The sequence below is a fragment of the Pseudomonas sp. Pse35 genome (genome assembly GCF_024519715.1).
Taxonomy (GTDB): Bacteria; Pseudomonadota; Gammaproteobacteria; order Pseudomonadales; family Pseudomonadaceae; genus Aquipseudomonas; species Aquipseudomonas paracarnis.
In genome coordinates this window covers 158,028-214,877 of the sequence record NZ_JALJRP010000004.1, presented here as the reverse complement: position 1 = coordinate 214,877, position 56,850 = coordinate 158,028, and the positions used below count along the sequence as shown (strand labels likewise).

Here is a 56,850-nt window from a genome sequence, read left to right as displayed (position 1 = left end):
AATCAAAAAACCGCTGAATAAGTGGAACTCCATACTGCTTAGAAATACTTGTCAAGTCCTCACCAAACAGAACAACTATTCCATACACAACCCCAAAAACAAACATTGCAATCGCCAAACCATCTATCACACCTAAACGACCTTTTGCAGCATCCAACAAATGTATCAACTTTGTTTTGGCTTCCTCTGCACTAACCCTTACCTCATCTTCATCCTTTATTATTTCGTATCTAGAAAGCGACTTCTTTATCTGTCCCTCAAGGGTTTCAAATGCTTCTAAATAAATCGCATTTGCCGTACGGGTTAGTAACATCACAAAATACAAACCTATACACACTAGCAACACCGACGACACATCTTGATTCTTAATCAATGCAGCAATAGCAATCAGCGCGCCGGGAATCGCAAAAGCTTTGTTCTGACTAGAAGACACAGACTCATTGATTTTTGAAATATAATCAGAAACCTTCTCCTCTATTTCCCCTAAGAGCTTATTAACGGAGAATCGATGTACATACACATCATAATTTTCTCTGAATTTTTTCTGAAACCGCTTATGCTGAGTTACGACCCATCTAAATGATGACTCACTATGATCTTCATCAAGCAGCTCAGAAAGAGTAGTCCTCAACACATCCCTTCTTTCACGAATATGCGCATCTTTAATACCGATCAAATCCCTCAACTCAGATGCCACGCCATGAGACTCAGAGTCAAACTTAAAAAACTCAAGCTCCGCCAATGACACCGGCGGAGTTACTTCATATATTTTTGCACCCTTATCAGTACTTACAAAATAAACAAAGGCATTCGGAGAAGAGCTGGTGCCTTTATGATCAGACAACTCTTTAAAAACATGCTTCCAAATAAAATATGTTTTAATCTTTGAAACATTGCTTTCTTTGTCCTGCCACGACCCGACCCTCGCATCACAAACAAAATAAAAATCGGGCAAGCAATCATCAAATCGTACCGCACCCCAAAAATGGCTGACATTGAGATATAAAGGGCAACGTTTGGACCAAGAATCCGTTCCGGTATTAACTACCAGTTGCAGTCCTTCACTTTCCTCCTCTAATGAAAGCGCATCATGAAAAGTTAAAGCAGCTAATTCCTTATGAATCGCACACAACTTTTCGCGCCCCTCCGTTGAGTTCGGGGCACGAAAAACGACGTAATGCTCATCAATAACGATGTCAGCATTATCAAGTAAGTCAGCTAGCAGCACTGTCATTTTTTTTGCCAATTGCCGAGATAATAGAATTTCTGGCCTCATCATCTAGAGGAATTCTAATATAGCTTAAATCATCATCAAGCAAAACTGGTTTATCTGACCCCTCATACCCTAATGAGCTAACTTTTACCTTGCATGAGAAATTCTTACTCAAATCACTAATATCGACCAACTCTCCCTTCACTGCTCCAGAGGTAGTCGGTTCAAAAACAGAGTTAATCTCATATTTATTTTCATTCACATAAATGCAAAATTTACCTTTATGCTTGTGTCCAACAGGAAGCTCTTTATCAATAACCTGCTGAATCTCGCTCAGGCCTGTCGGCTTTTTTTCACTAGCTCTTTTTTTCAGATGTTCTACAACCTTCTCAAAAATCTTGTCCCGCTGACTTCTAGCTAGCTTGCATTCAGCTACAAACGCTCTAACAGCAACATGCAAATTACTCACACTTTCTTTGTTTGGCACCGCATCATCACAGCCCAATGCTTCCTTAAAAAAATCGCTCTTAGATTTCCCCTCAATAAAGTGCAGATAGGTATCACCATCATTTTTTGGATAAGAAACCGAAAACAGATTCAAATCAAACAAAGCAGCCTGGCGCAAAGCATCAGTGTCTATTGGGCTGAGCTTTTTTGGTTGCAAGTCGCTATCAAAATCAAACCCACTTTTTTTGGCCACCATAACGACTAGAAAACGACCATGGTCATCCGTCTCATCAGATGCTTTGTAATGGACAAACACCACATTACCACCAACAAGATTACCGCGTTCTACGGCATTACCTGCGAGTTTAAGACTCTGCATCATCTGCCCTACAGCATGTACAAAACTAGTATCTCCACCATCTATATAGGCGCGAAGGTTTCCAGGCGTACTATTTATCGTTGGATATGAAAAATACCCATGAAACTTATTCTTCCTTCTGAACTTTTCTTCAATCTTCGCGATAAAATCGATAGCTGTTTGATTCTTCAAATTCCACGGCTTCCCCATGGACACATCAAATGGATTGCCTGTTAGCTTAGGATTCCGTTCAAGCTCAGCAGTTATAGCTGCATTTACAACAAAGGAGCTACTCGAACTTATATCATCAGGAGCTTCTTCTACAGGATCCGAAATATTCTCAGCACTTGTCATATTTTTATCCATTGGAGTGCCACTCATCTTAAGTGAGCAGAGTTAATTTTCATGTGAGAAAGCTCATGACGCTCAGCGATACTTTTCAAAGTAACGGAGATTCGCGAGTAACAAGAGGGGTAAGTGACCATTTTAAGCATTACACACGTCCGTATGTGGGTATGGGGTGGTGCCAACGGGCGAAAGCACCAGCCCTGTAATCAGGCGTCACCAGATTGGTTCACCGGCGTCCCTGCCTGGCTGATTCGTTCTTAATGGGTACAGACTATGCTGGCCGTTTGGTATCGGCAAGGGCTTCAGTCAAATCCTTGAGGCGCTGCTCGACATCCATTAAGCGTTTCTTTTCCTCAGCAGCGCTCTGTATCTCCCGCTTACCTGACTCTCCAAGCGAGCGGAACAGCTCAAGGATGGCCTCCTCCTGCTGATTAACAGTCCGCGCATCCGATGATTCAGCCGAAACACCCAGACACACAGAGCCTTCGCCTGTCAGCAACCAATCCAGGCTTATACCCAAATGAGTGCGAATGGCAGCCATCGCCTTCGCGTTAGGCTCCCGCTCACCCAGGAGGTAATTTTGGAGCGTTCTGTATGGGATCCCCACTAACTCTGAGGCCTCCTTAATAGACATGCCTCTGTCGTCGATAACGCTGCGCAGGCGAGCGGCTATACTCATTTTTTCATATAATCCAATTGACGCACCCGTTTTGGTGCGTATACTGCGAACAAACAGGTACATCTTAACCAACTAGGAACACTCGAACCATGAGCCAAGCCATGGAAAAACGCCAGATCCAAGCACGACTGATCGAGCGTGGCAGTAACTTCCGTCAGTTCGCTCTAAGCCATGGCTATGAGGTGCGCACAGTGACGCAAGTGGTTCAGCGTTGGGCGGGAAACAACAAGCTGCCCCGTGGCAGGTTGACGTTCCAAATCCTACGAGACCTGTCTCGGATGATCGGCAAAGAAATATTGCCGGGAATCCTCGCGGAAAGCGCCGAGCAAAACTCAGCACCGGCTGTATGAAACGACTGTAGGGGCGATGACTCCAGGGAGAAACCAGAAGATGAAACGCCCAGTTCTAGCGACCAAGCGCCAAGTAATGAGCGCAGTGATCAACGACTACGAAGGTGGCCGGGAATGCGCTGCAGCGCGCCTGGGATACGAACTCAAGAAGTTCGACAACCACATCTACGAAAACGCCGGCAGTCGGCCCCTGAGCGATGAACAGATCCATTTGTTAGAGCAGGACATGGGCACCACCTACCTGCCGGAATACATCGCGGCGATGTACGGCGGCATGTTCGTCCCCCTCGCCAAGCCTGAAACACTGGACAACGTAGACCTTTACAACCGCTCAGTACGTGCTGCAGCCAAGCGCGGTGTGGTCGACCAGATCATTGCGAAGGCACTGGACGACGGCGTCATCGAGCGGGATGAAGCCGAGGCGATTTTGCGCGCTCACAGCCACTACATGGCGGCCCGCCACTCTGAAGTCCTGGCAACGATTCTGCTGCACAGCCGGGGGCCAAAGCATTGAGCACCTACAAGCTGGTCTGTCCCTGCTGCGGCAGCTCGATGCGCATTCGTACCTCCGAAGGGCAGACGCCTTGCTTCCGCTCAATGTATTCGGAATGCACCAACCTGCTGTGCGGCGCCACGTTTTCCGGCTCTTTGGTTTGGGAATACCAGCTGAGCCCATCAGGCATCGAGCGCCCCCTTACCGTTCTGCCCATGGCGCCCACCAAAGTGCGCCTCCTTGCTCGACAGAACCTCACGGCGAAGACCGATCAACCCGATTTGCTGGATCAACTGGAAATGGAGGCCGCACCTGTATGAACACCATCGCCCTGACTACCAACCCCGCAAGCGATTACCGTGCCGCGATGCAACAAGCAGCCGTGGCCTATCTGTACCGTCACCGTTGCGAGCACCTTGCCGGCGACAGCCAGCTTTTAGAGAACTGCACCCGGTACTTGACCCAGTCGCTTGAGGTGCCCACGCACCTGGTGCAACGCATTGCTGAACTGGCGGTGGCCGAGTTCGAAAGCATGACCTGCAAGCGTGTGGCCTGGTTGGGTATCCATCCCACCAGCGGCCCTTTTCGCCCCGTGATCTTGCTGCTCGACAACTGCACCCAACAGCGACATCCCGTTTCAGCACGCTTGCTCCCCACACGCCTGCTGCTGACTCGCAACCTCCCGCACTAATCCAAAACCCTCCCTGTTAGATGCCCGCACCGCGTGGGTAGGGGAAATTTGCAACTTACTGGTGGCCGAAATGAGCAAAATCACCATAAAACTGGAGCTGGACGAACAACAGGCGCAGCACTACCTGTTGTGGTTGACCAGTCAGTACGAAGTCACCATGGCTGATATTTGGTACTCCGACCGCTACCGGAATGTGCCAAGTGGTCAGCGGGCGCCGAAGGTGCTTGAGGACTTGCCCTACCTGGCAGGCATCTGCAAGACGCGCAGCGAGCTGAAAAAACAGCTCGTTGTTACGCCTGCGGAGCATGTGCAGTGATTCGCAAGCCCATGGAAGACAAGATCCGCGCTGATGTTCTTCAGCGCCTGGAGTCTGATTACGGCCTTCAGCACATGAAGGGCACGCATTACATGCGTAAGGGCACCTGCCCGCAGTGCAATCAGAAACGTTTGTTTTCGCGCCACGATGAGCCCTGGTTCATCCGCTGTGGCCGCGAGAAAAACTGCCGGTACATGGCACCGACCAAAGAGTTGTACCCGGACCTGTTTGACGACTGGAGCAAGCGAGCACCTGCCACCCGCGACGAGCCAGCCGCAAGCGCAAAAGCGTACCTGACATTTGCCCGAGGTTTCCGCGTTGAGCTGATCGAGGGCTGGTACACCCAGGAAAGCTACTTTGATCGCGACCTGAATATTGGGTCTGCGACGGTGCGCTTTCCCCTGGAGCACGGCGGGTATTGGGAGCGCTTGATTGACCAACCGTCGCGGTTCGGTAAGAAGAAGGCCCGCTTCCAACCCCTCAAGAGCTACAGGGGCCATTGGTGGTGCCCGCCGTGCCTGGATCTGCTTGAAGTAAAAGAGCTCTGGATCGTTGAAGGCATCTTCGACGCCATTGCGCTCATTCAAAACGGTATCTCTGCGGTGGCGGCGCTGTCTTCAAACGCCTTTCCAGAGGAATCACTCAAGGCCTTGATCACCGCTCGCGGCGGTAAAACACCTAAGTTGGTGTGGGCTCTGGACAACGAGCCCGGCGCTCACAAGTACACCCGCATGTGGGTCAACCGTGCCCGCGAACTTGGCTTTACCTGCGACGCAGCCCAGGTTTCACAGCCTGACGCCCGCAAGGTTGACTGGAACGACCTGCATCAACGCTGGGCATTTATCGACGATGACAAAGCCCGTGCTGATCGCATCGAAAAGGATTTGAAAGAAGCCCGTCACCAGGGCGCTCTACTCATTGCCGACAGTGCCAGCGACAAGGCGATGCTCATGTATCAGTGGCGGGAGCGGGAGGAGTTTCACTTCTGTTTCGACTCCCGCTTGTACTGGTGGAAATTGGACCTCGCGAAATACAACAGCGCCAAGCAGGCCCTGGAAAAAAGCGATGACAAGGAAGCCCAAGTACTGAGCGAAAAACAGCTTCGGGAAAAGGCACTGAGCGTCGCTGGTTGCGTCGTCGAAATTGCCAACTGCTACCCCAAAGCCCTCTATTTCCAGCGCAACGAGATTACCGACGAGTCTTGGTACTTCTTCCGCGTCGACTTCCCGCACGACGGCGGCTCAGTGAAAAACACTTTCACGGGTGGTCAGGTCGCCGCCGCCAGCGAATTCAAAAAAAGACTTCTCGGCATGGGTGCCGGAGCCGTGTTCACCGGTAGTGGGCAGCAATTGGACAAACTCATGAAAGACCAGCTTTTTGGCATCAAGACCGTTCAGACCATCGACTACGTGGGCTACAGCAAGGAATACCACTGCTACGTGTTCAACGACGTCGCCATCCGCGAAGGCCAGGTGATCCACATCAACGAAGAAGAGTTTTTTGAGATGGGCAAGTTGAAGCTCAAGACCCTGCAAAAGGGTGTGAAGATCGATCTGGAAAAGGATGGCAAAAAATACGATGACCACTGGCTAGGGCTTCTGTGGCAGTGCTTTGGTGCCCAGGGCATCGTGGCGTTGACCTTCTGGTTTGGCTCGCTGTTCGCCGAACAGATCCGCAGCCGGTATCAGTCGTTTCCTTTCCTTGAGGCCACAGGTGAGGCCGGGGCCGGCAAGACCACTTTGCTCACGCTGCTGTGGAAACTCGCGGGCCGCGACGGATACGAAGGGTTCGACCCGTCCAAATCCACCAAGGCCGGCCGCAGCCGCTTGATGGGCCAAGTATCCGGCATGCCCATCGTACTGCTGGAATCAGACCGCAGCGGCGACGACAAGGCCCACGCCAAAACCTTCGAATGGGACGAACTGAAGGATTACTACGGCGGCGGCACCCTGGCGACCAAGGGGGTGAAAACCGCCGGTAACGAAACCTACGAACCACCGTTTCGCGGCACCATCGCCATCAGCCAGAACGCCCCTGTGGTGGCGTCAGAGGCGATCATGACCCGGATCGTCAAACTGCACTTTGTGCGACCGAACGTCACCGCTGAAAGCCGTGCGGCAGCAGATCGGCTCAATGCACTGGAAGGTTCGAGACTCAGCAACTTTGTATTGCAGGCCGTGCGCAAAGAGCTGGAGGTGATGGAACTGTTCGGCCAGCGGGTTGCGGGCTACGAGGCGAAGTTGCGCAACCTGCATTCCCACTGCTTTGCCTGCGACACCCCATTCAAAGACGAGCACAGCGAATGTCACCATTGCGGCAACAAGCTGCGCGGCTACATCCGGGTGGAGCGGATCAACAAGAACCACGCCCAAATGCTCGCCCTGCTGGATTGCCTGTGCATGGTGGTACCGCTCACCGACGCACAGGTCGAGCATACCCGCTCGCAGATCATCCGCATGGCGATTGAGCGCCAGGCCTCGATCAGTTCCGATCATCCGGTAGTGGCTGAATTCTGGGAAGTTTACGAATACCTGGAAGGCCTGGACGCCGAAGGCCCGGTGGTCAACCACAGCAAGAAAGACCACATCATCGCCATCAACCTCAACGACTTCGTGAAGTGCGCGGCAGAAAACCGGCAAAAAATCGCCGACGTCAGCGAACTGCGCGAGCGCCTGAAGGACTCCCGCTCGCGGAAGCTGCTCGACGTCAACAAGGCGACCGACAGCGCGGTACGGGCTCACCAGGCCAGCAAGACCAACGCCGTCGTCACGAAGCAACCCATCGTGAAGTGCTGGCACTTCCAGGCCTGATTCATTAACGGCAATACCTGCCAGGCGCTGCAACGTCTGACACCACCCAAAGGAGAAGCACCATGCACGTACAAGTCATCGCAAGCGGCGGCCAAAACGGCGCAACGAACCGTCACAGACATTTGGAAGAGCTGAGGGAGTGGTTTGGGGAAAGCTCAAAAATCATTCACGCCGAGGCCTATGCGCCTGACGACCTGGTCAAAATTCTGGAAGTTAGCGCGGCAATCGATTTTGAAATTCTGGTGCTGGAGTGCAGCCCCGAACAAATCGTCGCCGTCCTGCTGTGGCAGACAGAAACCGAAGAGGTTGCCGAACTTGAAAATGTGCTTGTGCACCTGGTGCGCAAGCAAAAAACAACTGGCGAAAGCCAGTAAGAAGGTGGTGCCGAGGGGCTGCAACCCCTCGACACCGACCACCCAAAGGAGAAGCACCATGCAAGTGAATCAACCCCAAGGCGGCATCGCAGAGGCTACCACAACCCCGCTTGCTGTCGGCGACACGGTCAGCTACGTCGCAATGAGCGGCGGTGGTCGGGAATATCGCCTCAGCGCTCGTACAGGTGTGATTGAAGGAATTTATGGCAACTTCGCCACACTACGCACTGCCAACGGCCGGAGTGTTACTCAACCCCTGGACAAGCTGACACCCGACGGCCAGCCCAATGCACTGACAAAAATGGTTATGAGGGGCCAGTCATGAGTTCAAGTCCTCGCACCCGCCCGCCGTTAGCCGGTTACCGGCTGGACTTGCCCAGCCGCTGCGACATCTGCGGCAAAGCCCGCTCAAAGGGAAAGCACGAGGCGTGTAGTCGAATACGCCAACAGAGCAAGATGGCGGAATGGGCTGCATTTATGGCAGAGCGTGAAGCAGCCAAGCAGAAAAAACGGTGTCGATACGCGCTTCTATGAGGATAATCATGAACACAGCATTTATCCTGATGGCTCAGTACGATGGCCAAGCGATTATCTCGCTGGAGGTGGTGTGCCGTGACTACTTCACGCACCTGACGCCGGACATGTTCCAGCGCAAGGTGATGAGTGGTCAGATCAAGTTGCCCATCACCCGACTGGAGCCGAGCCAGAAGTCGGCCAAGGGCATCCACCTCACCGACCTGGCCGCGTACCTGGACCTGCAACGCGCGGCAGCAGTTAAAGAGCACAGCCAGATCAACGGGTTAAAACACGTCGTTTGAGCCACTTCTGCGATGCGGCGCCCAGTTGGACGGGCGCCCTCAGAATCTTTTCGTGCCACTCCCAGCCCACATAGCGGTCGCCCCGACCGCGAAGGTGGGTGTAACGCCTCATTGAATTCCAATCCCTGTGGCCGGAAACGCTCGCCACACGCGGAATATCCCAGTCCATTTCGAACAGGCGGCTGACACCTTCATGCCGGAGGTCGTGGAAGTGCAGGTCCGCGATGGTCAAAAACTTGCAGGCTTTCGTCCAGGACGTGGAGATCGACTCAGGGCTGTAGGGGAAGATGTCTTCGCCGGCCTTCGGCATCGTCTGGAGGATGTGCCACGCCTCGTCCGGCAGGTAGCACCAAACATCGTTGCCGATCTTCTGCCCGGGGTTTTTCATGTCGCGCACCAGCACCCGCTGGCCGGCCTCGTCGACGTCTGCCCAGCGAATTCGGGTTATTTCATCGAGCCGGCGCGTGGAGAACAGGGCGAAGCCCACGACCTTCAGCATATTTATGACGGTCGGGCGCCTCACCTGCATGGCCTGGTAGTGCGTCAGCACCCGTCCCAGCTCATCCAATGTCGGTCGGCGGTCACGCTCACGGCTTTTCAGGTTGTAGCCCAGCTTGCGTAATACACGCCGCGCACCGCCCATGGCGAGCGGGTCGACTTGGTAGCCCCATGCATCTTTGGCTATCGCCAGCACTGCACCGAGGTGCGCCAGGTCATTGCCAGCGGTTTGTGGCTGAACGCCACCGCCCTCCCCGCTCATTCGCCAAAGTGCATAATCGACCAGGCACTGGGTGTTGATATCCGTATCGGTCAACTTGCCCAGGTAAGTTTCGCTAATCGCATTGAGTGTGGCGCGCTTGGTCTTACCTAGCGGCTTGGCTTTCTCAACTTCGACCAGGTAGCGATCTGTCATGTCTTTGAGCGTGGCGCCCTTGCGGTTTGCGCGCTCAATCGCACCAGGCTCATCCAGCTCTGACCCGCGCTTGCGTGCCCACGCCTGGGCGGCCTGTTTTCGGGCGAAGGTCTGGCTCTCTTGGTAGACTTGCACTCCGTCGCGCTTGATGCGGATCTGTGCCGTGTAGCTCACAGTCCCATCCGCCAGTTTTCTTGCCCTGATAGTCGCCATATTGAAAGTGGTACGCGTCAGTTTTGAAGTGGTACATCGTACCACCGAGCCTTTAAAAACGCCTGAAAACGCCCGAAAACACGCCAAGAACACGTTGAGTAAAATGCTAGATAAACAGACCTTTAGCCCCGTAAACGCAAGGCCCACGCTGTCTCGGCGCTTTAGTGTCGCCCCCATGATGGACTGGACCGACCGCCATTGCCGGTTCTTCCTACGCCTGCTCTCCAAACACGCCCTGCTCTACACCGAGATGGTCACCACCGGCGCTATCCTCCATGGCGATCACGACCGCTTCCTGCGCCACAACGAAGCCGAGCACCCGCTGGCGCTGCAGTTGGGCGGCAGTGTTCCGGCTGATCTGGCCGCCTGCGCTCGAATGGCCGAGGCCGCCGGTTACGACGAAGTGAACCTGAACGTCGGTTGCCCCAGCGACCGGGTGCAGAACAACATGATCGGCGCGATCCTCATGGCGCACCCTGCCCTGGTGGCGGACTGTGTGAAGGCCATGCGCGATGCGGTGTCGATTCCGGTGACGGTGAAGCACCGTATCGGCATCAATGGGCGGGACAGTTATGCCCAGTTGTGTGATTTCGTCGGGACGGTGAAGGATGCTGGTTGCACCAGTTTTACCGTGCATGCGCGGATTGCGATTCTGGAGGGGTTGTCGCCCAAGGAGAACCGGGACATTCCGCCGTTGCGTTATGACGTGGCGGCGCAGTTGAAGCGGGATTTTCCGGAGTTGGAGATTAATCTCAATGGTGGGATCAAGACGCTGGAGCAGTGCCAGGAGCATTTGCAGACGTTTGATGGGGTGATGCTGGGGCGGGAGGCTTATCACAATCCGTATCTGTTGGCGGAGGTGGATCAGCGGTTGTTTGGCAGTGAGGCGCCGGTGATTAGCCGGGCGGAGGCGTTGGCGCAGTTGCGGCCTTATATTGCTGAGCATTTGGCCAGTGGTGGGACGATGCATCACATCACGCGGCATGTGTTGGGGTTGGGCACGGGGTTTCCGGGGGCACGCAAGTTCAGGCAGTTGTTGTCGGTGGATATTCATAAGGCGGCGGATCCGTTGGCGTTGCTGGATCAGGCGGGGACGTTGTTGGAGGGGCGGTGATTGGTCGAGTGTCAGGTAGATGCTCATTGGGCGTACCGACGTTATCGCAGGCAAGCCAGCTCCCACATTTTTGCCTGGTGAGTGTCAGGTAAGTGCTCACTGGGTGTACCGGCGCTATCGCAGGCCAGCTCCCACATATTTAGCGGTGATTGCAAGAGCGCGGCAGGTGCTGCCGGCCCTTGCTGCACTGTTGCTTAGTTTTCCGGCACTGTTCCTTTGGGCACCGTTACCCATTGGTCGGTGTCTCGGTTATACCTTTTCCAATCTTTATCGGTCCTGACTTTTCGGTAAAGCGTGTTGAATGTGGTGCCGCCGAGTATTTGAAATTGAACTTCACCGCCTGGCGTTTTGCAGTTAACCAACCCCAGAATGGGTGAGTTCGGGTTTACTTGCAGTGCATACACGGCGTCTCCAAAGGTTCCGGTGGTGGCGTAGTCCAGTGCAAAACTCACGAACTGACTTTTCGGGGTGTCGCTGGACTGTAAGGCGAGCAGTCGCATTGTCGTGTAGGTGGCACCGATAAAACCCAGCGCGTGTAGGTCAGGCCCATCGATGGCCCAGTATTTTTCGGGTGTACCACCGTCCCTGAGGTATTTGTCCAGGTCGTTCTGCGCTTTGGAGTAGATCACCCCGGCCTTGAGTTTCTGGACGTGCCAATTGTTGGTGTCCGCGCTCTCATACGCGCGGTACACCCAGGTGGCAGGCGCAGTCACTCTGGTATCGGTGATCTTGCCGCCGTAGGATGAGGTCAGTTCGTTTTCCTTTTCCAGGGTGCGGCTCCCCATGGGTTTACCTGCCTTGGCAGTGTCAATGATGCCACGCATTTCCTGGGTATCGTAACAACCGGCGCTGAGGGCCTGCTGTACCGTCACATCGGCAAATACCGTTGTTGAACAAATAAAACCCAGGGCGGCGAATAGTGTTGATATATTCCGTTTCATTACATCTCTCCTTTGCTTTCAAACTAACGAACCAGCAGATTTTAATGCACAGACGCACACACTTCGCCGCGGACAGTTATGTCATCAGAGTTTTTATCGGCCCAAGTTAGCGCTTGCCAGTCAGGTATAGCACAAGTAAAAACGGCAACAACTAAAGAGCTGGAAAATAAACTTTTCACAACTTCAAAACATTGATATTGCCTCTATCAACTGGCTTGAAACCAGTGGCGCAGGACGGGTGGAATCCAGTTGAACCTAGCTGCGATTTTGCCCTCCAATTGAGCACCACGGCCGGTGATTCAAACGGCCGTTTCCAGGTTATTGCCCTCGCAAACGACCTAACGCATTTGCGCCCTTGAGCGCCTGCCAGCGCTCGGGTAATGTCACTAGACCCACAGGACAGAGCACGCCCATGACTTCCAAGCTGGAACAACTCAAGCAATTCACCACCGTCGTAGCCGATACCGGCGATTTTTCCACTCTCGCCAAGCTCAAGCCACAAGACGCTACCACCAACCCTTCCCTGCTGCTCAAGGCTGCGTCGATCCCTGGCTATGCCAAGCTGCTGGATGAGTGCGTGCAGGACTGCAACGGCGATGTGGGCCTGGCCAGTGACCGCTTTGCGGTGGCGGTGGGTCAAGAAATTCTCAAAGTAGTGCCGGGCCGTATTTCCACTGAGGTGGATGCGCGTCTGTCATTTGACGAGGCCGCCATTCTCAAGCGTGCGCATCGTCTGATCGACCTGTACGACAAAGCCGGCGTTAGCCGCGATCGCGTGCTGATCAAGATCGCCTCCACCTGGGAAGGCATCCGTGCCGCCGAGAAGCTGGAAAAAGAAGGCATCCAGACCAACCTGACGCTGCTGTTCTCCTTCGCCCAGGCCGTTGCCTGTGCGGAAGCGGGTGTGTTTCTGATTTCGCCGTTCGTGGGCCGTATCTACGACTGGTACAAGAAGGCCAACGGCAACGACTACACCGGTTCCGATGACCCGGGCGTGCAGTCGGTGACGCGCATCTATAACTACTACAAGGCTAACGGCTACAAAACAGTAGTGATGGGTGCGAGCTTCCGTAACCTCAGCCAGATCGAGGAACTGGCCGGTTGTGATCGCCTGACCATCAGCCCGGACCTGTTGGAGAAGCTGGCAGCCGATGAAGGCAAGCTGGAGCGCAAATTGGCGCCAGGCCATGCCGGTGAGGCCCGTGTGCATATGACTGAAGCGCAGTTCCGTTGGGAGTCCAACGAGGACGCGATGGCGACTGAGAAGCTGGCGGAGGGGATTCGTCAGTTTGCTCGGGACCAGGAGAAACTGGAGGCGTTGTTGTCGGCCAAGCTGTAAAGGCAGATAGCGGCAAAAAGGGCGGCACCTGTGAGGGTGTCGCCCTTTTTTGTGCGTCGGTGTCACCGCCGTCCGATGTGGGAGCTGGCTTGCCTGCGATAGCGGTGGGCCAGCCAACACGTCATCGACTGACACTGCGTAATCGCAGGCAAGCCAGCTCCCACAGGGGAATGTGTTTCAACAGGGAACCTGTCAGTGCCGCTCGAGGGCGTTGACGAGGTCGTGGAAGGCTTCGCGGTTGGACTCATTCAAGCCCATCAGGATTTTGTGCGCTTCCAGCACCTTGACCCGCACCACTTCCTCGGACTGGTCCTGGGACGGCAGGTCGGTCAGGCACTCAGGGCACGGGATGGGGCGGTCAACGATGTTGAACACCTGGTCAAAGCCCATGGATTGCAACAGACGGGTGATGTCTTCGTGGGTGGTGACCACGGTCGGCAATAGGCCGACCTTCTGCCGAGACAGAATGGACAATTTGGCCAACAGGCCCAGGGTGGTGCTATCGATGCTGCGCGTTTCGGTCAGGTCGATCACGATCGCCGAGAAGTTCAGCGCAGTGAAGATCCGCTCGATCGTCGCATCCAGGGCCGAACACAAGGTCAGGCGCACTTCACCGACAAATTTCAGGACGAAGGTCCCGTCTTGCTCGGCGAATTGGATTCTTCCGGTACTCATCAAAGATTCCTGCTCAACACCAATAGGGCGATATCATCCGGCATCTCCCCTAGCGTGGCCAATCCAAAAACCTGCCGCAGGCCATCCAGGCTGCCGCCCGCCGACTTGACCTTTTGGGGCAAGGCGGCTTCTTTCTCTTTGAGTGTAGGCTCTGGAAGAAGGTCCAGAATACCGTCAGACATCAGCGTCAGGCTGAAGGTCGGCGGCAGTTCCAGGATGTGGTCTTCGTAGGTGGCTTCGTTAAACAAGCCTACGGGCAGGCCACGCCCTTCCAGGTAGCGCACACTGTCAGGAGTGTACAAAACAGGCATCGGCAGGTGACCGCCAATGCTGTAGGTCAAAAGACCGGTTTCTTCGTCGATCACGCCGCCGACCATCGTCACGTGCTTGCCCAGCTTGCAGCTGATCAGGCCCCGGTTGATGTGGCCCAGCACCTCGGAGGGGGTGAACTCCGGCAAGGTGCCATTGCGCTTGGACTCAAACAACAGCCGTGTGGTCATGAACTTCAACAACACGGTAACAAAGGCAGAAGACGCGCCGTGGCCGGAAACGTCGGCCAGGTAGAACGCCACACGTCGCTCATCCACACGGAAATAGTCGACAAAATCACCCGACAGGTACAACGACGGGATGATCTGGTGGGCAAACTTGAACTCGTCAATCGTCCAGGGGCTCACCGGCAGCATGTTCATCTGCACCTGGCGACCGGCGTTCTGGTCTTCCTGCAGCAGGTTCAGGCTGGCTTCGAGTTCGCGGTTGGCGGTCTCGAGCTTTTCGCGGTAGCGCTGGTTTTCCACGAGCAGACGTGCACGGTCCAGAGCGCGGCGCACCGAGTGCTCCAGCACGGCCAGGTCTTCCAGGGGCTTGATCAGGTAATCGGCGGCGCCCAGGCGCAAGGCTTCAACGGCATCGTTCATGACACCGGCACCGGACACGACAATCACCGGCGTTTGCGGGGCAAGGTCGGTCACCTGGCGAATCAGCTCCAGGCCGCCCATCTGGGGCATGCGCAGGTCGCAGATCACAAGGTCGGGCTTGTCGCGCTCGAATACCTGGAGACCCTGTTGGCCATTACTGGCCTGCAGGACGCTGAAGCCACTGTCTTCCAAGTAGGCCGCGAGGCTCGCGCGCACTACTTCGTCGTCATCGATAATCAGCAGCGTGGCACTGGTTTTTTGCATGTGGGCAAACGGCGCCAGAATTAGGTTGGCGTAGGCGGCTCGGCAATGGCCGGGCTCACGTACTGGATTCGCTTTCTAGCCTCTCTGTCCTACAAAGCATTGGGATTTGGCCCATGCACAACGGTAAAGCAGAGGTGCCCTTCTAAGGCGCAGACGGTACTCCCATCCGTGAGGGGTTTCAAGCTCATGCCGATGGTCGCCGGGCGTCTTTACACCGCAAATCACCGGGAGTTATAAGAACCCTCACAACCACAACGCAAAGTAAGGATGGATGCTGTGAGCGAACACGAGCGCGACTACGCCGAAAAACGCGATTTCATCCGCATGCGAATAGATGCCGATGTGTCTTTGATCCATGCCGGGCAGGAGATTGCCGGTACCTGCGTGGACCTCTCCAGTTCCGGCATGCAGGTGCAGGCACCTCGCCAGTTCACGGTGGGTGACCTGCTGACCGTGCGCATTGATTCAGAGCACGCCGCGCTCAGGGGTCTTGAAGCGGATACCGAGGTGGTGTGGACCAAGGCAGTAGGCGATGACCAGCATCTGGGCCTCAAGATTCTGAAAATGCGCTAACGCAGCATCCAGCCCCTGCGCAAGGGTGACGCGGAGCGTCACGGGATGCATTCCCACGCGGAGCGTGGGGAACGATCAGCGCGCACAAAAAAGGCGACCTTACAAAGGTCGCCTTTTTCATTTCAAAACGTCACAGCTTAAAAGTCGTCAACGACCTTGCCGTCCTTGACCTTGAACTCGCGGTTCTGCAGGTAAGCGTTACGAATGAAGGTGTACTTGTCGCCGCTGATCAGCTTTTCGCTGTCGAGCAGGCTGGCGCGCACGTCAACGACGTTGAGGCCGAAGGTGCTGTTACGCCAGCCGATGTCGTTCATGTAGCGGTACGGTTGGGTGTAGCTGTCGACGTATTTGGACGGCGCATCACGCAAGGTGCTTGGACCCAGCAACGGGATCATCACGTACGGGCCGCTGCCCACGCCCCAGTAGCCCAGGGTCTGGCCGAAGTCTTCATCGCTGCGCTGCAGCCCCATTTTGGTGCCGACGTCAATAAAGCCCAGAACGCCAAATGTGGTGTTGACCAACAGGCGGGCGGTGTCGACGCCTGCATTGTGCGGCTTGAGTTGCAGCACGTTGTTGGCCAGGTTGCCGACATCACCGATGTTGCGGAAGAAGTTGTGAACGCCGTCCTGCACAAATTGTGGGGTGACGAACTGATAGCCTTGGGCGATTGGCTTGAGGGCATAAGTGTCAACGGTATCGTTGAAGGTGAAGATGGGGCGGTTGACACTTTCCCACGGGTCATCTTCCGAGGCCGCTTGGGCAGCGAAAGGTGCCAACAGGATGGTGGCACACACCGATAGCTGAGCGAAGTACTGGCTCCAGCGCATAGCTTTTGCTCCTTGAATGGTCTGTCATGGGCGCTATGCCCTGAATAAGGCTGTCAGTATATGACGGAAGTGTCGATTTAGGCAGCTACCTAGAATCGTCTTAGGGAAAATGCACAAAATTCCTACAAATACCGACAGTGTCATCCCCTTGTCATGCCGCCCCGATAGCGTGGCAGCTATTTCAGGGACGTTCAGATGCCACACGCCGAGATTGCCGTCGCCGCCGCCCCCTCATTGACCGCCGTGTTATTTGGCCTGAGTGGCTGCCTGGTGGATTTTGGTTCCCTGGCGCGCACCGACTCACCTTGCGCCGACGCCGAGGCCACGCCAGGCGCATTGAAAATCCTGCGCAGTCTCAAAGAACAAGGCGTGCCCTGCGCCTGGCTGGACGAACTGCCTCCCGCCGTGACCGCGCCACTCTGCGCCGGCCTGCCGGGCTGGCTCAAGGCCGCCTCGCCCTCCTCCATTCGCTGGCCTGCGCCCCACGCCTGCTGGCAAGCGCTGATGGAGTTGAACATCGAACGTCTGGAAGGCTGCGTACTGGTCAGCGGCGAGCCGCGTCTGCTGCAATCGGGCCTGAATGCCGGTTTGTGGACCATCGGCCTGGCCTCCTGCGGTTCGCTCTGCGGCCTGTCGCCCCGGCAATGGCAGGCACTGACCGAGCAGCAACGCGAACACAAGCGCGGCAAGGCCACGGTGGCGCTCTATGGCCTGGGCGTGCACTCGGTGATCGACCATCTCGGCGAACTCGGCACCTGCCTGGCCGACATCCGCCTGCGCCAGCTCAAGGGCGAGAAGCCCTGATCGAGATCATGCACAGTTGACCCCAGTGGATTAATCTACAGGTCAGCCCGTAGACCTTTCGCCGTGCGCCGTGGTCTATGCCAGTGCCTATCGATAAAAGGAAAGAACGTCATGCCTGATCGCGAGAAGTTACAACAGCAGGCCGATATTGTGCGTGAGCAACTGGAGAACCATCCCGAGTTGCCCGCCGAGAAACGTCAAGCATTGGAAGAGTTGATCGCCAAGTTCGAAGTCCAGTTGGAAATGGAACCGGCCACCCAGACGCCCAGCATCGCTGACGATGTGAACCGGGCAGTGGAAGGTTTTGAACTGGACCATCCAGGCATTGCCGGGACGTTGCGCAATATCGTGCTGACCCTTGGCAATATCGGCATCTAACCCGAGCCCAAGCCAAACACAAAACCAAATGTGGGAGCTGGCTTGCCTGCGATAGCGGCGTATCAGTCACTTGATGAATGACTGAAAGATCGCAATCGCAGGCAAGCCAGCTCCCACAGTTTTTTGTATGAAGGCTTACTGACGCGCCAGCCGCACGTTCAGGAACTGGGTGTTCTCAGTGCTGCGATACGGATTGATATCCAACCCACCCCGACGCACATACCGTGCATACACGGTCAATTTCTCCGGCTTGAGCAAGCGCTGCAAGTCCAGGAAGATCCGCTCCACACACTGTTCATGAAAGTCCGAGTGCTGGCGAAAGCTGACGATATATTCCAGCAGGCTGGCGTGATCCAGCGCCGCACCACGGTATTCCACCACCACGCTGCCCCAGTCAGGCTGGCTGGTCACCGGGCAATTGGATTTGAGCAGGTGGCTGTGCACGCTCTCCTCCACCACGCGCGAATCATCGCAACGCAGCAGTTCCGGGCGCGGGTGTTCGTAGCTGCTGACGTTGATATCCAGGCCGTCAATGCACACGCCCGGCAACGCCATCACGCCTTCTGCCTCGATGTCGGCCAGGCTGCGAATGCGCACGCTCACTGGCTTGCCGGCCGCAGAGCTGAGGTCGGTGCGCAAGGTGGCTTCAAGGCTTTGCGTATCGGCAAACGCGGTCTGGTTCAGCGAGTTGAGGTACAGCTTGAACGACTTGGACTCGATGATGTTCGGCGAGTCGGCCGGAATGCTGAACTCACCGATGGCCACCACCGGCTTGCCCGAGGGCAACAACCAGGACAGTTCGAAGCAGTTCCAGAAATCCACGCCCTTGTACGGCAGGGTCTCGGCGCTCAGGCCCAGCTCGGCCCACTTGGCGGCGCGTGGAATCGGAAACAGCAACGAAGGCGTGTAGGTGCTGATGTATTCACTGGACTTGCCCAGCGGCGAATGTTCGGCTGCGGGATGCATGGCGGAAACCTGGCTAAATAAACCGCGCCAGTCTACCAGCCTTTGCTCGCCCCCTTAACAAACGCCTCACTCAACGGTCAGTTTACCGACCATGCCCGCCTGGTAATGCCCGGGCAGGTTGCAGGCGAACTCAAGGCCTGTGGCCTGCTTGAACGTCCAGGTCAGTTCGGCCGTCTTGCCCGGCTCCACCAACACACTGTTGGGATCGTCGTGCTTCATGCCGCCCATGTCGCCGTGGCCCATGGCGCTGTGATCCATCTTGCCCATGCCGGTAGCGGTGAGCATTCCACTGGCTTGCATCTGCAACATCTCTTTCTGGTGGGCGGCATGCATGGCCGCGTCTCCCAGGTTGAACTCATGCAGCAACTGGCCTTTGTTGACCAGCACAAAGCGCACAGTTTCACCGGCCTTGACGTCCAGGGACTTGGGCTCAAAGGCAATGTCCCGCAGCGTGACTTCAACGGTGCGCGTGGCTTTATCCGCCGGGGCCGGCTGGCCGAACGCGTAGGTGTGAGTCGCATCTGCCAGGGCATTGAAACTCAACGCCATCAGGCAGCCTGCCAATAACAGAGGTGTACGCAACGCCATCTTTCACTCTCCAAAATAGGTATCCAGCTTGGGCAACACTTTAAGATGGCCTCGCTGCCAGCCAGCTGACTGCTAGATTACAACTTTGTCAGCTTGCGCCCATCCCCTGACGAGCACGGTATAAAGCCCAATGTTTTTTTGTAGGAGCGAGCTTGCTCGCGAAGGGCTTAAGCACAACGCGTCAAGCCTGACAGCCCGCGTTACCGTTGGCGTTTTTCGCGAGCACGCTCGCTCCTACATAGCCCCTATCAAGAGCCCGATATGAAACTGCTGATCGTCGAAGACCAACCCAAAACCGGTCATTACCTGCGCCAGGGCCTGGCCGAAGCGGGCTTTACCACCGAACTGGTGGCCGACGGCACCAGTGGCCAGCACTTGGCGCTGACGGGCGACTATGACTTATTGATCCTCGATGTGATGCTGCCCGGCCGCGATGGCTGGCAAATCCTGCAGGCGGTGCGCAGTGCCGGCCTGGACATCCCGGTGCTGTTCCTCACCGCTCGCGATGCCGTAGAAGACCGAGTACATGGCCTGGAGCTGGGCGCCGACGATTACCTGGTCAAGCCCTTCGCCTTTTCCGAACTGCTGGCGCGGGTGCGCACCTTGTTGCGCCGTGGCAGCAGCACGCCGCAGGAGACCACGCTGCAACTGGCCGACCTGAGCCTGGACTTGATCCGCCGCCGCGTCGAGCGCAGCGGCCAGCGCATCGACCTCACCGCCAAGGAGTTCGCCCTGCTGGAGCTGCTGCTACGCCGCCAGGGCGAAGTGCTGCCCAAGACGCTGATCGCCTCCCAGGTGTGGGACATGAATTTCGACAGCGACACCAACATCATCGAAGTCGCCATTCGCCGCCTGCGCCTGAAAGTCGACGACAATTTCCCCAATAAGCTGATCCACACCGTGCGCGGCATGGGTTACGTGCTGGAGGAACGGTTCACGTGATCAAGCGCCTGTCCCTGACCAGCCGCCTGGCGCTGCTGTTTGCCGCCTGCACGGCGGTGGTCTCGTTGATCGCCGGAGTGTTGTTCAACCGGGCCAGCGAGGCGCACTTCATGGAGCTGGACCAGCAACAGCTCGAAAGCAAACTGGTAGCCCTGCGCAGCACCTTGCAAGGTGTCGCCTCACCGGAAGACCTCGCCCGGCGAACCCCTCAACTGCGCGCCGAACTCGATCACCAGCCCGACCTCACCTTGCGCATCACCGGGGCGGGTCAACGTTGGCTGGACGGCGCGCCACACCTTCCCTTGCCCCAAGCGCCCGGCCTACACAGCCTGCAATACGCAGGCACCGACTACCGCGTATTCATCGCACCCTTGACGCCCAGCCAACTCGATTCGCCACAGCTGACACTGATCCTCGACATCACCCACCACCAGCACTTTCTGCAACGCATGCAACGCTTGATCTGGCTGACCGTCGGCCTCTCGGCCCTGGCCACTGCCCTGCTCGGCGCCTGGGCTGCACGCAGTGGCTTGCGACCACTGCGGCGCATGGGCGAAGTGGCTGCCAGCGTCTCCGCCCATTCCCTGACGCAACGCTTACCCCAAGCGCAAATGCCGGTGGAGCTGGCAGAGCTCGCCCAGGCCGTCAACGCCATGCTGGCCCGCCTCGATGATGCGTTCCAGCGCCTGTCCGCCTTCAGCGCAGATATTGCCCACGAACTGCGCACACCGCTGTCCAACTTGCTGACCCAGACCCAAGTCATCCTCACCCAGCCACGCCCGCTGGAGGATTACCGCGAGGCGCTGCACAGCAACCTGGAAGAGCTGCAATGGATGGCGCAACTGGTCAACGACATGCTGTACCTGGCCAAAGCTGACCACGGCTTGCTGATGCCCAGCCGAGAAGCTCTGGATTTGGGCGATGAGGTCGACGCACTGTTGGAGTTCTTTACCCTGCTGGCGGAGGACGCACAGGTGACGCTGGTGCGCGAAGGCACCGCCCAGACGATGGGCGATCGCGGTATGTTGCGTCGGGCCTTGTCGAATCTGCTGGATAACGCGCTGCGGTTTACCCCACCGGGCGGTGAAGTGCGGGTGCGGATCAAGAGTGGCGTGACACTGACGGTTGAGAACAGCGGGGAAGGCATTCCTGCGTCGTTACTGCCGAGGCTGTTTGACCGGTTCTACCGAGCCGACCCGTCGAGGCGCGCAGGCAGCAGTGAACATGCGGGGCTGGGGTTGGCGATTACCCAGTCGATTGTACGCGCGCATGGCGGGAGGATTTATTGTGAGTCGCAGGCGGGCTGGACCAGGTTTGTGATTGAGTTGCCCGAGGGCGACTGCTGATCGTTCCCACGCTCCGCGTGGGACTGCATTCAGGGACGCTCTGCGTCCCAACAGCGGACGCGGAGCGTCCGGTGAGGCATTCCCACGCGGAGCGTGGGAACGATCAGACGCGTGGGAACGAGCAGGTTACGAATACCTGAGGGCGTGCGCCGGCTCAATCTTCGCCGCCCGATACGCTGGGTAAATCGTCGCCAAGAAGCTCAACACAAACCCCGCCGAGCAAATCAGCAACACATCCCCACCTTGCAGCTCCGAAGGCAGGTTGCTGACAAAGTACACATCCGAGCTGAAGATATGCTGCCCGCTCACCCGCTCCAGCCAGCCCACCAGCTCACTCACGTTCAGGGCCGCAATCACCCCCAGCACGCCGCCGATCAAGGTGCCGACCACGCCAATCACGGTGCCCTGCACCATGAAGATCGCCATGATCTGCCGAGGTGTAGCGCCGATGGTACGCAGGATGGCGATGTCCGCGCCCTTGTCGTTCACCACCATGATCAAGGTGGCGATGATGTTGAACGCGGCCACGGCGACGATCATCAGCAACAGCAGGCCGATCATGGTCTTTTCCATTTTCATCGCGCTGAACAGGCTGCCCTGGGTGTGGGTCCAGTCATCCGGCTTATAAGCCGCGCCCAGGCTGGCGGCGATATCTGCCGAGACTTTGGGCGCTGCATACAGGTCCTTCACCGCCAGGCGCACGCTTTGCACCTGGTTGGGCTGCCAATGCTGGATTTCAGCGGCGTCGGCCATGTGGATCAGGGCCATGGAGCCATCCAGTTCGGCGCCGACCTTGAAGATGCCCACCACATTCAGGCGCTGCATGCGCGGGGTGATACCGCCCGGGGCGCTGCTGAGTTCCGGCACGATCAGGGTCAGTTTGTCGCCCACGTTCAGGCGAAAACGCCGTGCAGTGATATCACCGACCACCACCCCGAACTCGCCGGGCTTGAGGTCGTCGAGTTTGCCGCGCACGATGTGCTGGGCCACGATCGACACCTTGCCTTCCTGAGCCGGGTCGACGCCGCTGATCTCGATGGGCTGCATCGCGCCCTTATAGGAAAACATGCCATCCATCTGGGTGAAGGGCACAGCGGCGGTGACTTGCGGATTCTTCATCGCGGCCGCGGCCACCGGCTGCCAATCATCAATCGGCTTTACGCCGACGATGGTGGCGTGGGGCACCATGCCGAGGATGCGTGAGCTCATTTCACGCTGAAAGCCGTTCATCACCGAAAGCACTACGATCATCGCCAATACGCCCAGGGCGAGGCCGATCATCGAGGTCATCGAGATAAACGAGACAAAACGGTTGCGGCGCTTGGCGCGGGTATAGCGCGTGCCGATAAAAATCGATAACGGTCTGAACATTCGCGGGCACCGTTGGAAAAATGAAAAAGCCCGACCTCAAAAAACCGGGCTTGCAACAGGTCAGATAGCGACCAGATGACCTTCCTGCAAATGCAGTACGCGGTCCATCTGCCGGGCCATGCTCATGTCATGGGTCACCACCAGGAACGCGGTGCGCATCTGGGTGCTCAGTTCCAGCATCAAGTCCTTGATGCCCTGGGCGGTGTGGGAGTCGAGGTTGCCGGTCGGCTCGTCGAGCATCACCAGGCCGGGGTTGTTCACCAGGGCACGGGCAATCGCCACGCGCTGGCGCTCACCACCGGACAACTCCGCTGGCTTGTGCTCCAGGCGGTGGCCGAGGCCGACGCGCTCGAGCAAGGCCGTGGCACGCTGACGCGCTTCAGGAATCGCGGTCTTGCCAATCAACAGCGGCATGCACACGTTTTCCAGGGCGGTGAATTCCGGCAGCAAGTGGTGGAACTGGTACACAAAGCCCAACGAGCGGTTGCGCAGTTGGCCGCGGGCCTTTTCATTCAAGGCCGAGAGTTCTTCACCGGCCAGCCATACGCTGCCCTGGGACGGCGTGTCGAGGCCGCCCAACAGGTTGAGCAAGGTACTCTTGCCGGAACCGGAACTGCCGACGATCGCCACACGCTCGCCAGGGTGCAGTTCAAGCTGCAGGTTGGACAGCACCACCACCGACTCCGGGCCTTCCTCGTAGGATTTGCCCAGGTTGCGGCAGCTCAGGATTGCTTTTTCACTCATGCCCGATTCACTCATAACGTAATGCCTGTGCTGGCTGGGTACGTGCCGCGCGCCAGGCTGGATACAGGGTGGCAAGGAAGCTCAGGACCAACGCAGCGCCGCCCACCATCAGCACGTCCTGGGTTTGCACCTGGGACGGCAAGTAATCGATGAAGTAGACGTCGGCGTTGAGAAACTTGTGGCCGATCACCTTTTCAAGCAGGGCGATGGCGGCGCTGACGTTCAGCGCGGCCAGAATGCCCACCGCCGTGCCGATCAAGGTGCCGACCACGCCGATCACGGTGCCCTGCACCATGAAGATCGCCATGATCTGCCCCGGCGTGGCGCCCAACGTACGCAGGATGGCGATGTCGCCCTTCTTGTCGTTCACCACCATCACCAGCGTGGAGATGATGTTGAAGGCCGCCACGGCGACGATCAGCAACAACAACAGGCCGATCATGGCTTTTTCCATGCGGATGGCCTGATACAGGTTGCCGTGGGTGCGGGTCCAGTCGCGAGCGTAGTACTCGGTTTCACCCAGGTGCTGGGCAATTTCCCAGGCGCCGCGCGGCGCATCGAACAGGTCGTTGAATTTCAGGCGCAGGCCCTGCACCTGGTCGGGCTGCCAGCGATGCAGGCGGGCCAGGTCGGTGAGATTGGTCAGGCCGATGTAACCGTCGATCTCGCCAGCGCCGACGTGGAAGGTGCCCACCACGGTAAAGCGCTTCATGCGCGGGAACATGCCGGCCGGGGTCACGGTGACTTCCGGGGCGACGAAGGTCAGCTTGTCGCCAACCTCTACGCCCAGCTTGGCCGCGGCCTTGTCACCGATGACGATGCCAAAGCTGCCCGGCGACAGCTCGTCGAGCTTACCTTGCAGCATGAACTTGTCGATGATCGAGACGTTGCGCTCCTGGGCCGGGTCGATGCCGTTGAGCAGGATCTTCTGCACTTTGCCGTCATTGGTCAGCAACCCCTGCATCTGGGTAAACGGCGCTACCGCCACCACCTTGGGGTTCTGCTGGACCTTGGCGGCCAGGCTTTGCCAGTCGTTGATGGGCGCATCGCCCTCGATGGTCGCGTGGGGCACCATGCCCAGCACGCGGGTGCGCATCTCATGATCGAAGCCATTCATCACCGACAGCACCACGATCATCACGACCACGCCCAGGGCGAGACCGATCATCGAGGTCAAGGAAATGAACGACACAAAATGATTGCGACGCTTTGCACGGGTATAACGCGTGCCGATAAATACGAAGAGAGGTCTGAACATGTCGGGGCTTGTTCGGAGGAAAAGAAGACGTCCCGGTGGCGGGGTCTGGTCAGCAGCTTTACACTCAGACCATTACCGTTACCTGGGGTTCGCCATGTCGACATTAGATGAAGAAGAGCGCCGCGAATACTACCGTATCGACGACATGATCGCACTTCAAATCAAACCCCTGTCGGGCCCCGACGCGGCGAGCAAGGAAGTGTTGCTGGATGATTCACCGCTGTTCAATCTGCTCAGCGAGCTGCACTTGAGCGAATTCGAAGCCCAGCACCTGCTGCGCCAGATCAGCGAGAAAGACCGCAGCCTGGCGGCCTTCCTCAAAGTGCAGAACAAACGCCTGGATCTGCTCAGCCAGGTCATGGCTCGCGGTTTGCTGAACGAGGTGGGTGCGCCGCAACCGGTGATCCTCTCCGAGGGCGGCATCGACTTCCAGCACCCGACACCGCTGGCCGCCGACACTCACCTGGCGGTCAAGCTGGTGCTGATGCCCCAGGCGCTCGGCCTGTTGCTGCGCGCGCGGGTGACCCATTGCGACCCCAAGGGCGACGGCTTTGATGTGGGCACGGAGTTCGAGTCCATGACCGACGCCCAACGCCAACTGCTGGCGCGCTATATCCTGCAGAAACAGGCCCAGGAACGCCGCCTGGCGCGAGAACAAAGCGAAGACCTCTGAATGCGTATTCACGACGCCAGCCATCCTGGCGCAAAGGAGCAACTGTGACCCTGATTTACGGCCACCGCGGTGCCAAAGGCGAAGCACCGGAAAATACCCTGACCAGTTTTCAGGAATGTCTCAAACACGGCGTACGTCGTTGCGAACTGGACTTGCACCTGTCCATGGACGGCGAGTTGATGGTCATCCACGACCCGACCCTCAAGCGCACCACCGACCGGCGCGGCAAGGTCGTCGAGTACTCGGCGGCTGATCTGGTGAAAATGGACGCGCGCAAAGGCGGCCCAGGCTGGGTAAGCCCCTGCCCGATTCCACGCCTGGAGGAGTTGTTCGAACAGTGCGACTTCGATCACTGGCAACTGGAAGTCAAAAGCGCCTCGCGTACCCGTGCCGCCACCACTGTGCTGGCGATTCGCGAAATGGCTGTGCGCTTTGGCTTGATGGACAAGGTCACGGTCACGTCAAGCTCGCGGGAAGTGCTCAAGGCCGCCGTGGAACTCACCCCGGACCTGTCACGCGGGCTGGTCGCCGAATATGCCTGGCTCGACCCGCTGAAGGTCGCGCAGAACTACGGCTGTGAGTATTTGGCATTGAACTGGACGCTGTGCACCCCCGAGCGGCTGGAAAAAGCCCAGCGCCAGGGCTTGCATGTGTCCGTGTGGACAGTCAACGAACCTGCGCTGATGCGCAGGCTCGCCGACTTCGGCGTAGATAGCCTGATTACAGACTTTCCCGGTTTGGCCACTGCCACCCTCGAGAATTACTGAAATCGGTCTCCCCGGCCGGCTCAGGCCACCGGCCGGAGCCGCTCAAAAAAGCCGGTTGAGGCCGTCGTAGGCCGCTACCCGATAGGCTTCGGCCATGGTCGGGTAGTTGAAGGTGGTGTTGACGAAATACTTGAGGGTATTTTGCTCACCTGGCTGGTTCATGATCGCCTGGCCGATGTGCACGATCTCCGAGGCCTGGTAGCCGAAGCAATGCACGCCGAGTACTTCCAGGGTTTCGCGGTGGAACAGGATTTTCAGCATGCCTTGCGGCTCACCGGCAATCTGCGCACGCGCCATGCTCTTGAAGAACGCCTTGCCCACTTCGTAAGGCACCTTGGCCTTGGTCAGTTCGTGCTCGTTCTTGCCGATCGAGCTGATCTCGGGAATCGTGTAGATCCCGGTCGGCACGTCGTTCACGTAGCGCCAGCTGCCATTGTCGACAATGCTGCCAGCGGCCGAGCGGCCCTGGTCATGGGCGGCACTGGCCAGGCTTGGCCAGCCGATCACGTCACCGGCGCCGTAGATGTTCGGCACGCAGGTGCGGTAGTTCTCATCCACTTCGATCTGGCCACGGCTGTTGACCTTGACCCCGATGTTTTCCATGCCCAGCTTGTCGGTGTTGCCGGTACGGCCGTTGCACCACAGCAAGGCGTCGGCCTTGATCTTCTTGCCGGACTTGAGGTGCAGGATCACCCCATTGTCCAGGCCTTCGACCCGCTCGTACTCTTCGTTGTGGCGCACGGTGATGTTGTTGTTGCTGAAGTGGTAGCTCAACGCCTGGGAGATTTCCGAGTCGAGGAAGCTGAGCAACTGGTCGCGGTTGTCCACCAGCTCGACCAGTACACCCAGGCCACTGAAGATCGAGGCGTATTCACAGCCGATCACGCCGGCGCCGTAGATGATCAGTTTGCGCGGGGTATGGCCCAGGCTCAGGATGGTATCGCTATCGTAGATACGCGGGTGGTGGAAATCGATGTCCGCCGGGCGATACGGGCGCGAACCGGTGGCGATGATGATGTGCTTGGCCACCAGTTTCTCGACCACGCCATTGGCGCAGACCACTTCGACGGTTTGCTCATCGGCAAAACTGCCGGTGCCGAAGAACAGGTCGACGCGGTTACGGGCGTAGTAGCCGGTACGCGAGGCGACTTGCTTGGAGATGACTTTTTCAGCGCTTTTCAGTACGTCCGGGAACGAGAACCAGCGCGGCTCACCAATGGCCCGGAACATCGGGTTGGTATTGAACTGCATGATCTGCCGTACCGAGTGACGCAACGCCTTGGACGGGATGGTACCCAGGTGGGTGCAGTTACCGCCGACCTGGCGACGGCTATCAACCATCGCCACCTTGCGCCCTGCTTTGGCAGCGTTCATCGCCGCACCTTCTCCAGCTGGGCCGGAACCCAGTACCACCACGTCGTAGTTGTAGACAGCCATGCGTACTCCTCAGAACAGGCCAGGCGTACGATTGGACGCCGGGCTAAATCATGCCGCGGCCAGCGAGCATGAAGGACAATTTGGCTCAAGTGTGTGAACCGGGGCACAGTCTATAGAAGGCCGAGCGCCGCGAACATTAACCCTTGGTCGCGTCGTAGGCCAGTGTTGCCATACTACAGGACGCACATCAGCGCCGAATTCAGGATGAGCCATTATGCGACAACTATTTTTCTGTTTGATGCTGATGGTGTCGCTCACGGCGCACGCCAACGACGCACAGCGGCTCAAGCAGGCAAGCTTCCCCGCACAGGTCGAGGGGCTGGCCCTGAAAAACCAGGCGGTGTTCAACTATCTCTGGGCGGAGGTGTATGCCGCCGCGCTGTATGCACCCGCTGACCTGCCGGCAAAGCAGGCCTGGGACCAGCAGAAGGCTGTGCGCCTGGCGCTGTATTACTTTCGCGACATTGACCGCGATGATGTGATCAAGGCGGCCACCGTCAGCTTGGAGCGCCAGCAAGCCAATGCCGGGTTGAACCCAGAGATAGCCAAGCTGCACGCGCGCTTTCGGGATATTCGCAGCGGTGATCGCTACGCCCTGGATTTTCGTCCGGGGCGCGGGTTGAATCTGGAGATTAATGGGCAGGTGGTGTTCAGCAGCCCGGACGCTGAATTAGCGAAGGCCTACCTGGGTATCTGGCTGGCGCCCAAAGGGCTGTCGGACAGTTTGCGCAACACGCTATTCAAGTGATGGCGGCGTGGACGGTTCCATCGTCATCGCAGGCAAGCCAGCTCCCACAGGTAAATGCAGTTCAACTGTGGGAGCTGGCTTGCCTGCGATAAGGCCCTCCCAGACACCACAAAACCCACGGCCATAAAAAAGCCCCGAACCAGTCGGGGCTTCTTCATTCAGCGCAAAGGCTTAGCGCGGAAACGCAGGCGGGTTGACCCCAGCCATGTCTTCCATCACGCGAACCACTTGGCAGCTGTAGCCGAACTCGTTGTCGTACCACACGTACAGCACAACACGGTTGTCCTGGGTGATGGTCGCTTCCGCGTCCACCACACCAGCATGGCGCGAGCCAACGAAGTCGGTGGAGACCACTTCCTGGGAATTGACGAAGTCGATCTGCTTATGCAGGTCGGAGTGCAGCGCCATGTAGCGCAGGTACTCGTTCATCTCTTCGCGGGTGGCGGCTTTCTCAAGGTTGAGGTTGAGAATGGCCATCGAAACGTTCGGCGTCGGTACGCGGATCGCGTTACCGGTCAGCTTGCCGGCCAGCTCAGGCAGAGCCTTGGCAGCGGCAGTGGCAGCACCGGTCTCGGTGATCACCATGTTCAACGCGGCGCTACGGCCACGGCGATCGCCTTTGTGGAAGTTGTCGATCAGGTTCTGGTCGTTGGTGTACGAGTGAACGGTTTCAACGTGGCCGTTAACGATGCCGAACTTGTCATTCACAGCCTTGAGCACCGGCACGATGGCGTTGGTGGTGCAGGAAGCGGCGGACACGATCTTGTCGTCAGCGGTGATTTCAGCGTGGTTGATGCCGTGCACGATGTTCTTGAGCTTGCCCTTGCCAGGCGCGGTCAGCACAACGCGGTCGACACCCGGGCAAGCCAGGTGCTGGCCCAGGCCCTCGGCATCACGCCATACGCCGGTGTTGTCCACCAGCAGGGCGTTCTGGATGCCGTACTGGGTGTAATCCACCTCGGTCGGGTTCTTCGCGTAGATCACCTGGATCAGGTTACCGTTGGCGGTGATGGTGTTGTTTTCTTCGTCAATGGTGATGGTGCCATTGAACGAGCCGTGTACCGAGTCGCGACGCAGCAGGCTGGCGCGCTTGGTCAGGTCGTTCTCGGCACCTTTGCGCACCACGATGGCACGCAGGCGCAGGCCGTCGCCACCACCGGTTTTCTCGATCAGGATGCGCGCCAGCAGGCGGCCGATACGGCCAAAGCCGTACAACACCACATCGGTGCCTTTGCGGGCGGCAGCGTTTTGCTGGCCAACCACATCGGCCATTTCTTCACGTACGAACTGCTCGGCAGTGCGGCCGGCACCTTCTTTACGGAATTTGTAGGCCAACTTGCCCAGGTCTACCGAAGCCGCGCCGAGCTTGAGCTCGCTCATGGCTTTGAGCAGTGGGAATGTTTCGTGGACGGAGAGTTCGCTGTCGTCGGCGGAGCGATGGCGCGCAAAGCGATGGGCTTTGAGAATCGCGATGACAGACTGGTTGATCAGGCTGCGGCCATAGATCGAGCTCACCACATTGTTATTGCGGTACAGCTGACCGATAAGCGGAATCATCGCTTCAGCGAGTGCTTCACGGTCGATCCATTCACCAAGACACTGGTCGGGCTTCTGAGTCACGGGAACCTTCCACATGTAGGGGCAGAAAAAAGGGGCTACATTATGTCGTCCGACTGAGCGTTGAGCAATGCGCGAAGGGCAACAAAAAGCCCTTGCAAAAAAATACCACCGCGCTACAGCCCAGGAAACACGCGGGTTCCAGAAGGCCACTAGTTTGGCGAGCAGGCCGACTTGTCCGTAACTCTCCTAAACATTCGCGCTTTTTGGCACTACATATTGAGTCAAAACCCGCCATTGTTTGTCTTAGCCACTACATTTCCTGCAAACCGTAATAGGCACAGTCAGCAACTGACAGGCGGCACCTGGGGCCGTTACAATTACCGACTTTGTCGCAACGCTTGGAGCTCAACCTTCCGTGCCCGTTCTGCGTCTACCGTTACTCCCTGCCGCGGCAGGTAAACAGCACTGGGGCAACCTGCCCGGTGCCGCCCTGAGCCTGGCCATAGCCGAGGCTGCCAGCGCAGCCAAGCGCTTTACCCTGCTGCTCACCGCCGACAGCCAAAGTGCCGAACGGTTGGAGCAGGAGCTGAGCTTCTTCGCCCCGGATTTGCCGGTGCTGCATTTTCCCGACTGGGAAACCCTGCCCTACGACCTGTTCTCGCCGCACCAGGACATCATCTCCCAGCGCATCGCCAGCCTGTACCGCTTGCCCGAACTGGCCCACGGCGTGCTGGTGGTGCCGATCACCACCGCCCTGCACCGCCTGGCACCGACCAAGTTCCTGCTCGGCAGCAGCCTGGTGCTGGACGTGGGCCAGAAGCTCGACGTCGAGCAGATGCGCACGCGCCTGGAAGCCAGCGGCTACCGCTGCGTCGACACGGTGTACGAGCACGGTGAGTTCGCGGTGCGCGGCGCTTTGATCGACCTGTTCCCGATGGGCAGCAAGTTGCCGTACCGCATCGACCTGTTCGATGACGAGATCGAGACGCTGCGCACCTTCGACCCGGAGAACCAGCGTTCCATCGACAAGGTCGACTCGATCAAGCTGCTGCCGGCGCGGGAATTCCCGTTGCAAAAAGACGCGGTAACACGCTTCAAGGCGCGCTTTCGTGAGCGCTTCGATGTGGACTTCCGTCGCTGCCCGATCTTCCAGGACTTGAGCAGCGGGATTACACCTGCCGGTATCGAGTACTACCTGCCGTTGTTCTTCGACGAAACCTCCACCCTCTTCGACTACCTGCCGCAGGACACCCAGGTGTTCTCCCTGCCGGGTATCGAACAGGCGGCGGAAAACTTCTGGAACGATGTGCGCAACCGCTACGAAGAACGCCGCGTCGATCCATCACGGCCTTTACTGCCGCCCGCTGAACTGTTCCTGCCAGTTGAAGACTGCTTCGCGCGCCTGAAAAACTGGCCGCGTGTGGTCGCCAGCCAGCAGGACGTGGACGCCGGCAGCGGCCGCGAGCGTTTCCCGGCGAGCGCGTTGCCCGATCTGGCGATCCAGGCCAAAGCCACGCAACCGCTGGAGGCGCTGTCTAACTTCCTCGGTGACTTCCCGGGCCGCGTGCTGTTTACCGCCGAATCCGCCGGGCGTCGCGAAGTGCTGCTGGAGCTGTTGGAACGCCTGAAGCTGCGGCCAAAAACCGTCGACAGCTGGCCGGATTTTGTCGCCAGCAAAGAACGCCTGGCAATCACCATCGCGCCGCTGGACGAAGGGCTGCAGCTGGATGACCCGGCGCTGGCCTTGATCGCCGAAAGCCCGCTGTTCGGCCAGCGCGTGATGCAACGCCGTCGCCGGGAAAAACGCGCAGACGCCAACAATGACGCTGTCATCAAGAACCTCACTGAGCTGCGCGAAGGCGCGCCGGTGGTGCATATCGACCATGGCGTGGGCCGCTACCTGGGTCTGCAGACCCTGGAGATCGACAACCAGGCCGCCGAATTCCTCACCATGGAATACGCCGAGGGCGCCAAGCTCTACGTGCCGGTGGCCAACCTGCACCTGATCGCCCGCTACACCGGCAGCGACGACGCCTTGGCGCCGTTGCACCGCCTGGGCTCCGAGACCTGGCAGAAAGCCAAGCGCAAGGCCGCCGAACAGGTGCGCGACGTGGCCGCCGAACTGCTCGACATCTATGCCCGCCGTGCTGCCCGCGAAGGTTATGCCTTCGCTGACCCCAAAGCCGATTACGCCACCTTCAGTGCGGGCTTCGCCTTCGAAGAAACCCCGGACCAGCAAACCACCATCGAAGCGGTGCGCGCCGACATGCTCGCGCCCAAGCCGATGGACCGCCTGGTGTGTGGCGACGTGGGCTTCGGCAAGACCGAAGTGGCCATGCGTGCAGCCTTTATTGCGGTACACGGCGGTCGCCAGGTGGCGATCCTGGTGCCAACCACCCTGCTTGCCCAGCAGCACTACAACAGCTTCCGCGACCGCTTTGCCGACTGGCCGGTGACCGTGGAGGTAATGAGCCGCTTCAAGTCCGCCAAGGAAGTGAATGCCGCCGTCGCCGATCTGGCCGAGGGCAAAATCGACATCGTCATCGGTACTCACAAGCTGCTGTCGGACGATGTGAAGATCAAGAACCTGGGCCTGGTGATCATCGACGAAGAACACCGCTTTGGTGTGCGCCAGAAAGAACAGCTCAAGGCCCTGCGCAGTGAAGTCGATATCCTCACCCTCACCGCCACGCCAATTCCGCGCACGCTGAACATGGCGGTGTCGGGCATGCGCGACCTGTCGATCATCGCCACGCCACCGGCGCGTCGCCTGTCGGTGCGCACCTTCGTGATGGAGCAGAACAAGAGCACGGTCAAGGAAGCCCTGCTGCGCGAACTGCTGCGCGGCGGCCAGGTGTATTACCTGCACAACGATGTGAAAACCATCGAGAAATGCGCCGCCGACCTCGCCGAACTGGTACCTGAGGCCCGTATCGCCATTGGCCACGGGCAGATGCGCGAGCGCGAACTCGAACAGGTGATGAGCGACTTTTACCACAAGCGCTTCAACGTACTGATCGCCTCGACCATCATCGAGACCGGCATCGACGTGCCGAGCGCCAACACCATCATCATCGAGCGTGCCGACAAGTTCGGCCTGGCGCAGCTGCACCAATTGCGCGGTCGCGTCGGGCGCAGTCACCACCAGGCCTATGCCTACCTGCTCACACCGCCGCGCCAGCAGATCACTTCCGATGCGGAAAAACGCCTGGAAGCGATCGCCAATACCCAGGACCTCGGGGCCGGCTTTGTATTGGCCACCAATGACCTGGAAATCCGGGGTGCCGGTGAATTGCTCGGCGACGGCCAGAGCGGGCAGATCCAGGCGGTGGGTTTCACGCTGTATATGGAGATGCTCGAACGCGCGGTAAAAGCCATCCGCAAAGGCGAACAACCTAACCTCGACCAACCCTTGGGCGGCGGCCCGGAGATCAACCTGCGCTTGCCGGCGTTGATTCCCGAAGACTACCTGCCGGATGTGCATGCACGGTTGATCCTGTACAAGCGCATTGCCTCGGCGGCCGACGAAGAAGGCCTCAAGGACTTGCAGGTAGAGATGATCGACCGTTTCGGCCTACTGCCGGAACCGACCAAGAACCTGGTGCGCCTGACCCTGCTCAAGTTGCAGGCCGAGCAGTTGGGCATCAAGAAAGTCGACGCCGGGCCGCAAGGCGGGCGTATCGAATTCGAAGCGCAGACGCCGGTCGACCCGTTGGTGCTGATCAAGCTGATCCAGGGCCAGCCCAACCGCTACAAGTTCGAAGGGGCTACGCTGTTCAAGTTCATGGTGCCGATGGAACGTGCCGAAGAACGCTTCAACACCTTGGAGGCGCTGTTTGAACGCCTTATTCCGAAATCCGTTTAAGGACGCCCCCATGCGCGTGTTCCGCATTTTGAGCCTGTTGTTGGTGGTACTCGCACCTTCGGCCTTTGCCGACAGCCTGTATCAGGTGGAAATGATCCTGGTGCGCCAGAATGCAGAACCGGTGATCAACAGCCGCGCCGCCCCGGAAAACTGGGATGCGGGCGCGCCGCGCCTGGGTGAGCGGATGAGCCCGCCGCGCCTGGGCAATATCGTCGACAAGCTGCGCGCCGACGCCAACTACACGGTACTGGCCCACAAGGCCTGGGAACAGAACCTGGGCGAGCAACCGGTGAAGGTGGCGATCACCGACGGCCAGGAGCAATTCGGCCAGTTCCCTATCGAAGGGGTGTTGAGCCTGCAACTGGGGCGCTTTACCGATATCGACGCGGACTTCTGGATCAACCAGTTCGACGGCAACGGCAGCGTGATCGCCAGCGAACACTTGAGCCAGAAAGACGTGCGCACCAAGAACAACCAGCTCAACTACCTGGACGGCGGCCACCTGGCGCTGCTGATCAAGATCACCTCGCTGACCGCCAAGCCACCCAGCGCACCACCGCCCGACCTTCAGGACTGATTGCGCGCCATGCCCCTGACGTCGTCGTTGACCAAACCCCTGGCCCCTTCGTGGGCCAATCGCTTCAAAGAGCAAAGCCTCGAGCGCGGGCGACGCTACGCCCTGGAGAACCGCGTGCGCATCGTCGAGTGCGGCGACAGCACCATCACCGCCAGTTGCGAAGGCTCGGGCGGTAATGTTTACCGCCAGACCATCTCACTGCGCGAATCGGCCAAGGGCCTGCTGATCCTGGTGGACAGCCGCTGCACGTGCCCGGTGCACACCAACTGCAAACACATCGCGGCGGTGCTGCTCAAGGTTCAGGAAACCCTGGCCTACCCGGCAGCGGCCCAGGATGCGCAACTGCTGGAAAAACTCCAGGCCGTGCTCGATAACCGCGTGGTCCTGCCGCAGGTGGTGATGGACGACGTGCAGCCGGTGCCACGCCTGTGGCTGGCCAGCGTGGAATTCAGCGCGTTCGAACCGCGCAACGGCAAGATGCAGCGCTATATCCAGCACCGTGCGGCGCTGTCGTTCAACTACCTGGGCAACTATGTCAGCGGGCAAAAAAATGCCGACATCATTGTGCGCCAGGAGACGCAGAGCCTGCGGATCAAGCGCCAACCCGAGCAAGAGCAGGCCTATCGCGAACACCTGCGCCTGCTTGGCTTCAAGATCGCCACGCGCCAGAGCAAGGCCCTGCCGGAAAGCGCCGGCGAGTTGTTCGAGATGGTCAATGACAGTGCCTGGCTGAACTTCACCCTCAATGTGTCGCCCACTTTGCGTGCCGAGGGCTGGGAGCTGCAGATCGATGAAGACTTCGGCTTTGACCTCAGCCCCGTCGATGACTGGTATGCCACGGTCGATGAAGGGCCGGAACGCGATTGGTTCGACCTGGAGCTGGGCATCATCGTCAACGGCGAACGCTTGAGCCTGCTGCCGATCCTGCTGAACCTGATGCGCTCTCATACCGAGATCCTCAACCCGGAGAAACTCGCGCGGCGCCGCGATGAAGAGCTGATCCTGGTGAACATCCCCGGCCTGCCCAACGGCCACGGCCCGCTGCAAGTGGCGCTGCCCTACGGCCGCTTGAAGCCGGTACTGGCGACCCTCGGCGAGTTCTACCTGCAGGAAGCCGGCACCACCGCGCTGCGCTTGGCCAAGGCCGACGCCATACGCCTCAACCCGCTGGAAGACCTGCCTCTGCAATGGGAAGGCGGCGAGAAGATCCGCAACTTCGCCCAGCGTCTGCGCGATATCAAGGATTTCACCTGCGTGGCGCCCGAAGGTCTGAATGCGACCTTGCGCCCCTACCAGCTGGAAGGTCTGAGCTGGATGCAGTCGCTGCGCCAACTCGAGGTGGGCGGGATACTCGCGGATGACATGGGCCTGGGCAAAACCTTGCAGACCCTGGCGCACATCCTTACCGAAAAAAACGCAGGGCGCCTTGATCGGCCGTGCATGGTCGTGATGCCTACCAGCCTGATCCCGAACTGGCTGGATGAAGCCGCGCACTTCACCCCGCAACTGAGAGTGCAGGCACTTTATGGCGCAGGACGTAAGAAACATTTCGCCAACCTGAATGACTACGACCTGTTGCTGACCACCTACGCCCTGCTGCCCAAGGACATTGAACAGCTCGCCGCCCTGCCCTTGCACGTCTTGATCCTGGATGAAGCGCAGTACATCAAGAACCCGTCCAGCAAGGCGGCCCAGGCCGCACGCGAGCTGAATGCCCGCCAGCGCCTGTGCCTGAGCGGCACGCCTTTGGAAAACCACTTGGGCGAACTGTGGTCGCTGTTCCACTTCCTGTTGCCGGGTTGGCTGGGCGACGTGAAGAGCTTCAACCGTGATTACCGCGTGCCGATTGAAAAACGTGCCAGCGAGGTGCGATTGCAGCACCTCAACGGTCGGATCAAACCCTTCCTGCTACGCCGCACCAAGGAACAAGTGGCAACCGAACTGCCACCCAAGACCGAAATCATCCACTGGGTCGACCTCAACGAGGCCCAGCGCGACGTGTACGAAACCATGCGCCTGGCCATGGATAAAAAGGTCCGCGACGAGATCACCCGCAAGGGCGTGGCTCGCAGCCAGATCATCATTCTTGAAGCCCTGCTCAAACTGCGCCAGGTATGCTGCGACCTGCGCCTTGTCAACGACGCCACCCTGCCCGCCCGTGGCAGCAGCTCGGGCAAGCTCGACAGCCTGATGGACATGCTCGACGAGCTGTTTGCCGAAGGCCGCCGGATCCTGCTGTTCTCGCAGTTCACCTCGATGCTGAGCCTGATCGAGGCCGAACTGAAAAAGCGCGGCATTGCCTACGCCCTGCTGACTGGCCAGACGCGGGATCGACGTACACCGGTGAAGGATTTCCAGAGCGGTAAGTTGCAGATTTTTTTAATCAGCCTGAAGGCCGGCGGCGTCGGCTTGAACCTGACCGAAGCCGATACGGTTATCCACTATGACCCCTGGTGGAACCCGGCCACGGAAAACCAGGCCACCGACCGTGCGTACCGCATCGGGCAGGAAAAGCCGGTGTTCGTGTACAAGATGATTGCCCGGGGCACGGTGGAGGAGAAAATCCAGCATTTGCAGAAGGAGAAGTCCGATCTGGCTGCGGGCGTGCTGGATGGGCGAACGACGGGGGATTGGCAGTTGGGCAATGACGAGATTGAAGCGTTGTTTGCGCCGTTGCCCAATAAGCAAGAGAAGCGCTGACTGTTAGGCCGCCTTCGCGAGCAAGCCAGCTCCCACACCTGAATGTATTCACAAATCAAAATGTGGGAGCTGGCTTGCCTGCGATGGCCGCGCTTCGGTTTTCAGTCGATCAACTGCGCATCACGCAACGCAGTAAGCGCTGTCAGCCAACGCGGATCCTGTTTGTAATCAGTCGACGCAACCGCCTGCCCACGCATACGCGCAATCCGCGCCGATGGCGTGACCTTCATCCGCTGTGCTGCACTGAGCGCCAGCTCGGCCGCCGCACGGTCATTGCACACCAAGCCCATGTCACAACCAGCGGTCAGCGCCGCTTCGATCCGACTGGCCGCATCGCCGACCACATGGGCGCCGGCCATGGACAGGTCATCGCTGAAGATCACCCCGTCAAACTGCAACTCACCGCGCAGGATGTCCTGCAACCAGCGACGCGAAAAACCAGCAGGCTGGGCATCGACCTGCGGGTAGATGACGTGCGCCGGCATCACGGCGGCTAATTGCTTGCTCAGGCGTGCGAAAGGCACCAGGTCGTTGGCGCGAATCTGCTCCAGGCTGCGCTCGTCATTGGGAATGGCGACGTGGGAATCGGCCTCGGCCCAACCATGGCCAGGGAAGTGCTTGCCGGTGGCGGCCATGCCGGCGCTGTTCATGCCACGGATAAAGGCACCCGCGAGCACGGCAGCGCGCTCGGGGTCGCCTTCGAAAGCACGGGTACCGACCACGGCGCTGCGTTGGTAGTCGAGGTCCAGCACGGGGGCAAAACTCAGGTCCAGGCCCACCGCCAGCACCTCGGTGGCCATGATCCAGCCGCACTGCTCAGCCAGGTATTCAGCGTTGGGGTTATCCGCCAGCGCACGCATGGCCGGCAGGCGCACGAAGCCTTGGCGCAGACGCTGTACGCGGCCGCCTTCCTGATCCACAGCCAGCAGCAGGTCCGGGCGCACTGCGCGAATGGCTGCGCTCAATTCGCGAACCTGACGCGGGTGCTCGATATTGCGCGCAAAAATGATCAGGCCGCCCACTTCCGGTTGGCGCAACAGATGACGATCCTCGGCCGTGAGCCAGGTACCGGCGACGTCGACCATCAAAGAACCTTGCAGGGCAGCAGTCATAAACCTTCCTTAAATAACGCACACAACCCGTGGTCCCTACCAGGCAGGGCAAGGACGACGGGTTGTGAATAAATAGCTGAAATCGGCATGGCGGCTAGCTTAGCGGATGCAAGCGACCGCGCCCACCCGCAGCGATCAAACCTTGGCGGCGACCGGTACGGTTTTACTGCGCGGGCGCAACTGGGCGGTGGCCATGGCCGGGTCGGTGACGCCGGTTTCGGCGCGCATGCCAGCGGCAAGGAACGGCACCATCAGGCGCATGACTTGCTCGATGGACGTGTTCACACCGAAATCGGTCTCGGCAATTGCCCGCAACGCCTTGATACCCGACATGCTGAAAGCTGCGGCACCGAGCATGAAATGCACACGCCAGAACAGTTCGATAGGCGGAATACGCGGCGCCGCTTCGTTGACCAGCAGCATATAGCGGCGGAACACCTTGCCGTACATGTCTTCCAGATAACGGCGCAAGTGGCCCTGGCTCTGGCTGAACGCCAGGCCAAGCAGGCGCATGAAGATCGATAAATCGTTGCCGCTACGGGGCTGCACGACCAACGCTTGCTCCACGAGGATTTCCAGCAGCTCTTCCAGGCTGGGCTTGTGATCGGCCTTGGCCTGGCGGCGTTCCAGCTCACGGTCGAGGCTTGCGCAGAACGGGCCCAGAAAGCGTGAGAACACCGCCTGGATCAGAGCCTTTTTCGAGCCGAAGTGGTAATTCACGGCGGCCAGGTTGACCCCAGCCTTGCTGGTGATCAGACGCAATGAAGTTTCAGCAAATCCTTTTTCCGCGAACAATTGCTCGGCAGCATCGAGAATGCGTTCAACGGTTTCCGACTGGGCCATGGCTACTCCGCCTGACAAACACTTGTTTGAAACATACGTTTCAGAGTGTGTCTTGTCAAGCCTGCGGGTCCGCTTTGCGGCTGGTCGGTCATCTGTTTCACCGCTATTTAATCATATCCTCGCAGCTCTGTAGGCAGCGCCGCTTCTGCTCTGTAGGACGGCTGACGGATGACCGTCCAGCGGAGCCGCCAAAAAGGATGATTGCCAAGCGCAGTTCACTGTATATAATCCCAGTCACTGTATAAAAAGACAGAGCGATCAACATGCTAAAACTGACGCCACGCCAAGCTGAGATTCTGGCTTTTATCAAGCGCTGCCTTGATGACAATGGTTACCCGCCTACCCGTGCGGAGATTGCCCTGGAATTGGGGTTCAAGTCCCCGAACGCCGCCGAGGAACACCTCAAGGCACTCGCTCGCAAAGGTGCGATCGAGATGACCCCCGGTGCTTCGCGGGGTATTCGCATCCCTGGCTTCGAAGCCAAGGCAGACGAGTCGACATTGCCGATCATCGGTCGCGTCGCCGCAGGTGCGCCGATCCTGGCGCAGCAGCACGTCGAGGAATCCTGCAACATCAACCCGACCTTCTTCCATCCGCGTGCCGACTACCTGTTGCGTGTGCACGGCATGAGCATGAAGGACGTGGGCATCTTCGACGGTGACCTGCTGGCCGTGCATACCACCCGCGAAGCCCGCAATGGCCAGATCGTCGTTGCCCGTATCGGCGACGAGGTCACGGTCAAACGCTTCAAGCGCGAAGGCAGCAAGGTCTGGCTCCTGGCCGAAAACCCTGAGTTTGCCCCGATCGAAGTCAACCTGAAAGACCAGGACCTGGTGATCGAAGGCTTGAGTGTCGGCGTCATTCGCCGTTAAAGGAGGCATCATGCAGCTCGTGCACACCCCACAACACACACAACTGTCGCTGTTCGAGGCCTTCATGGCCCAGCCCCTTGCGCCAATCCTCAAGGAAACGGTCGAAGCCCCCTGGGGCGGCGAACCTGAGGCGTTCAGTGAATTGTCGTTGCGCGGTGCGGCTGAGAGCTGCCTGAACCTGCTGGCACCTATCCTGCGCGAATTGAGCGAAGATCAGGACGCCCGCTGGCTGACATTGATCGCCCCGCCCGCCAGCCTCACCCAGGCCTGGCTGCGGGACGCCGGGCTCAACCGCGAGCGCATCCTGTTGCTGCAACCACGCGGCGCACAAAGCGCCCAGCAACTAACCTGCGAAGCCTTGCGCCTGGGCCGTAGCCATACGGTGGTGAGCTGGTTGAACCCGCTGAATGCCAGCGCCAAGCAGCAACTGATCAGCGCTGCGCGCACGGGTGATGCACAGAGTTTGAATATTCGATTGGGGTAATGATGGGCGCGCCACAGAAGCAGCCTTCACGAAGGACTCAGTGAAGAACGCGCGGCCCTTCTTCTTTCTCCGGCTCGCCTTCAGCAAGGCGACCTGCCATCTGCACGCCCACGCTCAACATGGCTTTAGCCACTTCGACGTGCTGGCCTTGCAGGAAGACTTTGGCGTCTTCGGAGAAATCCAGAATAACCAGAGAACCCTCGTCCTCCGCCCGGCGCAGTTCGATTCGGCCGTCAGGCAGTTCAACAATTTCCAGAAAGGACGTTGGCATAAAAGTCTGTTCTCCACGAAAGGCCTGGGATTATATCAGTCATCCACCCAGCCTCGCAGGGGATATGGACAGGTTTGTTTACGGTGTGATGAATGGCGCCCTAGGGAACACACTTCTCTATGTGGGAGCTGGCTTGCCTGCGATGGCGGAGTATCAGCGCATAATCAGCAAACTGACCCACCGCTATCGCAGCATAAGTATTTATACAACTTTATAAGCTGTAGCAGCCAACGGTAACCACGATGCGAAGCGAGTAGCTTTTGATCTGCTTTTGATCTTGATCTCAGGCGCCCCGTTAAACCACGCTGGCATACCGGCTTTTCCAAAGTGACCCGTCGTCAGGCGGAACCCTAAGCGGCCGTTACCGCAGGAATGGATATGTACTCGGTATAACAGGGTCGCCTGTCAGGCCGCCATCGCAGGCAAGCCAGCTCCCACAGGTTGAACGCGGGGCATCAGATCGATAGGTGTCGGCTGGCAGGCCGTCATCGCAGGCAAGCCAGCTTCCCCATTTGCTTAGTGCAACCCCTTCAGCACTCGTTGAGCCCTTCACGAAAACGCAGCGCCATCTTTTTCAGCTCCTGGCGCCAGCCTTCCAACTCCTCACGGCTCAAAGGCTTGGGCTCATCCTGTTCCAAGGCCACGGCGACGATCAGCGGCTGGGTGACATCCCCCTTGGGCACATGGGGAATACGCGGCGGCTGAAACATATCCGCATGTGCTTTGAGCAGCCGCGCCACCCAACTGTCGGGGCTCTGGGCCATTTCCACCAGTTCGGCCAACTCGGGGATCGCCATGGCGTCCAGCACTTCACGATTCATGATCATTTCTGCACGCGGCGCACCGGCCTGGGGTAGGCGGTAGAACCCGGCGATTTCATGGCACAGCCCCAGCAAGGCACCGTACAGGTGGAACAACGCCGCTTCGCGCCCCGCCTGCACCAGCGCGATGGCATTCATCTCTTTCCCTTCCTCGGCACGGCCAAGGGCGTCCAGGGATAAACCCGCGAAGTAAATTTTCTGATTGGTACGGGTATAGAGTTCGTTGGCCATGACGGCAATCTCCACAACGAATAGGCGTGATGCTGGCTGTGTAGGAACGAGCTAGCTGTGGCGAGGGAGCCTGCTCCCGCTCGACTGCGTAGCAGTCGCCAGCTATTGGGGGCGCTTCGCACCCCAGCGCAAGCAAGCTTGCTCGCCACAACAAGCTCAATCCTACAGTAAGCAAAAGCCGTCTATATAGACGGCTTTTGGCGTTAACAGACTAGCGGATCAAGCGCCCTGGCGCTTGTCCTCGACCTTCCACTTGCCGCCGTCGTAGAACGCTTTCCAGCCAGTAGGCTTGCCGTCCACTTCGGTCTGCACGTACTGCTCCTTGGTCTTGCGGCTATAGCGGATCACGGCTGGGCGACCATCCGGGTCCTTCTTCGGCGCTTCACACAGGAAGTGGTACTTCGGATCGATCTCGTCCTTGTGCGGCACGATCTCCATCACCAGTGGCGCACGGGTCTCGCGGTTTTTCGGAAACTGGCTCGCAGCCAGGAACAGCCCCGAAGCGCCGTCACGCAGGATGTAGGTGTCGTTGACCTTCTCGCACTTGAGCTCGGGCATTTTCACCGGGTCCATCTTCGGCGGCGCCGCATCACCGCTTTTCAGCAGTTTGCGGGTGTTCTTGCAGGTTGGGTTGGTGCACCCGAAGAACTTGCCGAAACGGCCAGTCTTGAGCTGCATCTCGCTGCCGCACTTGTCGCATTCCAGGCTCGGGCCTTCATAGCCCTTGATGCGATAGGTGCCCTCTTCGATCTCGTAGCCGTTGCAATCAGGGTTGTTACCACAGATGTGCAGCTTGTGCTTCTCGTCCAGCAGGTAGGCGTCCATCGCCGTGCTGCAGATCGGGCAGCGATGCTTGCCACGCAGCACCAGCGACTCGGACTCACCCTCGTCGTCAGCCGCGATTTCATCGCCCGGCACCAGGTTGACGGTCGCCTTGCAGCGCTCTTTGGGCGGCAGGCTGTAGCCCGAGCAACCGAGGAACACGCCGGTGGAGGCGGTACGAATCTGCATCGGTCGACCGCAGGTAGTGCACGGAATATCCGTCATCACCGGCTGGTTGGCGCGCATCCCGTTCTCGGGGTTCTCAGCCACTTCGAGCTTTTTCTTGAAGTCGCCGTAGAACTCGTCAAGCACGTTTTTCCAGTCACGCTCGCCCTGGGCCACGTCATCGAGGTTCTCTTCCATGCCGGCGGTGAAGCCGTAGTCCATCAGGTTGGAGAAGCTCTCCGACAGACGCTCGGTGACGATGTCACCCATCTTTTCCGAATAGAAACGACGGTTGTGCAGCGCAACGTAGCCACGGTCCTGGATGGTGGAGATGATCGCCGCGTAGGTCGACGGACGACCGATACCGCGCTTCTCCATCTCTTTCACCAAGCTGGCTTCGGAATAACGCGCCGGTGGCTTGGTGAAGTGCTGGGACGGGTCGAGCTTGATCAGCTTCAGCGTGTCGCCCTGGGCCATGTCCGGCAGCACATCATCATCGCCAGGCTTGGCGATCTGCGGCATCACACGGGTGTAGCCGTCGAACTTGAGGATACGGCCCTTGGCACGCAACTCGAAATCGCCCGCGCCCACGCTGACGGTAGTAGACAGGTATTGTGCCGGCAGCATCTGGCAAGCCAGGAACTGGCGCCAGATCAGCTCGTAGAGGCGCTCAGCGTCGCGCTCCATGCCGCTCAGCTTGGCAGGCGTGGTGTTGGCGTCAGAAGGACGAATCGCTTCGTGAGCCTCTTGTGCGCCTTCCTTGCTGCTGTAGACGTTCGGCTTCTCCGGCAGGTAGGTCTTGCCGAATTCGCTTTCAATATAGGTACGCGCCATCGCCACCGCGTCTTGCGAGAGGTTGGTGGAGTCCGTACGCATATAGGTGATGTAGCCAGCCTCATACAGACGCTGGGCCATCATCATGGTCTTCTTCACCCCGAAGCCCAGGCGGTTGCTCGCGGCCTGTTGCAGGGTGGAGGTGATGAACGGCGCCGACGGCTTGCTGCTGGTCGGTTTGTCTTCACGCTTGACGATGCTGTAGCTGGAAGCCTTGAGCTTCTCCAGCGCGGCCATGGCCTGGGCTTCGTTCAGCGGTTTGAAGGCCTCGCCTTTCTCACGGGCCACTTCAAAGCGCACATTGGCGCCCTTGGCAGTGCCGAGGTCGGCGTGGACTTCCCAGTATTCTTCAGGAATGAACGCACGGATCTCGCGCTCACGTTCCACCACCAGCTTCACCGCAACCGATTGCACACGGCCGGCGGACAGGCCACGAGCGATCTTCGCCCACAGCAGTGGCGAGACCATGTAGCCGACGACGCGGTCGAGGAAGCGACGGGCCTGCTGGGCGTTGACACGGTCGATGTCCAGCTCGCCCGGCTTGGAGAAGGCTTCCTGAATGGCTTTCTTGGTGATTTCGTTGAACACCACGCGCTTGTAGCGGCTGTCATCACCGCCGATGGCTTCGCGCAGGTGCCAGGCAATGGCTTCCCCTTCGCGGTCCAAGTCCGTCGCGAGATAGATGGTGTCAGCATCTTTGGCGAGCCGGCGCAGCTCTTCGATGACCTTTTCCTTGCCCGGAAGGATTTCGTACTTGGCCTTCCAGCCATGGTCCGGGTCCACACCCATGCGCGAAACCAGTTGCTTGCGCGCTTTTTCTTTAGGCGTGAGTACCGGACCTTCGCCCGCGGCGGCCTTGCCGCGCTTGGCGGCAGGCTCCTTGCTGGCGCTAGCCGAACCGCTGGTGGGCAGGTCTCGGATATGGCCGATACTCGACTTCACCACGTACTCGTTGCCCAAGTACTTGTTGATGGTCTTGGCCTTAGCCGGGGATTCCACAATGACCAGCGATTTGCCCATGGATCGGAAAATTCCTGAATTCGAGAAGTGAAAGGCAGTTGGCGCCTGACGCGGCAACGCTATATATAGTGGCAACCGGATGAGGTCAAGCGCAGCATTCTGCGCGACCTGCCGTTATTGCCCTGTAAAAAGACTGGGTTCGGCCGTGACCAAAGCAAAGCGCGGGACCTGCTCGCCGTCAACTTCGACGGTCTCCAGGAACATGCTCAAAGGGCGCACCCAAAAGCCGTATTCGCCATACAGCGCTTGGTAAAACACCACTTCTTCTTCGGTTTCAGAGTGGCGCGCCACGCTGAAAACACGGTACTGCGGCCCCTTGTAATGCTGGTAGAGCCCTGGTTCGACTTTCATGCTCTGGCCCTCATGCAAAATTTGTTGAAAAAAAATATTTAAAAGTTCCAAAAAACAAAAACCGGGGCACTGGGCCCCGGCTTCCGTCAACCGAACGTTTAGACGCGTTCGAAGACGGTAGAGATGCCTTGGCCGAGACCAATGCACATGGTTGCAACCCCAAGGTTGCCGCCATTTTGCTTCATCACGTTAAGCAAAGTGCCAGAGATACGCGCACCGGAGCAACCGAATGGGTGGCCCAGGGCAATCGCACCGCCGTGCAGGTTAACCTTCTCGTTCATCTTGTCGAGTACTTTCAAATCTTTCAGCACTGGCAGGGCCTGTGCAGCGAAAGCTTCGTTGAGCTCGAAGAAGTCGATATCGGAGATGGAAAGGCCTGCGCGCTTCAACGCTTTTTGTGTGGCCGGTACTGGACCATAGCCCATGATCGCCGGATCCACACCCGCCACTGCCATCGAACGAATCACCGCCAGCGGCTGGATACCCAGGTCCTGGGCACGCTGTGCCGACATCACGATCATGCACGAAGCACCATCGGTGATTTGCGAGGAAGTACCGGCTGTCACGGTGCCGCCCTTTGGATTGAAGGCTGGCTTGAGGGCCGCCAGGCTTTCCAGGGTAGTGTCCGGACGAATGGTTTCGTCGTAGTCGAACAGTTTCAGGAAGCCATTCTCGTCGTAGCCGTTCATCGGGATGATTTCATCCTTGAACTTGCCTTCCACAGTCGCCTTGTGGGCGAGCTGGTGGGAGCGCAGGCCGAAGGCGTCCTGGGCTTCACGGGTGATGCCGTGCATTTTGCCGAGCATTTCCGCGGTAAGGCCCATCATGCCCGAGGCTTTCGCCGCGTAGAGGGACATGTGCGGGTTAGGATCGACGCCGTGCATCATGCTGACGTGGCCCATGTGCTCCACGCCGCCGACCACGAATACATCGCCGTTGCCGGTCATGATCGCTTGCGCAGCGGTGTGCAGCGCGCTCATCGACGAACCACACAGACGGCTGACGGTCTGGCCGGCCGCGGTGTGCGGGATCTGGGTCATCAACGACGCCATGCGTGCGATGTTCCAGCCCTGCTCCAGGGTCTGGTTGACGCAGCCCCAGATCACGTCCTCGACTTCGTTCGGGTCGACCTTGGTGTTGCGCTCCAGCACTTTGCTGATCAGGTGCGCCGACATGTCTTCGGCGCGGGTGTTGCGGTGCATGCCGCCCTTGGAGCGGCCCATCGGCGTACGACCGAAGTCGACGATCACGACGTCTCTTGGATTCAAGCTCATAAATATTCTCGCTCTAGTCGTCTGGGCACTTAACCGAAGAAGCTCTGGCCATTCTTGGCCATTTCACGAAGCTTCGCGGTCGGGTGGTACAGCGGGCCCAGATCAGCGTACTGATCAGCCAGGGCAACGAACTGGGCCACACCGATGGAATCGATGTAACGCAGCGCACCACCACGGAATGGAGGGAAACCAATGCCGTACACCAGGCCCATATCGGCTTCGGCGGCGGTTTCGACGATGCCGTCTTCCAGGCAACGCACGGTTTCCAGGCACAGGGCGATCATCATCCAGTTGATGATGTCCTCGTCGGACACCTCACGCTGTTCGTAGATGACCGGAGCGAGTACTTCGTGCACCGATGGGTCGGCCACTTTCTTCTGCTTGCCCTTCTTGTCGGCCTCGTAGGCGTAGAAGCCCTTGCCGTTCTTCTGGCCCAAGCGCTTGGCCTCGTACAGCGCGTCGATCGCCGAACGGCGGTCGTCTTTCATGCGGTCCGGGAAGCCTTCAGCCATGACGTCGCGACCGTGGTGGCCGGTGTCGATGCCGACCACGTCCATCAGGTACGCCGGGCCCATGGGCCAGCCAAATTTTTCCATGACCTTGTCGATGCGCACAAAATCCACACCGGCGCTGACCAACTTGGCGAAACCGCCGAAGTACGGGAACAGCACGCGGTTGACCAAAAAGCCCGGGCAGTCATTGACCACGATCGGGTTCTTGCCCATTTTCTTGGCGTAGGCAACGGTGGTGGCAACGGCCAGCTCGCTGGACTTCTCGCCACGGATCACTTCCACCAGCGGCATCATGTGCACCGGGTTGAAGAAGTGCATGCCGACGAAGTTTTCCGGACGCTTGAGGGCCTTGGCCAGCAGCGAGATGGAAATGGTCGAGGTGTTGGAGGCCAGGATGGTGTCATCTTTGACCTGGGCTTCCACTTCAGCCAGTACGGCTTGCTTGACCTTCGGGTTTTCGACAACCGCTTCGACCACCAGGTCGACGTGGCCGAAATCGCCGTAGGACAGCGTAGGGCGAATGCCGTTAAGCACTTCAGCCATTTTTGCAGCGGTCATGCGACCTTTATCAACGCGGCCCACCAGCAGCTTGGCGGCTTCGGCCAGGCCCTGCTCGATACCGTGTTCGTTGATGTCTTTCATCAGGATCGGCGTGCCTTTGGACGCCGACTGATAGGCGATACCGCCGCCCATGATACCGGCGCCGAGTACGGCGGCCTGTTTCACGTCCTTGGCGATTTCGTCGTAGGCCTTGGCCTTTTTCTTCAGTTCCTGATCGTTCAGGAACAGGCCGATCAGGCTCTGGGCCGCCGAGGTTTTCGCCAGTTTGACGAAGCCTGCCGCTTCCACTTCCAGGGCTTTGTCGCGACCGAAGTTCGCGGCCTTCTGGATGGTCTTGATCGCTTCCACCGGCGCCGGGTAGTTCGGGCCGGCCTGGCCGGCCACGAAACCTTTGGCGGTTTCGAACGACATCATCTGTTCGATGGCGTTGAGCTTGAGTTTTTCCAGCTTCGGCTGACGCTTGGCCTTGTAGTCAAATTCGCCGCTGATGGCGCCCTTGATCAGGTTCAGCGCGGCTTCGGCCAATTTGTCCGGGGCAACCACAGCGTCGACAGCACCGACTTTCAGTGCATCTTCAGCTTTGTTTTCCTTGCCGGCGGCGATCCATTCGATCGCGTTGTCGGCACCGATCAGGCGCGGCAGGCGCACGGTACCGCCAAAGCCTGGGTAGATGCCCAGCTTGACTTCCGGCAGGCCGATCTTGGCCGTCGCAGACATCACGCGGAAGTCTGCCGCCAAGCACATTTCCAGGCCGCCGCCCAACGCGATGCCATTGATGGCAGCAACGGTCGGCACGTTGAGGTCTTCGAAATCGCTGAAGATCTTGTTGGCTTCGAGGTTGCCAGCCACCAGCTCGGCATCGGGCAGCTTGAAGTTGTCGACGAATTCGGTGATGTCAGCGCCGACGATAAACACGTCCTTGCCGCTGGAGACGATCACGCCCTTGACCGAAGCATCTGCTTTGATGGTGTCTACGGCCTGACGCAGTTCGTTCAGGGTTAGACGGTTGAACTTGTTGACGGACTCACCCTTGAGGTCGAATTTGAGTTCGACGATGCCACTTTCAAGAGCCTTAACCGTGATGGCTTTACCTTCGTAAATCATCAACTGATCTCCACGATATGGAAGCTGAACAGTACACACTGGACGCTGGTCTCTGGTTTGACATTGACAGTTGAATCAATGCTCACGCCAATCCGCCAGGCACACCCGCCAGTGCGATAGTCGGGTTTTGTATGAGTCGTCTGACAGGCAAACGCTCAATTCATACGCCCGTTTGATTTGGGTACGCCACCTTCATCCAATTCCGAGCAATTGTCAATCGCTCCAAAGGCTAGGAAAAACGCGACTTTCCGGTCATTTCAGAACCCGGCCCACAGGCTGGCCACCCGCCAATATTCAAATATTCACAGGATCAATAATAGAAAAGGTGTGGGAAAAAGCTGTACAGAACGCAATACACGGCTAGGCTAGCGGCAACCTACAGATTTACCGGCCTGCCTGGCCAGCTCCAGCCCGATGATGATGTCGGGCTTTTTATTGGCCGGGCTTTTCTGTAGGAGCGAGCTTGCTCGCGAAAACCTGGAGAGCGCCGCGTATAGCCTGATCATCCGCGTTATCGTTGGCGATTTTCGCGAGCAAGCTCGCTCCTACAGGTGTGGGTCAGGCCAGGGCCTTGAGCAGCGCATCGATGTCTTTCAGCACACTTGCTTCGCCCTTTTCGCCCCAATACAGGGCAATCATTTGTTTGTCGGCCTCGACCTTGTAGACGTTTGCCGGCAGCGTTGCAAAATGCGGCAACAACTTCTCATCCACACAGGGTTCACGCCACTGATTGACCCACAGCCCGGGCTCCAGCTGCCAGTAGCTCCAGGTTGCGGGCGCGTTGCCGCGTCGTGGCCGGCAATACTGCGCGCACGGGCTCGGCGGCTCCTGTTTGAGCCAGTGCGGCCACTCCTGGGGCGCCAACTGCATGGCCAGCCCGATGCGGCGTGCCTCCATGCGCAGGGCCATGCGCCCACTCTGCTGGCGCGAAGGGCGCAGCCATACCAGGGGGCTTAAAACCACCGCAAGGATTGACACCACTATCCAGACCGTCATATGTGTACTCCCGAATTTCTAGATGAGCGGATTTGATCTGCGGCAACCCCATCCGCTTGAAAGCAGCCATACTGAACTTATTGCAGCCCCCTGGAGGAACGCCTCATGCCCTACGAACATATTCTGGTCGCTGTCGACCTGACCGAAGAGTGCGATCCAGTGATCAAGCGCGCACAGGAATCCGCGATTGCCAATGGCGCCAAACTGTCGTTGGTACACATCGTCGAGCCCATGGCTATGGCCTTTGGTGGTGACGTGCCAATGGACCTTTCCCAACTGCAGCAGCAACAGTTCGACCAGGCCAAGGAGCGCCTTGACCGCTTGATTCTCAAGTATCCCAAGGTCAGTAAGGAAAATTCCCATCTTACCTACGGCCAACCGCGCCAGGAAATCCACCACTTGGCCAAAGAACAGGGTTGTGACCTGATCGTAGTGGGTAGTCATGGGCGACACGGTTTGGCACTGCTGCTGGGCTCGACCGCCAATGATGTATTGCACGGCGCACCGTGCGATGTACTGGCCGTCAAACTGGTAAAGAGTTCGTAAGACCGATGAAGGTCTAATGTGGGAGCTGGCTTGCCTGCGATAGCGGTGTATCAGCCACCCGATGCATCAACTGACAGACTGCTATCGCAGGCAAGCCAGCTCCCACAGTTGAATCGCATTTCATATTAAAAAGCCCGGCGCTCATAGAAGAGCGCCGGGCTTTTTTATTGCGGGTCGATCAGTCAGCCATCCAGCTCGGCCCAACGCTCAACCAACGCTTCCAGCTCCTGGTTCAGCGTCTCCAGAGAGGCGATGACCTTGGCGGTTTCTGCCGCAGGGCGCAAGTAGAAGCCGGCGTCAGCCATTTCCGCTTCGACCGCAGCGATCTGCTGTTCCTTGGCATCGATATCGCCTGGCAAGGCTTCCAGTTCACGCTGCAACTTGTAGCTGAGCTTTTTCTTGGCAGGCGCACCTTCAGCAGCCGGTGCAGGCGTTTCGGCAGCGACCGGAGCCACCACCGCCGTGTTCAGGTCGGCCTTGCCCGACTTGCTCTCGGTCACGCCCAGCAGGCGCGGCGAGCCGCCCTGACGCAGCCAGTCCTGATAACCGCCCACGTATTCGCGCACCTTGCCTTCGCCTTCGAAAACCAGGGTGCTGGTGACCACGTTGTCGAGGAATTCCCGGTCGTGGCTGACCATCAGCACGGTGCCGTTGAAGGTCAGCAAGACCTCTTCCAACAGTTCCAGGGTTTCCACGTCGAGGTCGTTGGTCGGTTCGTCGAGCACCAGCAGGTTGGCCGGCTTGCTGAACAGCTTGGCCAGCAGCAGGCGCGCGCGCTCACCACCAGACAGAGCCTTGACCGGCGTGCGCGCACGTTGCGGGCTGAACAGGAAGTCGCCCAGGTAGCTGAGTACGTGGCGGCTCTGGCCGTCGATGTCGATAAAGTCGCGACCTTCGGCGACGTTGTCGATCACGGTCTTTTCCAGGTCCAACTGGTGGCGCAACTGGTCAAAGTAGGCCACGTCGATGCGAGTGCCCTCCTCTACCTTGCCGCTGGTCGGTTGCAGACCGCTGAGCATCAGCTTGAGCAAGGTGGTCTTGCCGGTACCGTTGGCGCCCAGCAGGCCGATACGATCGCCACGCTGCAGGACCATGGAGAAGTCCTTGATCAGGAACGGGCCGTCCGGGTGATGGAAGCTGACGTTCTCCAGCACCATCACTTGCTTGCCCGACTTGTCGGCAGTATCGAGCTGGATATTGGCCTTGCCGGTACGCTCGCGGCGCTCACTGCGCTCGACGCGCAAGGCTTTCAAGGCACGCACGCGGCCTTCGTTACGGGTGCGACGGGCCTTGATGCCCTGGCGGATCCAGACTTCTTCCTGGGCCAGCTTCTTGTCGAACAGCGCGTTGGCGGTTTCTTCGGCCGCCAGGGCGGCTTCCTTGTGCACCAGGAAGCTGGCGTAGTCGCCGTTCCAGTCGATCAGGCCGCCACGGTCCAGCTCGAGGATGCGCGTGGCCAGGCTCTGCAGGAATGCACGGTCGTGCGTGATAAACAGGACGGCGCCCTGGAAGTCCTTGATGGCCTCTTCAAGCCAGGCGATGGCGCCGATGTCCAGGTGGTTGGTCGGTTCGTCGAGCAGCAGCAGGTCCGGCTCGGACACCAGGGCCTGGGCCAGCAGCACGCGACGACGCCAGCCACCGGACAATTCGGCGAGGGTCTTGTCGGCCGGCAGTTGCAGTCGGCTCAGGGTACTGTCCACCAGTTGCTGCAAGCGCCAGCCATCACGGGCTTCGAGGTCTTGCTGGACGTGCATCAGTTTGTCCAGGTCTTCTTCGGTGACGCAGTTCTGTGCCAGGTGATGGTATTGCGCGAGCAACTCGCCTACGCCGTCCAGGCCTTCGGCTACCACGTCGAACACTGTCCGTCCGTCGGCCACCGGCAATTCTTGCGGCAATTCGCCGATCTTGAGGCCCGGGGCACGCCAGACAGAGCCGTCATCGGGCTTCTGGTCGCCTTTTACCAGCTTCATCATGCTGGACTTGCCGGTGCCGTTGCGGCCGATGATGCACACCCGCTCACCACGGGCGATCTGCCAGGACACCTTGTCCAACAACGGCATGGCGCCGAAAGCAAGGGACACATCGCTGAATTTGAGCAGGGTCATACGCTTCTCCAAAAACTGGGCGCGCATTCTACCTGAGTTGAAGGTGGGATGCGGTCGGGATTTTCTGTATAGACACGCTCTGTAGGACATTTCCGGCGAACTTGAACGAACCAGCCGGCAAAGCTTTCGCGGGCCGCTGGCAAAAGGCTAAGCTAGGGGCAATCAGTGTCGGCGGTGCCGGTGCTAGTCGTGATTTCTCTGCACGGACGTCTCATGCGCAGTCGCCTTTTCAACTTTTTGTCTTGTCTGCTCCTTTCCGCCACTGCCGTTCAATCCGCCCAGGCGGTGGATCTCACCACTCAACGCCAGTATTACGATCAAGCCAAACGCGCCCTGGCCAAGGGCGACACCGGCCCTTACATGCAATACAGCCAGGCCCTGGCCGACTACCCGCTCACGCCCTATCTGGCCTATGACGAACTGACCGCGCGCCTGAAAACCGCAAGTAACGAGGAAATCGAACAATTCCTCGCCAAACACGGCGACCTGCCCCAGGCCAACTGGATGAAACTGCGTTGGCTGCGCTGGCTGGCCGAACGCGGCGATTGGCAGACTTTTGAAAAGTACTACGACACCAAGCTCAATTTCGTCGAGCTGGACTGCCTGCATGGCCAATACCAGCTCAGCCACAACCTGAAGGCCGAAGGCTACAAGACCGCCGAAAAACTGTGGATGACCGGCAAATCCCAGCCAGCCGCCTGTGACGTCACGTTTGGCCAATGGGCCGCTGCCGGCCAACTCACCGAGCAGAAGATCTGGGACCGCGCCAAGCTCGCCGCCGAAGCGCGTAATTACGCGCTGGCCAACAGCCTGGTGAAAACCCTGCCGACCCTTGGCGCCCAGGGCCGCCTGATGGTGGATGTGGCACAGAAGCCAGACATGCTCAGCGACCCGTCACGCTTCCAGCCGGCCACCGAGGCCATGTCTGACGCCGTGGGCCTGGGCCTGCGTCGCCTGGCGCGCCAGGATCCGGACAAAGCCATGTCGCTGCTCGATGGCTACGCCAGCAGCATGCACTTCTCCCGTGACGAAAAGGTGTCGATTGCCCGCGAGATCGGCTTGACCCTGGCCAAGCGCTTCGACCCGCGCGCGCTGGAGGTCATGACCAAGTACGACCCCGAGTTGCGCGACAATACGGTTTCAGAGTGGCGTCTGCGCCTGCTGTTGCGCCTGGCGCGCTGGGAAGACGCCTACCAGTTGACCCGCAAACTCCCACAGGACCTGGCCACCACCAACCGTTGGCGCTACTGGCAGGCACGCAGCCTGGAGCTGGCCGAGCCGAAGAACCCGCAAGCCTTGGTCCTGTACAAAAACGTGGCCAAGGAGCGGGACTTCTACGGTTTCCTCGCCGCTGACCGCTCCAAATCTCCTTACCAGTTGAACAACAAGCCGCTGGTGATGAGCCAGGCGCTGGTCAACAAGGTGCGCAATACCCCTGGGGTGCGGCGTGCCCTGGAATTCTACGCCCGTGGCCAGATCGTCGACGGTCGCCGTGAGTGGTACCACGTCAGTCGTCATTTCAACCGTGACGAGATGGTCGCCCAGGCCAAGTTGGCCTACGACATGAAGTGGTACTTTCCGGCCATCCGCACCATCAGCCAGGCGCAGTACTGGGACGATCTGGACATCCGCTTCCCGATGGCCCACCGCGACACCCTGGTGCGCGAAGCCAAGGTACGTGGCCTGCACTCCAGCTGGATCTTTGCCATCACCCGCCAGGAAAGCGCGTTCATGGACGATGCCCGCTCCGGCGTCGGCGCCAGCGGCCTGATGCAACTGATGCCCGGCACCGCCAAGGAAACCGCACGCAAGTTCAGCATCCCCCTGGCCTCCCCGGCCCAGGTGCTGGACCCGGATAAAAACATCCAGCTCGGCGCTGCTTACCTGAGCCAGGTTCACAGCCAGTTCAACGGCAACCGCGTGCTCGCCTCCGCTGCCTACAACGCCGGCCCAGGCCGCGTGCGCCAATGGCTGCGCGGCGCAGACCACCTGAGTTTCGACGTATGGGTGGAAAGCATCCCCTTCGACGAAACCCGCCAGTATGTGCAGAACGTGCTGTCTTATTCGGTGATCTACGGGCAGAAGCTCAACTCACCACAGCCTTTGGTGGATTGGCATGAGCGGTACTTCGACGACCAGTAGGAGCGAGCTTGCTCGCGAAGAACGTCAACGCTAACGCGTGCTTCCTGGATAAACTCGGCGCCTGTGAGTTTTTCGCGAGCAAGCTCGCTCCTACAGAGGTTTCATTGCCCGCATCGAAAGATGCGGGCATTTTTTATGGGCGCTGATTCACCTGTTCATCTCCATCACTGAACTGCAACGCCGCCAACCGCGCATACAGCGGATTGCTCGCAGTCAACTGCTGATGCGTGCCCACCGCCACCAGCTTTCCCTGGTCCATCACCGCAATGCGGTCGGCATTCTTCACCGTGGCCAAACGGTGGGCGATCACCAGCGTGGTGCGCCCCTGCATCAGCTGCGGCAGCGCTTGCTGGATAAGGTGTTCACTCTGGGCATCGAGGGCGCTGGTGGCTTCGTCCAGCAGCAGGATCGGCGCGTCGACCAGCAAGGCGCGCGCGATGGCCAGGCGTTGGCGCTGGCCGCCGGAGAGGCCCTGGCCACTTTCACCTAAATGGGTCTGGTAGCCGTCGGGCATTTTCAGGATGAAGTCGTGGGCGTGGGCGATTCGGGCGGCGGCTTCTACCTGGGCGATGGTGGCAGAGGGGTTGCCGTAGCGGATATTGTCCTCGACGCTGCCGAAGAACAACGCCGGGCTCTGGGACACCAGAGCGAAGTGGCGCCGCAGGTCTAACGGGTCAAGCTCGGTCAGCGGCTGGCCTTCGAGCAGGATGCGGCCTTGCTGGGGGTCGTAGAAGCGCAGCAGCATATCGAAAATCGTCGACTTGCCCGCACCGGACGGCCCTACCAACGCCAGGGTTTCGCCCGGGTTGATGGTCAGGTTCAAGCCGTCGATGGCGTAGCTGTCCGGTCGCGAAGGATAGGAAAAGCGTAGGTCCTGCAGTTCCATGCGGCCACTGACGCGTTCCGGCAAACGTACGCCGCCTGTGGTCGGCGCCTGGATCTCGTTGCCTGACTGCAACAGCTCACCGATACGCTCGGCTGCCCCGGCGGCACGCTGCAACTCGCCAAGCACTTCGCTCAGGGTGCCGACGGCGCTGCCGACAATCAGGCTGTAGAACACGAACGCCGCCAGCTCACCGCCGGAAATGCGTCCGCTGATCACGTCCATGCCGCCCACCCACAGCATCACGCCTACCGCGCCGAGCACCAGCATGATCACCAGGGTGATCAGCCAGGAACGCTGCAAGATGCGTTTACGTGCCGTGACAAAGGCGTCCTCGACGGTAACGGCGAAGCGCTGTTCGTCCTGCACCTGATGGTTATAGGCCTGCACGGTCTTGATCTGGCCCAGCGTCTCGGCGACATAGCTGCCGACGTCCGCGATACGGTCCTGGCTCAAACGCGACAGACTGCGCACCCTGCGCCCGAAGATCAGAATCGGCGCCAGCACCAGCGGCAACGCCACCACCACGATGCTGGTGAGCTTGGGGTTAGTGATAAACAGCAACACGATGCCGCCGATCACCATCAGGGCGTTGCGCAGAAACAGCGACAGTGATGAGCCGATCACCGATTGCAGCAAGGTGGTATCGGTGGTCAGCCGCGACTGGATTTCCGAGCTGCGGTTGTTCTCGTAAAAGCCGGGGTGCAGGTAGATCAGGTGATTGAACACCTGCCGGCGAATATCGGCCACCACCCGCTCGCCAATCCACGACACCAGGTAAAACCGCGTGAAGGTGCCCACGGCCAGGCCGAGCACCAGCAGCATGAACAGGCCTATAGACTGGTTGAGCAGATGCGGCGACTGGGTCATGAAGCCCTGGTCCACCAACAGGCGTATGCCCTGCCCCATGGACAAGGTGATGCCAGCGGTGACGATCAGCGCCAACAGTGCGCCAAGCGCCTGCCAGCGGTAGGGCGCGATAAAGCGGCTGGCCAGGCGAATCGCACGGCGTTGACGGATTGAGAACATGGAAGGATCACCAATGGAGAGTCTATCCATCAACATTGGGGGAACTTGCACAAATAACAATGAGTCAGGTTAATTATGCCCACCGATGCAGGCCCCTAGAGGCTATCGGTCTAAGACTCATCTGGAAATATGTACCGGTTTCTGGTGGACTGGGTGTTCGAACCGACGAGCGTGTAAGGAGTTGTAACAGCGCGTTCATGTGGGGGAATTAAAGTAGGTACACAACCTGATGAGGAGACAGGCCATGACCTTGCAGACTAGCAGCACCGACAAAGTGGAAGTAATCCGCATTGAGCATCAAGCCAATCTACGCTGCTCATTCATTGACTCCAATGGGCGCGAAGTGCCGATTACCGAGGACATGATCCAGCAAGCCTGCAGCGAGCTGGAACAGCGACTGGTCAAGCCTGCCCAGCAAGGCTGAAGCGCCCACGCTCTTTCAAACCCGGCCCAGGTGGCCGGGTTTTTTGTGCCC

Annotated in this window: 53 protein-coding genes (1 of these 53 cut by a window edge); 27 read left to right on the top strand and 26 right to left on the bottom strand. The window is 58.9% G+C overall.

The window, feature by feature from the left end; translation table 11 throughout:
* The 3 genes from OC445_RS05110 to OC445_RS05100 form a co-directional block, all read right to left on the bottom strand.
* Positions 1 to 1,234: the 5' portion of a hypothetical protein gene (locus tag OC445_RS05110; RefSeq protein WP_262019986.1), read on the bottom strand. It extends 56 nt beyond the left edge of the window; only the first 1,234 of its 1,290 coding nucleotides appear in the window; it begins with the start codon at positions 1,232 to 1,234; its stop codon lies off the left edge, out of view.
* A complete protein-coding gene (locus OC445_RS05105; protein WP_262019985.1) occupies positions 1,215 to 2,384 on the bottom strand; it encodes a nucleoid-associated protein in 1,170 nt (389 codons plus the stop codon). The genes OC445_RS05110 and OC445_RS05105 overlap by 20 nt, the downstream gene beginning before the upstream one ends.
* 253 nt (positions 2,385 to 2,637) lie before the next feature.
* Positions 2,638 to 3,108, bottom strand: a complete 471-nt coding sequence (locus OC445_RS05100) for a helix-turn-helix domain-containing protein (protein ID WP_262019984.1) — start codon at positions 3,106 to 3,108, stop codon at positions 2,638 to 2,640.
* 38 nt (positions 3,109 to 3,146) lie between these two features.
* Between OC445_RS05100 and OC445_RS05095 the strand changes: the two genes are divergently transcribed.
* From OC445_RS05095 to OC445_RS05050, 9 genes are all read left to right on the top strand, one after another.
* Entirely contained in the window at positions 3,147 to 3,395 is a 249-nt protein-coding gene (locus tag OC445_RS05095; RefSeq protein ID WP_044483570.1) for a phage-associated protein, BcepMu gp16 family, read from the top strand.
* A gap of 40 nt (positions 3,396 to 3,435) precedes the next feature.
* On the top strand, positions 3,436 to 3,909 hold the full coding sequence (locus OC445_RS05090; protein ID WP_014717543.1) for a YmfL family putative regulatory protein: 474 nt from the start codon (positions 3,436 to 3,438) through the stop codon (positions 3,907 to 3,909).
* The gene (locus tag OC445_RS05085; RefSeq protein WP_054919910.1) at positions 3,906 to 4,208 is read left to right on the top strand and encodes an ogr/Delta-like zinc finger family protein; all 303 of its coding nucleotides are present in this window, start codon (positions 3,906 to 3,908) and stop codon (positions 4,206 to 4,208) included. Before OC445_RS05090 ends, OC445_RS05085 begins: the two co-directional genes overlap by 4 nt.
* Positions 4,205 to 4,579 (top strand): hypothetical protein, encoded by a 375-nt coding sequence (locus OC445_RS05080; RefSeq protein WP_054919913.1) that lies wholly within the window; start codon positions 4,205 to 4,207, stop codon positions 4,577 to 4,579. The genes OC445_RS05085 and OC445_RS05080 overlap by 4 nt, the downstream gene beginning before the upstream one ends.
* Positions 4,580 to 4,649: 70 nt before the next feature.
* Entirely contained in the window at positions 4,650 to 4,895 is a 246-nt protein-coding gene (locus OC445_RS05075) for a hypothetical protein (RefSeq protein ID WP_106117867.1), read from the top strand.
* Between the two features lie 11 nt (positions 4,896 to 4,906).
* Entirely contained in the window at positions 4,907 to 7,705 is a 2,799-nt protein-coding gene (locus OC445_RS05070; protein WP_262020014.1) for a toprim domain-containing protein, read from the top strand.
* 62 nt (positions 7,706 to 7,767) lie between these two features.
* Complete coding sequence (locus OC445_RS05065) at positions 7,768 to 8,079, top strand: hypothetical protein (RefSeq protein ID WP_262019983.1); 312 nt, start codon at positions 7,768 to 7,770, stop codon at positions 8,077 to 8,079.
* Positions 8,080 to 8,137: 58 nt separating this feature from the next.
* Positions 8,138 to 8,404, top strand: a complete 267-nt coding sequence (locus tag OC445_RS05060) for a hypothetical protein (RefSeq protein WP_262019982.1) — start codon at positions 8,138 to 8,140, stop codon at positions 8,402 to 8,404.
* Positions 8,405 to 8,621: 217 nt separating this feature from the next.
* Complete coding sequence (locus OC445_RS05050; protein WP_020302906.1) at positions 8,622 to 8,897, top strand: pyocin activator PrtN family protein; 276 nt, start codon at positions 8,622 to 8,624, stop codon at positions 8,895 to 8,897.
* Here OC445_RS05050 and OC445_RS05045 read toward each other — a convergent pair.
* On the bottom strand, positions 8,872 to 10,023 hold the full coding sequence (locus OC445_RS05045) for a site-specific integrase (RefSeq protein WP_032904998.1): 1,152 nt from the start codon (positions 10,021 to 10,023) through the stop codon (positions 8,872 to 8,874). The two genes, OC445_RS05050 and OC445_RS05045, sit on opposite strands and share 26 nt — an antisense overlap.
* Positions 10,024 to 10,126: 103 nt before the next feature.
* Here OC445_RS05045 and dusA point away from each other — a divergent pair, with 103 nt between their 5' ends.
* Positions 10,127 to 11,137, top strand: coding sequence for a tRNA dihydrouridine(20/20a) synthase DusA (dusA, locus tag OC445_RS05040; RefSeq protein ID WP_197900489.1), 1,011 nt, complete (start codon positions 10,127 to 10,129; stop codon positions 11,135 to 11,137).
* Between the two features lie 194 nt (positions 11,138 to 11,331).
* Here the strand turns inward: dusA and OC445_RS05035 are convergent, their stop codons facing one another.
* Positions 11,332 to 12,078 carry a hypothetical protein gene (locus tag OC445_RS05035; RefSeq protein ID WP_054919936.1) on the bottom strand — a complete coding sequence of 249 codons (747 nt, stop codon included), beginning with the start codon at positions 12,076 to 12,078 and terminating at the stop codon, positions 11,332 to 11,334.
* 412 nt (positions 12,079 to 12,490) lie between these two features.
* On the opposite strand from OC445_RS05035, the gene tal reads away from it, so the two are divergent.
* Positions 12,491 to 13,417: a transaldolase gene (tal, locus tag OC445_RS05030; protein WP_003189693.1), complete on the top strand. Its 927-nt coding sequence runs from the start codon at positions 12,491 to 12,493 to the stop codon at positions 13,415 to 13,417.
* 192 nt (positions 13,418 to 13,609) lie between these two features.
* Here tal and rssC read toward each other — a convergent pair whose 3' ends face one another.
* Positions 13,610 to 14,092, bottom strand: coding sequence for an anti-sigma factor antagonist RssC (rssC, locus tag OC445_RS05025; protein ID WP_003172602.1), 483 nt, complete (start codon positions 14,090 to 14,092; stop codon positions 13,610 to 13,612).
* On the bottom strand, positions 14,092 to 15,273 hold the full coding sequence (rssB, locus tag OC445_RS05020; protein ID WP_057975702.1) for a two-component system response regulator RssB: 1,182 nt from the start codon (positions 15,271 to 15,273) through the stop codon (positions 14,092 to 14,094). Before rssB ends, rssC begins: the two co-directional genes overlap by 1 nt.
* A gap of 276 nt (positions 15,274 to 15,549) precedes the next feature.
* On the opposite strand from rssB, the gene OC445_RS05015 reads away from it, so the two are divergent.
* The gene (locus OC445_RS05015) at positions 15,550 to 15,846 is read left to right on the top strand and encodes a PilZ domain-containing protein (protein ID WP_003189689.1); all 297 of its coding nucleotides are present in this window, start codon (positions 15,550 to 15,552) and stop codon (positions 15,844 to 15,846) included.
* Positions 15,847 to 15,983: 137 nt separating this feature from the next.
* Here the strand turns inward: OC445_RS05015 and OC445_RS05010 are convergent, their stop codons facing one another.
* Positions 15,984 to 16,673: a VacJ family lipoprotein gene (locus tag OC445_RS05010; RefSeq protein WP_003189688.1), complete on the bottom strand. Its 690-nt coding sequence runs from the start codon at positions 16,671 to 16,673 to the stop codon at positions 15,984 to 15,986.
* Between the two features lie 195 nt (positions 16,674 to 16,868).
* On the opposite strand from OC445_RS05010, the gene OC445_RS05005 reads away from it, so the two are divergent.
* Positions 16,869 to 17,477, top strand: a complete 609-nt coding sequence (locus tag OC445_RS05005) for a hypothetical protein (protein ID WP_034126658.1) — start codon at positions 16,869 to 16,871, stop codon at positions 17,475 to 17,477.
* A gap of 111 nt (positions 17,478 to 17,588) precedes the next feature.
* The gene (locus OC445_RS05000; RefSeq protein WP_014717525.1) at positions 17,589 to 17,855 is read left to right on the top strand and encodes a DUF4404 family protein; all 267 of its coding nucleotides are present in this window, start codon (positions 17,589 to 17,591) and stop codon (positions 17,853 to 17,855) included.
* A 135-nt stretch (positions 17,856 to 17,990) separates the two neighbouring features.
* Here OC445_RS05000 and queF read toward each other — a convergent pair whose 3' ends face one another.
* Positions 17,991 to 18,821 (bottom strand): NADPH-dependent 7-cyano-7-deazaguanine reductase QueF, encoded by an 831-nt coding sequence (gene queF / locus OC445_RS04995; RefSeq protein WP_034126657.1) that lies wholly within the window; start codon positions 18,819 to 18,821, stop codon positions 17,991 to 17,993.
* 66 nt (positions 18,822 to 18,887) lie between these two features.
* Positions 18,888 to 19,409, bottom strand: a complete 522-nt coding sequence (locus tag OC445_RS04990) for a plastocyanin/azurin family copper-binding protein (RefSeq protein ID WP_054899085.1) — start codon at positions 19,407 to 19,409, stop codon at positions 18,888 to 18,890.
* A 261-nt stretch (positions 19,410 to 19,670) separates the two neighbouring features.
* Between OC445_RS04990 and OC445_RS04985 the strand changes: the two genes are divergently transcribed.
* The gene (locus tag OC445_RS04985) at positions 19,671 to 20,351 is read left to right on the top strand and encodes a heavy metal response regulator transcription factor (RefSeq protein ID WP_020302902.1); all 681 of its coding nucleotides are present in this window, start codon (positions 19,671 to 19,673) and stop codon (positions 20,349 to 20,351) included.
* A complete protein-coding gene (locus OC445_RS04980) occupies positions 20,348 to 21,697 on the top strand; it encodes a heavy metal sensor histidine kinase (RefSeq protein WP_054899067.1) in 1,350 nt (449 codons plus the stop codon). The genes OC445_RS04985 and OC445_RS04980 overlap by 4 nt, the downstream gene beginning before the upstream one ends.
* Positions 21,698 to 21,823: 126 nt before the next feature.
* Here OC445_RS04980 and OC445_RS04975 read toward each other — a convergent pair whose 3' ends face one another.
* Genes OC445_RS04975 through OC445_RS04965 form a run of 3 tightly spaced genes read right to left on the bottom strand, consistent with a single transcriptional unit; the run spans position 21,824 to position 25,070 of the window.
* Positions 21,824 to 23,068, bottom strand: coding sequence for a lipoprotein-releasing ABC transporter permease subunit (locus OC445_RS04975; RefSeq protein WP_014717521.1), 1,245 nt, complete (start codon positions 23,066 to 23,068; stop codon positions 21,824 to 21,826).
* Between the two features lie 60 nt (positions 23,069 to 23,128).
* Positions 23,129 to 23,812: a lipoprotein-releasing ABC transporter ATP-binding protein LolD gene (gene lolD / locus OC445_RS04970; protein ID WP_019818240.1), complete on the bottom strand. Its 684-nt coding sequence runs from the start codon at positions 23,810 to 23,812 to the stop codon at positions 23,129 to 23,131.
* Between the two features lie 7 nt (positions 23,813 to 23,819).
* A complete protein-coding gene (locus tag OC445_RS04965) occupies positions 23,820 to 25,070 on the bottom strand; it encodes a lipoprotein-releasing ABC transporter permease subunit (protein WP_054899068.1) in 1,251 nt (416 codons plus the stop codon).
* A gap of 94 nt (positions 25,071 to 25,164) precedes the next feature.
* On the opposite strand from OC445_RS04965, the gene OC445_RS04960 reads away from it, so the two are divergent.
* Together OC445_RS04960 and OC445_RS04955 are read left to right on the top strand one after the other, a co-directional pair.
* The gene (locus tag OC445_RS04960) at positions 25,165 to 25,743 is read left to right on the top strand and encodes a PilZ domain-containing protein (protein WP_054899069.1); all 579 of its coding nucleotides are present in this window, start codon (positions 25,165 to 25,167) and stop codon (positions 25,741 to 25,743) included.
* A 44-nt stretch (positions 25,744 to 25,787) separates the two neighbouring features.
* Positions 25,788 to 26,510: a glycerophosphodiester phosphodiesterase gene (locus OC445_RS04955; RefSeq protein WP_014717518.1), complete on the top strand. Its 723-nt coding sequence runs from the start codon at positions 25,788 to 25,790 to the stop codon at positions 26,508 to 26,510.
* Between the two features lie 42 nt (positions 26,511 to 26,552).
* Here OC445_RS04955 and sthA read toward each other — a convergent pair whose 3' ends face one another.
* Positions 26,553 to 27,947: a Si-specific NAD(P)(+) transhydrogenase gene (gene sthA, locus OC445_RS04950; protein ID WP_003189670.1), complete on the bottom strand. Its 1,395-nt coding sequence runs from the start codon at positions 27,945 to 27,947 to the stop codon at positions 26,553 to 26,555.
* A 214-nt stretch (positions 27,948 to 28,161) separates the two neighbouring features.
* Here sthA and OC445_RS04945 point away from each other — a divergent pair, with 214 nt between their 5' ends.
* Complete coding sequence (locus tag OC445_RS04945) at positions 28,162 to 28,695, top strand: chalcone isomerase family protein (protein WP_262019981.1); 534 nt, start codon at positions 28,162 to 28,164, stop codon at positions 28,693 to 28,695.
* Positions 28,696 to 28,866: 171 nt separating this feature from the next.
* Here the strand turns inward: OC445_RS04945 and OC445_RS04940 are convergent, their stop codons facing one another.
* Positions 28,867 to 30,330 carry a glyceraldehyde-3-phosphate dehydrogenase gene (locus OC445_RS04940; RefSeq protein WP_032873405.1) on the bottom strand — a complete coding sequence of 488 codons (1,464 nt, stop codon included), beginning with the start codon at positions 30,328 to 30,330 and terminating at the stop codon, positions 28,867 to 28,869.
* A gap of 340 nt (positions 30,331 to 30,670) precedes the next feature.
* Between OC445_RS04940 and mfd the strand changes: the two genes are divergently transcribed.
* From mfd to OC445_RS04925, 3 genes are read left to right on the top strand one after another with little or no spacing between them, the layout of a single operon-like run.
* Complete coding sequence (gene mfd, locus OC445_RS04935) at positions 30,671 to 34,120, top strand: transcription-repair coupling factor (RefSeq protein ID WP_057975694.1); 3,450 nt, start codon at positions 30,671 to 30,673, stop codon at positions 34,118 to 34,120.
* 10 nt (positions 34,121 to 34,130) lie between these two features.
* Positions 34,131 to 34,697: a CsiV family protein gene (locus tag OC445_RS04930; RefSeq protein ID WP_078802725.1), complete on the top strand. Its 567-nt coding sequence runs from the start codon at positions 34,131 to 34,133 to the stop codon at positions 34,695 to 34,697.
* 9 nt (positions 34,698 to 34,706) lie between these two features.
* Positions 34,707 to 37,397, top strand: a complete 2,691-nt coding sequence (locus tag OC445_RS04925) for a DEAD/DEAH box helicase (protein WP_034126648.1) — start codon at positions 34,707 to 34,709, stop codon at positions 37,395 to 37,397.
* A 101-nt stretch (positions 37,398 to 37,498) separates the two neighbouring features.
* Here OC445_RS04925 and nagZ read toward each other — a convergent pair whose 3' ends face one another.
* Positions 37,499 to 38,509 carry a beta-N-acetylhexosaminidase gene (nagZ, locus tag OC445_RS04920; protein WP_019818244.1) on the bottom strand — a complete coding sequence of 337 codons (1,011 nt, stop codon included), beginning with the start codon at positions 38,507 to 38,509 and terminating at the stop codon, positions 37,499 to 37,501.
* A gap of 135 nt (positions 38,510 to 38,644) precedes the next feature.
* A complete protein-coding gene (locus OC445_RS04915) occupies positions 38,645 to 39,352 on the bottom strand; it encodes a TetR/AcrR family transcriptional regulator (RefSeq protein ID WP_034126647.1) in 708 nt (235 codons plus the stop codon).
* A 263-nt stretch (positions 39,353 to 39,615) separates the two neighbouring features.
* Between OC445_RS04915 and lexA the strand changes: the two genes are divergently transcribed.
* Both lexA and sulA read left to right on the top strand, forming a co-directional pair.
* Complete coding sequence (gene lexA / locus OC445_RS04910; protein WP_003172575.1) at positions 39,616 to 40,224, top strand: transcriptional repressor LexA; 609 nt, start codon at positions 39,616 to 39,618, stop codon at positions 40,222 to 40,224.
* A 10-nt stretch (positions 40,225 to 40,234) separates the two neighbouring features.
* Entirely contained in the window at positions 40,235 to 40,708 is a 474-nt protein-coding gene (gene sulA, locus OC445_RS04905; RefSeq protein WP_005786162.1) for an SOS-induced cell division inhibitor SulA, read from the top strand.
* Positions 40,709 to 40,745: 37 nt separating this feature from the next.
* Here the strand turns inward: sulA and OC445_RS04900 are convergent, their stop codons facing one another.
* The 7 genes from OC445_RS04900 to OC445_RS04870 all read right to left on the bottom strand — a co-directional run bounded on the left by OC445_RS04900 (position 40,746) and on the right by OC445_RS04870 (position 49,670).
* A complete protein-coding gene (locus OC445_RS04900; protein WP_003189656.1) occupies positions 40,746 to 40,979 on the bottom strand; it encodes a hypothetical protein in 234 nt (77 codons plus the stop codon).
* A 530-nt stretch (positions 40,980 to 41,509) separates the two neighbouring features.
* Complete coding sequence (locus OC445_RS04895; RefSeq protein WP_127881803.1) at positions 41,510 to 42,031, bottom strand: DUF6586 family protein; 522 nt, start codon at positions 42,029 to 42,031, stop codon at positions 41,510 to 41,512.
* A 219-nt stretch (positions 42,032 to 42,250) separates the two neighbouring features.
* Positions 42,251 to 44,872, bottom strand: coding sequence for a type I DNA topoisomerase (gene topA / locus OC445_RS04890; protein WP_003189652.1), 2,622 nt, complete (start codon positions 44,870 to 44,872; stop codon positions 42,251 to 42,253).
* Between the two features lie 114 nt (positions 44,873 to 44,986).
* Positions 44,987 to 45,223, bottom strand: a complete 237-nt coding sequence (locus OC445_RS04885) for a DUF1653 domain-containing protein (protein WP_003189651.1) — start codon at positions 45,221 to 45,223, stop codon at positions 44,987 to 44,989.
* 98 nt (positions 45,224 to 45,321) lie between these two features.
* Positions 45,322 to 46,497, bottom strand: coding sequence for an acetyl-CoA C-acyltransferase FadA (gene fadA / locus OC445_RS04880; RefSeq protein WP_003189650.1), 1,176 nt, complete (start codon positions 46,495 to 46,497; stop codon positions 45,322 to 45,324).
* A 29-nt stretch (positions 46,498 to 46,526) separates the two neighbouring features.
* Complete coding sequence (gene fadB, locus OC445_RS04875) at positions 46,527 to 48,674, bottom strand: fatty acid oxidation complex subunit alpha FadB (protein WP_105226171.1); 2,148 nt, start codon at positions 48,672 to 48,674, stop codon at positions 46,527 to 46,529.
* 558 nt (positions 48,675 to 49,232) lie between these two features.
* A complete protein-coding gene (locus OC445_RS04870) occupies positions 49,233 to 49,670 on the bottom strand; it encodes a hypothetical protein (protein ID WP_034126644.1) in 438 nt (145 codons plus the stop codon).
* Positions 49,671 to 49,775: 105 nt separating this feature from the next.
* Here OC445_RS04870 and OC445_RS04865 point away from each other — a divergent pair, with 105 nt between their 5' ends.
* The gene (locus tag OC445_RS04865) at positions 49,776 to 50,216 is read left to right on the top strand and encodes a universal stress protein (protein ID WP_034126643.1); all 441 of its coding nucleotides are present in this window, start codon (positions 49,776 to 49,778) and stop codon (positions 50,214 to 50,216) included.
* 182 nt (positions 50,217 to 50,398) lie between these two features.
* Here the strand turns inward: OC445_RS04865 and OC445_RS04860 are convergent, their stop codons facing one another.
* The gene (locus OC445_RS04860) at positions 50,399 to 52,321 is read right to left on the bottom strand and encodes an ATP-binding cassette domain-containing protein (protein WP_054898794.1); all 1,923 of its coding nucleotides are present in this window, start codon (positions 52,319 to 52,321) and stop codon (positions 50,399 to 50,401) included.
* 213 nt (positions 52,322 to 52,534) lie between these two features.
* Between OC445_RS04860 and OC445_RS04855 the strand changes: the two genes are divergently transcribed.
* Positions 52,535 to 54,463 (top strand): transglycosylase SLT domain-containing protein, encoded by a 1,929-nt coding sequence (locus OC445_RS04855; protein WP_034126641.1) that lies wholly within the window; start codon positions 52,535 to 52,537, stop codon positions 54,461 to 54,463.
* 133 nt (positions 54,464 to 54,596) lie between these two features.
* Here the strand turns inward: OC445_RS04855 and OC445_RS04850 are convergent, their stop codons facing one another.
* Positions 54,597 to 56,405, bottom strand: coding sequence for an ABC transporter ATP-binding protein/permease (locus OC445_RS04850; protein WP_262019980.1), 1,809 nt, complete (start codon positions 56,403 to 56,405; stop codon positions 54,597 to 54,599).
* 214 nt (positions 56,406 to 56,619) lie between these two features.
* On the opposite strand from OC445_RS04850, the gene OC445_RS04845 reads away from it, so the two are divergent.
* Entirely contained in the window at positions 56,620 to 56,799 is a 180-nt protein-coding gene (locus OC445_RS04845) for a PA1571 family protein (RefSeq protein WP_262019979.1), read from the top strand.
* Positions 56,800 to 56,850 lie beyond the last annotated feature (51 nt).

Excerpts from the sequence above, each read along its gene's own strand:
- dusA (WP_197900489.1), top strand. The coding sequence starts at position 10,127 with ATGCTAGATAAACAGACCTTTAGCCCCGTAAACGCAAGGCCCACGCTG.
- OC445_RS04965 (WP_054899068.1), bottom strand. The coding sequence starts at position 25,070 with ATGTTCAGACCTCTCTTCGTATTTATCGGCACGCGTTATACCCGTGCA.
- queF (WP_034126657.1), bottom strand. The coding sequence starts at position 18,821 with ATGCATCCCGCAGCCGAACATTCGCCGCTGGGCAAGTCCAGTGAATAC.
- OC445_RS04850 (WP_262019980.1), bottom strand. The coding sequence starts at position 56,405 with ATGGATAGACTCTCCATTGGTGATCCTTCCATGTTCTCAATCCGTCAA.
- OC445_RS05090 (WP_014717543.1), top strand. The coding sequence starts at position 3,436 with ATGAAACGCCCAGTTCTAGCGACCAAGCGCCAAGTAATGAGCGCAGTG.
- OC445_RS04865 (WP_034126643.1), top strand. The coding sequence starts at position 49,776 with ATGCCCTACGAACATATTCTGGTCGCTGTCGACCTGACCGAAGAGTGC.
- OC445_RS05005 (WP_034126658.1), top strand. The coding sequence starts at position 16,869 with ATGCCACACGCCGAGATTGCCGTCGCCGCCGCCCCCTCATTGACCGCC.
- topA (WP_003189652.1), bottom strand. The coding sequence starts at position 44,872 with ATGGGCAAATCGCTGGTCATTGTGGAATCCCCGGCTAAGGCCAAGACC.
- OC445_RS05045 (WP_032904998.1), bottom strand. The coding sequence starts at position 10,023 with ATGGCGACTATCAGGGCAAGAAAACTGGCGGATGGGACTGTGAGCTAC.
- OC445_RS04940 (WP_032873405.1), bottom strand. The coding sequence starts at position 30,330 with ATGTGGAAGGTTCCCGTGACTCAGAAGCCCGACCAGTGTCTTGGTGAA.
- OC445_RS04945 (WP_262019981.1), top strand. The coding sequence starts at position 28,162 with ATGCGACAACTATTTTTCTGTTTGATGCTGATGGTGTCGCTCACGGCG.
- OC445_RS04885 (WP_003189651.1), bottom strand. The coding sequence starts at position 45,223 with ATGAAAGTCGAACCAGGGCTCTACCAGCATTACAAGGGGCCGCAGTAC.
- OC445_RS05100 (WP_262019984.1), bottom strand. The coding sequence starts at position 3,108 with ATGTACCTGTTTGTTCGCAGTATACGCACCAAAACGGGTGCGTCAATT.
- OC445_RS04915 (WP_034126647.1), bottom strand. The coding sequence starts at position 39,352 with ATGGCCCAGTCGGAAACCGTTGAACGCATTCTCGATGCTGCCGAGCAA.
- fadA (WP_003189650.1), bottom strand. The coding sequence starts at position 46,497 with ATGAGCTTGAATCCAAGAGACGTCGTGATCGTCGACTTCGGTCGTACG.
- rssC (WP_003172602.1), bottom strand. The coding sequence starts at position 14,092 with ATGAGTACCGGAAGAATCCAATTCGCCGAGCAAGACGGGACCTTCGTC.
- OC445_RS04860 (WP_054898794.1), bottom strand. The coding sequence starts at position 52,321 with ATGACCCTGCTCAAATTCAGCGATGTGTCCCTTGCTTTCGGCGCCATG.
- OC445_RS05075 (WP_106117867.1), top strand. The coding sequence starts at position 4,650 with ATGAGCAAAATCACCATAAAACTGGAGCTGGACGAACAACAGGCGCAG.
- OC445_RS05080 (WP_054919913.1), top strand. The coding sequence starts at position 4,205 with ATGAACACCATCGCCCTGACTACCAACCCCGCAAGCGATTACCGTGCC.
- OC445_RS04845 (WP_262019979.1), top strand. The coding sequence starts at position 56,620 with ATGACCTTGCAGACTAGCAGCACCGACAAAGTGGAAGTAATCCGCATT.
- OC445_RS05060 (WP_262019982.1), top strand. The coding sequence starts at position 8,138 with ATGCAAGTGAATCAACCCCAAGGCGGCATCGCAGAGGCTACCACAACC.
- OC445_RS04985 (WP_020302902.1), top strand. The coding sequence starts at position 19,671 with ATGAAACTGCTGATCGTCGAAGACCAACCCAAAACCGGTCATTACCTG.
- fadB (WP_105226171.1), bottom strand. The coding sequence starts at position 48,674 with ATGATTTACGAAGGTAAAGCCATCACGGTTAAGGCTCTTGAAAGTGGC.
- OC445_RS05105 (WP_262019985.1), bottom strand. The coding sequence starts at position 2,384 with ATGGATAAAAATATGACAAGTGCTGAGAATATTTCGGATCCTGTAGAA.
- OC445_RS04930 (WP_078802725.1), top strand. The coding sequence starts at position 34,131 with ATGCGCGTGTTCCGCATTTTGAGCCTGTTGTTGGTGGTACTCGCACCT.
- nagZ (WP_019818244.1), bottom strand. The coding sequence starts at position 38,509 with ATGACTGCTGCCCTGCAAGGTTCTTTGATGGTCGACGTCGCCGGTACC.
- rssB (WP_057975702.1), bottom strand. The coding sequence starts at position 15,273 with ATGCAAAAAACCAGTGCCACGCTGCTGATTATCGATGACGACGAAGTA.
- OC445_RS05070 (WP_262020014.1), top strand. The coding sequence starts at position 4,907 with ATGGAAGACAAGATCCGCGCTGATGTTCTTCAGCGCCTGGAGTCTGAT.
- OC445_RS04870 (WP_034126644.1), bottom strand. The coding sequence starts at position 49,670 with ATGACGGTCTGGATAGTGGTGTCAATCCTTGCGGTGGTTTTAAGCCCC.
- OC445_RS04895 (WP_127881803.1), bottom strand. The coding sequence starts at position 42,031 with ATGGCCAACGAACTCTATACCCGTACCAATCAGAAAATTTACTTCGCG.
- OC445_RS04990 (WP_054899085.1), bottom strand. The coding sequence starts at position 19,409 with ATGGCGTTGCGTACACCTCTGTTATTGGCAGGCTGCCTGATGGCGTTG.
- sulA (WP_005786162.1), top strand. The coding sequence starts at position 40,235 with ATGCAGCTCGTGCACACCCCACAACACACACAACTGTCGCTGTTCGAG.
- tal (WP_003189693.1), top strand. The coding sequence starts at position 12,491 with ATGACTTCCAAGCTGGAACAACTCAAGCAATTCACCACCGTCGTAGCC.
- OC445_RS05050 (WP_020302906.1), top strand. The coding sequence starts at position 8,622 with ATGAACACAGCATTTATCCTGATGGCTCAGTACGATGGCCAAGCGATT.
- lolD (WP_019818240.1), bottom strand. The coding sequence starts at position 23,812 with ATGAGTGAAAAAGCAATCCTGAGCTGCCGCAACCTGGGCAAATCCTAC.
- OC445_RS04975 (WP_014717521.1), bottom strand. The coding sequence starts at position 23,068 with ATGTTCAGACCGTTATCGATTTTTATCGGCACGCGCTATACCCGCGCC.
- OC445_RS05095 (WP_044483570.1), top strand. The coding sequence starts at position 3,147 with ATGGAAAAACGCCAGATCCAAGCACGACTGATCGAGCGTGGCAGTAAC.
- OC445_RS04855 (WP_034126641.1), top strand. The coding sequence starts at position 52,535 with ATGCGCAGTCGCCTTTTCAACTTTTTGTCTTGTCTGCTCCTTTCCGCC.
- OC445_RS05010 (WP_003189688.1), bottom strand. The coding sequence starts at position 16,673 with ATGCGCTGGAGCCAGTACTTCGCTCAGCTATCGGTGTGTGCCACCATC.
- OC445_RS04960 (WP_054899069.1), top strand. The coding sequence starts at position 25,165 with ATGTCGACATTAGATGAAGAAGAGCGCCGCGAATACTACCGTATCGAC.
- OC445_RS04900 (WP_003189656.1), bottom strand. The coding sequence starts at position 40,979 with ATGCCAACGTCCTTTCTGGAAATTGTTGAACTGCCTGACGGCCGAATC.
- sthA (WP_003189670.1), bottom strand. The coding sequence starts at position 27,947 with ATGGCTGTCTACAACTACGACGTGGTGGTACTGGGTTCCGGCCCAGCT.
- lexA (WP_003172575.1), top strand. The coding sequence starts at position 39,616 with ATGCTAAAACTGACGCCACGCCAAGCTGAGATTCTGGCTTTTATCAAG.
- OC445_RS05065 (WP_262019983.1), top strand. The coding sequence starts at position 7,768 with ATGCACGTACAAGTCATCGCAAGCGGCGGCCAAAACGGCGCAACGAAC.
- OC445_RS05035 (WP_054919936.1), bottom strand. The coding sequence starts at position 12,078 with ATGAAACGGAATATATCAACACTATTCGCCGCCCTGGGTTTTATTTGT.
- OC445_RS04925 (WP_034126648.1), top strand. The coding sequence starts at position 34,707 with ATGCCCCTGACGTCGTCGTTGACCAAACCCCTGGCCCCTTCGTGGGCC.
- OC445_RS05000 (WP_014717525.1), top strand. The coding sequence starts at position 17,589 with ATGCCTGATCGCGAGAAGTTACAACAGCAGGCCGATATTGTGCGTGAG.